The organism is uncultured Ellagibacter sp., from assembly GCF_934636505.1.
Taxonomy (GTDB): Bacteria; Actinomycetota; Coriobacteriia; order Coriobacteriales; family Eggerthellaceae; genus Ellagibacter.
Genome location: NZ_CAKUAL010000011.1, coordinates 1 through 44,271, shown reverse-complemented (window position 1 = coordinate 44,271; position 44,271 = coordinate 1). Strand labels below are relative to the sequence as shown.

At 56.6% G+C, this 44,271-nt stretch carries 37 protein-coding genes; 12 read left to right on the top strand and 25 right to left on the bottom strand.

Features of this window, described 5'->3' with window-relative positions; all coding sequences use genetic code 11:
• The 5 genes from Q0G18_RS02620 to Q0G18_RS02600 all read right to left on the bottom strand — a co-directional run.
• Window positions 1-740: aminotransferase class V-fold PLP-dependent enzyme (locus Q0G18_RS02620; protein WP_297149256.1), on the bottom strand; the 740-nt coding region annotated here is incomplete at its 3' end.
• A gap of 84 nt (window positions 741-824) precedes the next feature.
• Complete coding sequence (locus tag Q0G18_RS02615) at window positions 825-1,262, bottom strand: hypothetical protein (protein ID WP_296059057.1); 438 nt, start codon at window positions 1,260-1,262, stop codon at window positions 825-827.
• On the bottom strand, window positions 1,255-1,716 hold the full coding sequence (locus Q0G18_RS02610; RefSeq protein WP_297149254.1) for a SufE family protein: 462 nt from the start codon (window positions 1,714-1,716) through the stop codon (window positions 1,255-1,257). The genes Q0G18_RS02615 and Q0G18_RS02610 overlap by 8 nt, the downstream gene beginning before the upstream one ends.
• Before the next feature lie 113 nt (window positions 1,717-1,829).
• Window positions 1,830-3,377 (bottom strand): hypothetical protein, encoded by a 1,548-nt coding sequence (locus tag Q0G18_RS02605; RefSeq protein WP_297149252.1) that lies wholly within the window; start codon window positions 3,375-3,377, stop codon window positions 1,830-1,832.
• Window positions 3,378-3,494: 117 nt separating this feature from the next.
• A complete protein-coding gene (locus Q0G18_RS02600; RefSeq protein ID WP_296059064.1) occupies window positions 3,495-5,087 on the bottom strand; it encodes a CdaR family transcriptional regulator in 1,593 nt (530 codons plus the stop codon).
• Window positions 5,088-5,514: 427 nt separating this feature from the next.
• Here Q0G18_RS02600 and Q0G18_RS02595 point away from each other — a divergent pair, with 427 nt between their 5' ends.
• The gene (locus tag Q0G18_RS02595) at window positions 5,515-6,855 is read left to right on the top strand and encodes an MFS transporter (RefSeq protein ID WP_296059066.1); all 1,341 of its coding nucleotides are present in this window, start codon (window positions 5,515-5,517) and stop codon (window positions 6,853-6,855) included.
• Window positions 6,856-6,940: 85 nt separating this feature from the next.
• Here the strand turns inward: Q0G18_RS02595 and Q0G18_RS02590 are convergent, their stop codons facing one another.
• Both Q0G18_RS02590 and yedF read right to left on the bottom strand, forming a co-directional pair.
• On the bottom strand, window positions 6,941-7,201 hold the full coding sequence (locus Q0G18_RS02590; protein WP_296059068.1) for a DUF3343 domain-containing protein: 261 nt from the start codon (window positions 7,199-7,201) through the stop codon (window positions 6,941-6,943).
• Between the two features lie 16 nt (window positions 7,202-7,217).
• On the bottom strand, window positions 7,218-7,826 hold the full coding sequence (gene yedF, locus Q0G18_RS02585; RefSeq protein ID WP_296059070.1) for a sulfurtransferase-like selenium metabolism protein YedF: 609 nt from the start codon (window positions 7,824-7,826) through the stop codon (window positions 7,218-7,220).
• A 273-nt stretch (window positions 7,827-8,099) separates the two neighbouring features.
• Here yedF and selA point away from each other — a divergent pair, with 273 nt between their 5' ends.
• Together selA and selB are read left to right on the top strand one after the other, a co-directional pair.
• A complete protein-coding gene (selA, locus tag Q0G18_RS02580; RefSeq protein WP_297149251.1) occupies window positions 8,100-9,560 on the top strand; it encodes an L-seryl-tRNA(Sec) selenium transferase in 1,461 nt (486 codons plus the stop codon).
• A complete protein-coding gene (selB, locus tag Q0G18_RS02575; RefSeq protein ID WP_297149250.1) occupies window positions 9,557-11,491 on the top strand; it encodes a selenocysteine-specific translation elongation factor in 1,935 nt (644 codons plus the stop codon). The genes selA and selB overlap by 4 nt, the downstream gene beginning before the upstream one ends.
• Window positions 11,492-11,675: 184 nt before the next feature.
• Here selB and Q0G18_RS02570 read toward each other — a convergent pair whose 3' ends face one another.
• A complete protein-coding gene (locus Q0G18_RS02570; RefSeq protein ID WP_297149247.1) occupies window positions 11,676-12,332 on the bottom strand; it encodes a LysR substrate-binding domain-containing protein in 657 nt (218 codons plus the stop codon).
• Between the two features lie 10 nt (window positions 12,333-12,342).
• Window positions 12,343-13,683 (bottom strand): AMP-binding protein, encoded by a 1,341-nt coding sequence (locus Q0G18_RS02565; protein WP_297149245.1) that lies wholly within the window; start codon window positions 13,681-13,683, stop codon window positions 12,343-12,345.
• Window positions 13,684-13,865: 182 nt separating this feature from the next.
• Between Q0G18_RS02565 and Q0G18_RS02560 the strand changes: the two genes are divergently transcribed.
• Window positions 13,866-14,810 carry a LysR family transcriptional regulator gene (locus Q0G18_RS02560; RefSeq protein ID WP_297149243.1) on the top strand — a complete coding sequence of 315 codons (945 nt, stop codon included), beginning with the start codon at window positions 13,866-13,868 and terminating at the stop codon, window positions 14,808-14,810.
• A 54-nt stretch (window positions 14,811-14,864) separates the two neighbouring features.
• On the opposite strand, the gene Q0G18_RS02555 is transcribed toward Q0G18_RS02560, so the two are convergent.
• The 4 genes from Q0G18_RS02555 to Q0G18_RS02540 all read right to left on the bottom strand — a co-directional run bounded on the left by Q0G18_RS02555 (window position 14,865) and on the right by Q0G18_RS02540 (window position 22,798).
• A complete protein-coding gene (locus tag Q0G18_RS02555) occupies window positions 14,865-15,014 on the bottom strand; it encodes a DUF5679 domain-containing protein (protein WP_170264504.1) in 150 nt (49 codons plus the stop codon).
• Between the two features lie 114 nt (window positions 15,015-15,128).
• Entirely contained in the window at window positions 15,129-18,488 is a 3,360-nt protein-coding gene (locus Q0G18_RS02550; protein WP_297149240.1) for an aminopeptidase, read from the bottom strand.
• A 55-nt stretch (window positions 18,489-18,543) separates the two neighbouring features.
• Window positions 18,544-19,473, bottom strand: a complete 930-nt coding sequence (locus Q0G18_RS02545; protein ID WP_297149238.1) for a hypothetical protein — start codon at window positions 19,471-19,473, stop codon at window positions 18,544-18,546.
• 415 nt (window positions 19,474-19,888) lie between these two features.
• Window positions 19,889-22,798 carry a helicase C-terminal domain-containing protein gene (locus Q0G18_RS02540; protein ID WP_297149236.1) on the bottom strand — a complete coding sequence of 970 codons (2,910 nt, stop codon included), beginning with the start codon at window positions 22,796-22,798 and terminating at the stop codon, window positions 19,889-19,891.
• On the opposite strand from Q0G18_RS02540, the gene Q0G18_RS02535 reads away from it, so the two are divergent.
• Window positions 22,797-23,522, top strand: coding sequence for a hypothetical protein (locus tag Q0G18_RS02535; RefSeq protein ID WP_297149234.1), 726 nt, complete (start codon window positions 22,797-22,799; stop codon window positions 23,520-23,522). The two genes, Q0G18_RS02540 and Q0G18_RS02535, sit on opposite strands and share 2 nt — an antisense overlap.
• A gap of 88 nt (window positions 23,523-23,610) precedes the next feature.
• On the opposite strand, the gene Q0G18_RS02530 is transcribed toward Q0G18_RS02535, so the two are convergent.
• Window positions 23,611-24,567: a D-alanine--D-alanine ligase gene (locus Q0G18_RS02530; protein ID WP_297149232.1), complete on the bottom strand. Its 957-nt coding sequence runs from the start codon at window positions 24,565-24,567 to the stop codon at window positions 23,611-23,613.
• Window positions 24,568-24,623: 56 nt separating this feature from the next.
• On the opposite strand from Q0G18_RS02530, the gene rlmN reads away from it, so the two are divergent.
• Together rlmN and Q0G18_RS02520 are read left to right on the top strand one after the other, a co-directional pair.
• Entirely contained in the window at window positions 24,624-25,670 is a 1,047-nt protein-coding gene (gene rlmN / locus Q0G18_RS02525; protein WP_366768933.1) for a 23S rRNA (adenine(2503)-C(2))-methyltransferase RlmN, read from the top strand.
• A gap of 316 nt (window positions 25,671-25,986) precedes the next feature.
• Entirely contained in the window at window positions 25,987-26,625 is a 639-nt protein-coding gene (locus Q0G18_RS02520; RefSeq protein ID WP_297149230.1) for a hypothetical protein, read from the top strand.
• A gap of 230 nt (window positions 26,626-26,855) precedes the next feature.
• Here the strand turns inward: Q0G18_RS02520 and Q0G18_RS02515 are convergent, their stop codons facing one another.
• The 10 genes from Q0G18_RS02515 to Q0G18_RS02470 all read right to left on the bottom strand — a co-directional run bounded on the left by Q0G18_RS02515 (window position 26,856) and on the right by Q0G18_RS02470 (window position 35,078).
• The gene (locus Q0G18_RS02515; protein WP_297149228.1) at window positions 26,856-27,953 is read right to left on the bottom strand and encodes a ParB/RepB/Spo0J family partition protein; all 1,098 of its coding nucleotides are present in this window, start codon (window positions 27,951-27,953) and stop codon (window positions 26,856-26,858) included.
• A complete protein-coding gene (locus Q0G18_RS02510; RefSeq protein WP_366768931.1) occupies window positions 27,946-28,935 on the bottom strand; it encodes an AAA family ATPase in 990 nt (329 codons plus the stop codon). The genes Q0G18_RS02515 and Q0G18_RS02510 overlap by 8 nt, the downstream gene beginning before the upstream one ends.
• A gap of 79 nt (window positions 28,936-29,014) precedes the next feature.
• Complete coding sequence (gene rsmG, locus Q0G18_RS02505) at window positions 29,015-29,659, bottom strand: 16S rRNA (guanine(527)-N(7))-methyltransferase RsmG (protein ID WP_297149226.1); 645 nt, start codon at window positions 29,657-29,659, stop codon at window positions 29,015-29,017.
• A gap of 64 nt (window positions 29,660-29,723) precedes the next feature.
• Entirely contained in the window at window positions 29,724-30,215 is a 492-nt protein-coding gene (locus Q0G18_RS02500) for a R3H domain-containing nucleic acid-binding protein (protein ID WP_296059100.1), read from the bottom strand.
• A gap of 29 nt (window positions 30,216-30,244) precedes the next feature.
• Entirely contained in the window at window positions 30,245-31,018 is a 774-nt protein-coding gene (locus Q0G18_RS02495; RefSeq protein ID WP_297149223.1) for a YidC/Oxa1 family membrane protein insertase, read from the bottom strand.
• Between the two features lie 30 nt (window positions 31,019-31,048).
• Window positions 31,049-31,282, bottom strand: a complete 234-nt coding sequence (gene yidD, locus Q0G18_RS02490) for a membrane protein insertion efficiency factor YidD (RefSeq protein WP_297149258.1) — start codon at window positions 31,280-31,282, stop codon at window positions 31,049-31,051.
• An 11-nt stretch (window positions 31,283-31,293) separates the two neighbouring features.
• Entirely contained in the window at window positions 31,294-31,647 is a 354-nt protein-coding gene (gene rnpA, locus Q0G18_RS02485; RefSeq protein WP_158049979.1) for a ribonuclease P protein component, read from the bottom strand.
• A 12-nt stretch (window positions 31,648-31,659) separates the two neighbouring features.
• A complete protein-coding gene (gene rpmH / locus Q0G18_RS02480; RefSeq protein ID WP_158049978.1) occupies window positions 31,660-31,794 on the bottom strand; it encodes a 50S ribosomal protein L34 in 135 nt (44 codons plus the stop codon).
• Between the two features lie 535 nt (window positions 31,795-32,329).
• Window positions 32,330-33,934, bottom strand: coding sequence for a chromosomal replication initiator protein DnaA (gene dnaA / locus Q0G18_RS02475; RefSeq protein ID WP_297149219.1), 1,605 nt, complete (start codon window positions 33,932-33,934; stop codon window positions 32,330-32,332).
• Between the two features lie 106 nt (window positions 33,935-34,040).
• A complete protein-coding gene (locus tag Q0G18_RS02470) occupies window positions 34,041-35,078 on the bottom strand; it encodes an ATP-binding protein (protein ID WP_297149217.1) in 1,038 nt (345 codons plus the stop codon).
• A 776-nt stretch (window positions 35,079-35,854) separates the two neighbouring features.
• Between Q0G18_RS02470 and dnaN the strand changes: the two genes are divergently transcribed.
• The 5 genes from dnaN to gyrA all read left to right on the top strand — a co-directional run bounded on the left by dnaN (window position 35,855) and on the right by gyrA (window position 43,496).
• Window positions 35,855-36,955, top strand: coding sequence for a DNA polymerase III subunit beta (gene dnaN, locus Q0G18_RS02465; RefSeq protein ID WP_297149216.1), 1,101 nt, complete (start codon window positions 35,855-35,857; stop codon window positions 36,953-36,955).
• Window positions 36,952-38,076, top strand: coding sequence for a DNA replication/repair protein RecF (gene recF, locus Q0G18_RS02460; protein WP_297149214.1), 1,125 nt, complete (start codon window positions 36,952-36,954; stop codon window positions 38,074-38,076). Before dnaN ends, recF begins: the two co-directional genes overlap by 4 nt.
• Window positions 38,069-38,590 carry a hypothetical protein gene (locus Q0G18_RS02455; RefSeq protein ID WP_297149212.1) on the top strand — a complete coding sequence of 174 codons (522 nt, stop codon included), beginning with the start codon at window positions 38,069-38,071 and terminating at the stop codon, window positions 38,588-38,590. The genes recF and Q0G18_RS02455 overlap by 8 nt, the downstream gene beginning before the upstream one ends.
• Before the next feature lie 133 nt (window positions 38,591-38,723).
• Window positions 38,724-40,691 carry a DNA topoisomerase (ATP-hydrolyzing) subunit B gene (gene gyrB / locus Q0G18_RS02450; protein ID WP_297149210.1) on the top strand — a complete coding sequence of 656 codons (1,968 nt, stop codon included), beginning with the start codon at window positions 38,724-38,726 and terminating at the stop codon, window positions 40,689-40,691.
• A gap of 48 nt (window positions 40,692-40,739) precedes the next feature.
• Window positions 40,740-43,496 carry a DNA gyrase subunit A gene (gyrA, locus tag Q0G18_RS02445; RefSeq protein ID WP_297149208.1) on the top strand — a complete coding sequence of 919 codons (2,757 nt, stop codon included), beginning with the start codon at window positions 40,740-40,742 and terminating at the stop codon, window positions 43,494-43,496.
• Window positions 43,497-43,631: 135 nt separating this feature from the next.
• On the opposite strand, the gene Q0G18_RS02440 is transcribed toward gyrA, so the two are convergent.
• Window positions 43,632-44,129, bottom strand: coding sequence for a bifunctional nuclease family protein (locus tag Q0G18_RS02440; RefSeq protein ID WP_297149206.1), 498 nt, complete (start codon window positions 44,127-44,129; stop codon window positions 43,632-43,634).
• Window positions 44,130-44,271 lie beyond the last annotated feature (142 nt).

Here is a 44,271-nt window from a genome sequence, read left to right as displayed (position 1 = left end):
GGAGCGAGCATCTCGAGCGCCTCGCGCGTGCCGCAAAGCGCGCCGATCCCCGTGCCCGCCATCATCTTGTGGCCGGAAAACGCCAGGTAGTCGGCACCGAACTCGGCGAGGTCGACCACGCCGTGGCGCATGATCTGCGCGCCGTCGAGCACGAAGAGCGCACCCGCGTCGTGCGCGGCCCGCGCGATCCTCGCCACCGGCACCACCGTGCCGAGCACGTTCGAGCATCCGGCCATAGCGACGATCTTCACGTTTCCCGCAGAAAGAAGCTCGGCGAGGTGACCCTCGTCCACGTCGCCCGACTCGGTCAGACGAACGACGCAGAACTCGGCGCCCGTGGCAAAACACGCCTGCTGCCAGGGCACATAGTTCGAGTGATGCTCGAGCTGGCTCACCACCACACGGTCGCCGGGGTGAAGCAAGTGCTCCAACCCGCGCGCCACCATGTTCAACCCGTCAGTCGTGCCCCGCGTAAAGACGACGCAGCTCGCATCGGACGCGCCCACGAAGCGCGCCACCGTTTCACGTGCGCGTTCGAGCGCGTCGGTCGAGGCGTGCGCAAGATAGTGCATGCCGCGATGAACGTTGGCGTTGCTCGTGTGATAGTGGTTCTCAATCGCGCGAAGCACCTGGTCAGACACTTGCGTTGTCGCAGAATTGTCCAGGTACACGAGCGGGCACCCGTGTACCTGCGTCTGAAGAATAGGAAAATCCTCGCGAACCTTCGCTACATCGAACATTGCCGCCCCCTTGCTGCCTTCACCTCGCGCGCCGCGCCGTCGCGCTTGAAACGTCGTCCGCGCGCATCGCCCCCTATGCTACACCTACTCGCGGCGCAGGCTCGGGTCGTCCTTCGCATCGAAGAGCGCATCGGCGAGCTGCGTGATGGTCTCGAGGTTGGCCGACTCCTCGGGAGTGAAACGCACGTTCAGCGCACGCTGGAGCGTCAAGGACAAAAGCACCTTCTTGATGTCGGTCGAGCTCTGGTTGGTGCACGTGGTCGAGCCTTCCGCGAGCTTCACGCTCTTGTCGTTTTGGCGCAAAAGCTTCTCAACGCTCTCGTCGGCGAGCTTCAAGATGTCCTCCGTGCCCAAAGCCTGCACCTCGTCTTCGGTCAGGAAGAACTTCGCGAGCGTGTAGTTGCGCACCTCCTGGCGGAATCCCTCGCGATCGAGCAAGCCCGATGTGATCTTATCCTGCGCGACCTGCGCGTCCTTTGCCGCGATATCGAGGCGGTCTTTCAGCGTCATCGTGCTAGCCATGATGAGGTTCCTCCTTATCGGAAAGCGCCTTGCGCGCGAATTCTTTGACCGTGGTGGCGATTGCGGAAACGCCCGCCTGCCGCTGCGCATCGAAGATATAGGCAAGCTCCGTCTCTTCCACGAAACGCACGGGGCACTCGATAATCGCCTGCGCATCTTGTCCCGAGAACATTTGCTGGAACAGATAGATCACACCACGCACCATGAGCGTGTCGCTGTCGCCTTCAAGCGCGAAGCCCTCGCCCGGCGCCACGCCCGCCCATGAGGGGTAGAGCCACACCTGAGACTGGCACCCCTCCACAAGCGCTTCTTTCACTTTGCGCTCCTCGGGAATTTCCTCGAGCTGCGCCGATAGCCGCAAAAGGTTGTCGAACTGCTCGAACGTGTCACCAGCGGCGACGAAGCCGTCGATAAATTCCTGCTGAATCTCGTCAGGAGCCTTCACGTTCCCCATCCCCTTTCTCGCCGACCCGAGCCCCGAACTCGGGAAAGAACAAGCCCGCGACGTCGATTGCGGCGCCGCGGGCTTGGCGTTCGGCGCGTGATACGCCTTCTCGTTGGCTTGACTTATGCCTGGACGATTTCCAGACCGAGCAGCTCGCCGAGCTCGATGATCTGCTCTTCGAAGTCACCGTAGATGAGCGGCATGTGGTTGCCGATGGCAGCCTGCTTCTTGAAGAAGTCCTTGGAGTCCTTCACCTGGAAGAACACGCCCATGGAGCAGTTGGTCTGATCGTAGCCCATGGAAGTGAGGACCTTGCCCTTGGCGACGAAGAGCTTCTCGACAGTCGGGTCGACGCGGCACATCGTGATCGTCTGACCGGCGTCCTCTTCGAACTTGTAGCGCAGGGTCGCGCCGAAGCCGGAGCGGGCGAACGGGCGAATAGCGTAGGGGCGATAGGGCTCGTCGAAGGATTCCCAACGACGGTTCGGCACGGAGTGGAAGGTCAGAACGACGTTGGGGACGTCGCCGAGCTCTTCCATCTTCTGGTCGACATGCTCGGGCGTGAAGAACAGCGCCTTGGGGAGCTGAGCGCGCACGCCGTGGCGCACCGGGCTCGTGAAGCAGTTGCCCATGTAGGACGGACGGCGGCCGATGGCCTGCAGCATCAGCTTGGAAACCACGGCGCCCAGGTCGTACTCGCACGCGGAGGGGATGCCCTGCTCGTTGTTGAGCGAGTGGTTCAGGCACATCGTGAACTGCTTCTCGTTCAAACGGCGGGTTGCGCACAGGTCGGGGCAGGGTGCGGTGAAGCAGTTGCACTCGTAGGAATCGAGGAACTTCTTGATGCCGTAGTTGGCCTCGACGGACTTCTTGACCATGTCGCGCGTCATGTCGCACTCGACAGCGCCGTTGATAAGCTCATCGGTTTCCTTGTCGATGATCTTCTCGTCCTCGGCGGTGAGGTTCAGGCCCTTGCGACCCGGCGTGCAGTGGTTCGACATCGGGTCGTCGTAGGAAATCTGGTCAAGCAGCTCGTGGGCGGAGACGTAGCGGATGCGCGTGCCGAGCTTCGCGGTGATCTTCTCGGGATCGATGATGGAATCGGGAGCGCTCGGAGAAACGGTGCTCGTCATGCGGGTCGCAGCGAGGATCTTCGAGTCCTTCATGACCTTGCGGGCACGCAGGACGGTCATGTACTCGGTGGCGTCCTCCCAATCCTCGAAGGAGTAGAACTCAAGGCCGCGGGCAAGGAACTCGGCGGACGTGATAGCGGAGGCGCAGCATGCCTGAGTGATGGCGCAGGGCTTGCCGACGCGCTGTGCAAACTCGAGGGCCAAATCATAGGGGCGGCTCGCATACCCGATGAAGTACAGGTCGACTTCTTCGCTGCCCTCGGCGAGCTTGTCAATCATCTCGTCTTTGGTGAGGAAGTTCTCGTCGCGCTCGACCTTGACGGGCTCGAGCAGGTTGACGACGTTCTCCGGCATAGCGGCCTGGAGCTGGGCATACCAACCCTTGAACTTCTCGGCGGCCATATGGAGGTCGAATTCCTTCTCAAGCTGGATGCCCTCGCCGAAGCGGCACGGTCCCTCGAACACGTACTCGTGGTACAGCGTCAAGAAAATCGGCTTCACGTTGAGACGAATTTCCTCATGTTTTTTGATGGCCATGATGACTATCCTTTCCCCTGTTCTGCGGCACTCTCTCCCGTGCCGTGCTGACATCGAGAAGAGTACGGCGCGCCGCAGCGTAAATCATGGGGCTGGAATCACCGTCTTCGATGAATTCTATTGTGCATTTTGCATAAACTCGATGTCGTCGAAACGGTATGCGAAGAGCAACGAGAAGCGAAGGGAGGGATCGGACGTGTCGATGCCATACATGCTCTCGATGCGGTCGATGCGATACTTCACATTGTTGCGATGCATGTGGAGTTTCTCGGCAACGATGTTCGCCCGTCGCTCGCACATGAGGTACTCGTAGAGGAACTGATAGTTGCCAGTGCCCCGCTCGGCGTCGTCTTTCGCGATAGAACGAACGACGACGCTCGCGTAGGTTGAATTCAAAAGCGGCAGGTCATCTCCCATTTTGTCGGCGATAAAGGCGATTTGGGCTCGATCGAACGAGAAGATACGGCTCCAGTTGAACGAAATCGGCAGCTTATGAGCGCCCGGCTTGGCCTTCGCCCCAAGCCGTGCAGCCTCGCGCGCCTGTCGATAGGCAATGGAAGCCTTAGCGAGGTTTGTGAACTTGGAGCTGCGTCCGCAGATAAGGTCCATTTTCTCCATGAGCTCGTTGATGCGCGATGAGATGGATTTATGCCCCCTTGGGCACGAACCGACCTCGCAATGCAGCGCGCACTGCGGAGAGAGGCAGTTGAAGCACAGCACCGTAACGCAGCCGTCAAATAGGACAACTTTCGCCGGTGCCACCATCGTGACCAGGTCGGAAAGAAGCCGCGAGGGAGACATATCCTCGGTGACGGGAATCGTGAACAGGCAAAACCGCGCTTCTGGTGGAATACCCACGAGCTTACATCGCTCGCGAATGATAGCCTCGTTGCTCTCGCGGCCCAAAAGCAGATCATGAAGGAACGTGTCGACCGCGTTACCCGAGGGTTTGTCTTCCGGGTATTCGTGCTCGGCAATGCGTTTGACCCTCGAGAGGAAAAGGTCGAACGTATCGTAGAGATAGTCGCAGGGGGGAAGCTCGTTGCACATCATAACGACGATGAGACTGAAGGTCGTCTTGGTTTTAAACGACTTTACGATTGTGACGTATTTGCAGATGGAGAGCGTATCGTTGACGATGAAGCCGTCCTCTTTCGCCCATGGCTTGAAGCGCTTGTGCAGCTGGAACTTCCGGATGTTCTCCTCGGTATGGTAGCCGTGCTCGATCAGCTCCATCGTAATCGGATCGTCACAGGGAGTTCCTTTGGTGTAGGCCAAAAGCTTGAGAGCCGGATCCACTACGACGACGTTGTTGCGCAGCATCTTCTCGCTCACGTCCATAAGCTCTTGAAGCCCGCCGCCGCGGCCGAGCACCGCGTCCATATCGCGCTCCCACATCCCGAATCGATAGAAGATTTCGAGCAACGCGTTGAATACCTGGAGCGTTCCCTCTCCCCCCGTGACGGAAAGCACGGCGGTCTGGTCGGGCTTGGTCGCGTGATGGTCCACGAAAGCTGCGTGGCGGCCGTAGCCTCGGACGCTTTCGCAGTCTTCGCTCGTCGAGCAAACGTAGAGGATATCGTCCCCCGCAATCGACGATTCCCCCAGATAAAGACGGGCATTTTCGAAATCAAGACTCCCGTCAGACGAGATTGAGACGTTCCCCATAGCCTCAAGTTCGCGCTTCATGATGTTCAGCGAAACACCCATGACCTACTCCCCTCAGATAAAGCCATTGTGCCGTATCCCATAATGGCCTATCTCCCGTCCGATTGCTTTAGTCGAAAGCCAGGCTTTTCGATAATCTTATTATGCAAAATGCACAATAAGATTTCGCCCTCATCGTGCACGCCTTGCAAGAAGCACAACAAGTTCCATTTCTTTCGTATGCCCCATGCCCACTGACACATGTACGCGAGGTCTATAAGCTAAACCCGAGCGAGAGACCATCCCCTCCGCTCTCAAAAAGCCCCTTCTTCCCTCGAATTTCAACGAAGGGGCAGCATCGCTGGGGCGGGTGTTCTTTATCCCAAAACCTGCCCCTCCGAAAAGCTTACCCCGTCTGCAAAGGCGGTTGACATACATCACGGGAAACCGGGCGCATAAGGGGATAGCGCCCAATCTAAGGAGGAGAACCATGCCAAGAATCAACACTGCCATTCGTTCCGTCTGGGGGGTGTCCGAGATAGGCTTCTCAATAGCCGCAACGCTCGAGACGACGTTCTTCCTGTTCTTTTTGACCGACGTCGCCCAGCTGCCGCTGGCCATCTCGGGCATCATCGCCACCGGCGCGTCCGCCGTCGACACCATCTCCGCGCTGCTCGCGGGCGTCTTCATCGACAAGTTCCACTTCAAGAAGGGCAAGTACCGCCCCTGGCTGCTCATCGCCCCGACCATCGCCATGGTCTTCTTCATCCTGTGCTTCACCAAGATCGGCGGTGACGTCACAGCCGCCATTATCATCTCGATCGGCTACGTCGGGAGCCACTTCTGCTGGAACATCACCTACGCGGGCGTCCGCTCCATGACCAATGTCCTGACTGACGACCCCTCCGAGCGCGCCTTCCTGTCCGGCCGCCTCGGCGCCGGCGCATCCCTGGGCCGCGTCATCTCCGCCAAGCTGGTCCCGCTGATCACCACCAGCCTGACGGCGCTCGTCAGCGGCGTGTACGCCTACAGCATCTGCGCCGCGATCGTGTCCGTCATCTACATGATCGCCATGTACATCAGCTTCGGCGTCACCTCCGGCTACGACACCGAGACGAAGTCCGAGGGCAAGAAGATCTCCTTCAAGGCCATGGGCAAGAACATCGTCACCAACCCCAACCTGATCGGCGTCGTGCTCCACGACATCCTGCGCATGATCGCCTTCTACACCGTCGCGGCCGGCACCGCCTACTACGCCAAGGTCGTCCTGGGCGACGCCGCGGCCGCCGGCACCGTCCTCATGGTCTTCTTCATCGGCTGCTTCGTCGGCTCCTTCATCGCCGCCCGCGTCGCCAAGAAGATCGGCACCAAGAACACCACGCTGATCGGCGTCGGCGGCTGGGCCGTCATCTGCGGCATCTGCTTCTTCGTCCAGCCCGGCTTCGTCGCCCTCAACGCGCTGCTCTTCGTCTCCCAGGTGCTCTTCGGCCTCGCCTACGGCCTGTCCGCCAACCTCTACTCCATGTGCGCGACCTGGAGCCACTGGAAGTCCGGTGAGAACACCACCGGCACGACCATGTCCATCATGACCGTCGCCGTCAAGCTCGGCGTCACCCTGCGCGCCATGATCCTGCCCGCCGCCCTCGCGGCCGTCGGCTACGTCTCCAGCTCCACCGTCTTCGACGCAGCCGCCGTCGCGGGCATCAACCAGGTCTACTTCCTGCTGCCCTTCGCGCTGCTGCTCATCTCCCTCGTGCCCCTCGTCTTCCTGTTCAAGATCAAGGACGCAGACGTCGTCCGCATGAACGAGGAGATTGCCCAGAAGGCATAGGGGAAAGAACCGAAAATTGCCGAGGTTTCTTGCCTCAGCATGCAAAGAAGGGGCCGAACGATTTCGGCCCCTTCTTGTTGTTCGACTACGAGAGCTTCGTGTACCCTGTCGCCTCGTAGAGCGTTGCGCATTTCGCGGCATCGCCCGTTACGGTATCGGCGACGAAGGCTTGCGCCTCTGCCGCACCTTCCGCCTTGAACTTAAGCGACATGCCGCACCCCGCGCTGATCTCGCGCGGAGTCGGGATGAGCGCAAAAGAGGCGCCCGCCGCCTTGAAGGCTGCTTGCGCCGCCATCGCGGCATGCGTCGAGTCGAAGGCGAGCACGAATGGTTGCGCGTCCGCCATCTGAGTTCCCCCCCCATTACAGCGTGATGGTCTTCGCGGACTCACGCATACGCTCGAGGATGTCGTACATGTTGGAAACCTCGCCGACGGAAAGCTCATCGGCAATGCCGAAAAAGTTCAGGCACGTGCCGCACACGAGTACTTCGGTGCCCTGCTCTTCGAGCTTTTTCACCGCCTCGATGACCTGCTCCTCTCCCGGTGCTACCAGCTTCACGCCAGCGTTCATGAACAGAAGCGACGTCGGCGGATCGCCCGCCTCGGAAAGCGTGTAGAGAGCCATCTTCATAAGGTTGCGACCGAGCTCGAGATCGCCGTCGCCCACGAAGTCCTTGCCGACGAACACGGAGTAGCCGCAACCGCCCGTGGTCGAGCACGCGCTTCCCGCCTCGGAAATGACGGCAGGAGCCTCGGTGCCGTCGCCCTCGCCGAAGGTAATGAGCCAGCCGCCCTCGATCTCGTCAACCGACGTGGCCATGCTCTTCTTCTTTCCGAGACGCGTGAGGTTTTTCACGGCCGTCTCGTTATCGACCTGGATAGCGAGCTCCGTTGCGCCCGCGTCGAGCTCCTTTTTCGCCATGACGAGAGGCATAGGGCATTGCTTGCCAAAACCGTCGAGGATTTTCATGGGGAATCCTTCCTTGCTGAGGCCCGTACATACGGGCACGGTAAATTGCGCTTGTTTCACGTGAAACAAGCTTCCAAGCAGGCGAAAATGCAGAATGTCGCGCGGCGGCAGAATCGCGCGGCGAAAAATCGCTCTGTCAAGGATGAGTATAACGCAGAAACGCACAGGGTGCCCATCTGACGGACGCGATGGCCGCAATCGCGTCCGAGGGCGACGGAAAAGCCGCCCACTGTTACAATTTGAGTCACCGTTTCTCGCACGAAAGGCGCATTCATGACTTCGCAGTCCCCGCACGATAAGCTCCGCTCGCTTCCTCAGGTTGAGGAAGTCCTCCACGATGCCTCGCTCGAGGCCCTCACCGAAAGCGTTCCCCGAGACTTGGTATGCGACGCTGTGCGCGCAAGCATCGACGAAGCGCGGCAAGCTATCCTTGCGGGAAGCGACGCCGACACGTCCGTTCCGAGCATCGTGCGCGCGACCCGCATGAGGCTTCTCGCGCTGAACCGTCCCTCTTTGCGACGCGTCGTGAACGCAAGCGGCGTCATCATCCACACCAACCTCGGACGAAGCGTTCTCGCGCCCGCCGCCGTGCAGGCCGTGAACGAGGTCGCAAGCGGGTACTCGACGCTGGAATACGACACCGACGCGATGGCTCGCGGCTCGCGCCATTCCCACTGCGAGCAGCTCATCTGCACCCTCACCGGCGCTGAAGCCGCAATAGCGGTGAACAACAACGCCGCGGCAGTCATGATGGTGCTCTCCGAATTCGCCGCAGGTCACGAAGCTATCGTCTCGCGCGGCGAGCTCGTCGAGATCGGCGGATCGTTCCGCATCCCCGACATCATGGCGCAATCGCACGCCGCTATGGTGGAAGTCGGCGCCACGAACAAGACACACCTTTCCGACTACGTGCGAGCGGTCACGCCCGACACGGCCATGGTCTTGAAGGTGCATCCCTCGAACTACCGCCTGATCGGTTTCACGGAATCGGTCGCCATCTCCGAGCTGCGCTCGCTTGCCAACGACGAGAACGCCGCGCGCGAGCAGGCAGGCGGAACGGGCGGCGGCAAGCTCCTTGTCTACGAGGACCAGGGGTCGGGTGCGTTCATGCGCTTGACCTGCTTCGGCGACTACGCCGAGCCCACCGTCTCCGAATCGTTGCAAGCCGGAGCCGATCTCGTGTCGTTCTCAGGCGACAAGCTGCTTGGCGGCCCTCAGGCAGGCATCATCGTCGGTGCGAAGCCGCTGATCGCGCGCCTGAAGAAGAATCCGCTCGCCCGTGCGCTGCGCCTCGACAAGATGACGCTCGCCGCGCTCGAGGCCACGTTGCGCCTCTACCTGAATCCCGAAAACGCACGCCGCGAGGTCCCCACCCTGCGCATGCTCACCGAAACCGCCGATGAGGTCCGCGTTCGCACCAAAAAGCTTGCGAGTATGCTGAAAAAAGCGCTTCCCGCCGACGCCTGCGAGGTTTCCATCGTCGAGGAGATTTCCCGCGCAGGAGGCGGTGCGCTGCCCATGTGCGACATCCCCACCTATTGCGCGCAGGTCAGGTTCTTGCGAGGCGACGCGCTCTCATGCGATCGGCACCTTGTTTCGGAGCGCCTCGTTCCCGTTGTGGGTCGCCTGAAGAAAGACATGCTGCTCTTCGATGGGCGCACTGTGCTCGACGAGGGAGAGATGCAGGAAATCGTGCGCGCCTGCACCGAGTATTTCGAAGGGATTGACCGATGAAGAACCACGACCTCGTCCTGGGAACCGCAGGGCACATCGACCACGGCAAGTCCTCGCTTATCCTCGCGTTGACGGGTACCGATCCCGACCGCCTCTCGGAGGAGAAGCAACGCGGAATCACCATCGAGCTTGGCTTCGCGCGCCTTTCCCTCGACGACGGCACCACCTTAGGCGTAGTCGACGTCCCTGGCCATGAAAAGTTCGTCCGCCAGATGATCTCGGGCTCAACTGGCATCGATATGGCACTCCTGTGCATCGCAGCCGACGACGGCGTCATGCCGCAGACGACCGAGCACTTGGCCGTGCTGGAGCTTCTACGCATCCCCACACTCGTCGTCGCGCTCACGAAGACCGACCTCGTCGACGATGAATGGGTCGAATTCATGGCTGACGAGGTGAAAGGCCGCCTTGCAGGCGGACCCTACGAGGGTGCCGAAATCGTTGCTGTGTCGAGCCGCACGGGAGAGGGACTCAACGATCTGAAAGCGGCGCTCGGCCGTGCAGCGAAAGCAACGAAGCGTCAAAAAGCATCCGACAGCGCTCGCCTGCCAATCGACCGCGTCTTCACCATCAAAGGCGCAGGCACGGTCATCACGGGAACTCTCTGGAGCGGCGCCGTTTCCACAGGCGACGAACTTGAAGTGCTCCCAAGCGGACGCATATCCCGCGTGAGAAGCATCCAAATTCACGGGGAAAGCGTCGAGCGCGCCGAGGCTGGGCACCGTGTGGCGCTCAACCTGAACGCTCTTTCTACCGACGAGGTACGCCCGGGTGATTTCCTCGCCGTTCCCCATACCGTCACCGCGACCGACCGCTTCGACGCCGACTTCACCTACCTCGGCCTCCCCTCGTCCGACAAGCCCCTCGAAAGCGGGGCGCGCGTCCATGTTTCCCACGGAACGCGCGAGGTAACAGGGCGAATCCTCCGCATCGGGAACGAGCAGGGCTTCAAGCCCGGCGAGCGAACTTATGCCCAAATCCGCCTCGACGAGGAGCTTCCCGTATCCTGGCAAGATCACTTCATCGTGAGGTCGTACTCCCCCGTGCACGTTATCGGCGGCGGCGTCGTGCTTCGCGCGCACCCCAAGCGCTCGACCACGGCGACCCCCGAGAAGACCGCGCTCCTCGATGCCTTGCGCGACGGGGATGGCAACCGTGCAGCGGAATACGCGTTCAACCTTGAGAAGGCGCCAGTAACGTGCGAGGGTATCGTCCATGCAGCAGGATGCACTCGAATAGCAGCGCAGAGCGCACTCGAGTCGCTCGAGAAATCGCGCAAAGCCGTCCGCCTCTCATCTGGTCAGGCAGGCGCAGTTGAGTATTTCACCACGCCGCGCTATGTGCAGAAGATGCGCTCAGCAATCGAGAATGCCTTACTCGCCTTCCATAACGAGAACCCGACATCGACCGGCATCTCAAAGGAGGCGCTGCGCCAGAAAGCGGCCGCCCGCCTTTCCGCCGACTGTTTCGACGCTCTCCTGTCCGATGCGCAAGCCACCAAACACGCTGTCGTCAACGGCGGCGAGGTTTGCCATCCCCAAGCGGGCGCCGGAGCTCAGGCACTGGAGAAACAAGCTGCAAAAGCCCTGCTCGCTGCACTTCGCGAGGCCGGCGGGTCACCCGCCACGCTCGATGAGATCTTCTCGAGCTGCAAGATCGAGCCTGCTCTCGGCCGACGCGCCATGGCTTCCCTCGAGAAAGCAGGCGAAGCGATGCGCGTCACGAAAGAACTCGCCTTCTCCACTGAGGTACTTGCCCAATTTGAACAGGCGGTTCGCACATGCCTCGCCAACGGGGCCTCAGCGAGCGCCGCGGAGCTGAGGGACGCCATGGGCACCACCCGAAAGTACGCCATCCCCCTGTTGGAATACTTCGACGACAAGGGCATCACCCGCCGCTCAGGCGACGAGCGCGTGCTGACAGGAAGATAACGCAGCGCGCCCAGCGAGAAAAACGGCACCGCACCTCACTGCATGGCGAGAGCTCGGCGCGCAAGGGAGAAGCGGTCTCTTCCGGGAATCAAGCTTGCGCTGGCAAACGCCCATCTTCAAGAACAAAAGGCCTCAGACGGATTATTCCGCCTGAGGCCTTCACCGTTATACGCGCCGCTTTCCCTTAGAGGGATGCAACATAGCGCTCGAGATTCTTCTTCAGTCGATCGAGGAAGCTTTCGCCCAAAGTGGAAAGCTCGGCATCTGCCTTCGTGATATACCCGAGATGGATTGTCACGTCCGTCTCGAGAGGAACAGTCGTCAGCGCCGGGCCGTCTGCGATGCCCACGAGAATACCGCTCGTCACCGTATAGCCATTGAGGGCTACGCAGAGCTCGGAGAGCGAGGCGCGGTCGGTCGTCGCGATCTTCTTTGCGCATGCAGGGTCGCACACCGCTTCTTCCGCGAATTCAGCAGGCGCATCTTTTCCCTGATCAAAGTAGATATACGGCCAATCAGCAAGGTCGCCCAACGAAAGCGACTTCGCGTTCGACATCGGATGACTCGAGGGCAGGGCCACGCGCGGCGCCGACTGCACGAGCTCGGTATACTGCACGCCCGCCGTCTTGAACGCCTCGTCGAGAGCGGCATCCGAAGCGGACGTCTTGAGCAGAATGCCCAGTTCGCTCACTCCTTGCGCGACATCGTCGATGACGCCCTGCGTCGTGCGGTCGCGCAACGCGTAGGAATACTCATCGCCGCCTGCCGCAAGCACGGTGTGCGCGAACGTCTGCACATCGAAGAGGTAGTGCTGACCTGAAACCGAAAACGTTTTCGACATAGCCTTCTCCTTACTTCTGCGTACGCTCATCAACGAAACGGCTCGCTTTGTGTGCGGAAGACGTACCGAGCTTGCCCGCGTCGTACACGATCACCTTAGCAGGTCGCACGCCGCAATGGGCCTTCAATGCCGCCTCGACGCGCTTCGCAACCTCGGCATACGGCTCTTCACTGCCAAACGCACGCTCGACCGAGACCTCGTAACGGGTCGTGTAGTTCTCATCGTAGACGCGAATGGAGTACTCGCCGGTAAGGCCCTTCGACGCACGGACGACGTATTCCACGTCGGAGGGGAACACGTTCACAGCGCCGACGATGAACATCTCGTCCTTGCGGCCGGTCACATGGATACGGGCAAGGGTGCGCCCGCATTCGCACTTGTCGGTGCTCACATATCCGATGTCGCCCGAGCGGAAGCGGATCATCGGGCGCGCCTTCTTCATGAGCGTCGTGTAAGTCAGCTCGCCGACGCTGCCCGGCTCAAGCACCTCGCCGGTCGTCGGGTCGACAGTTTCCACGAGAATCTGGTCCTCGACGATGTGCAGGCCGTCTTTCGCTTCGCACATCGCAGCGCATGCGCCGTAGATGTCGGACAGGCCGAAGAAGTCGACGACCTTAGCGCCCCATAAATCCTCGATCGCCTCGCGCGTCGACGAGATGGAGCCGCCAGGTTCACCTGCAACGATGATAGTGTGGATGCTGAAGTCCTCGCGCGGGTCGAACCCTTTCTCCTTCGCCTTCTCCCCAAGCGCCCAAGCATAAGAGGGGGACGTCCAGATGACGGTCGGCTGATACTGCTTCAGCACGAACAGCAAGCGGTCGGAAGGCACCGCACCAACCCAGATGGCGAGCGCGCCGAGTTCCTGCGCACCCATAACGTCGGGGCCGCCGACGTAGAGCGCGAAGTTTAACCCGTGCACGTAGCGATCGTTCGGGCGCATACCCGCCTGCCAGAAGAGGCGCGCTTCGGTCGATTGCCACAGGTCGAAGTCTTCCTGCGTGAAGGGGCTTACCGTGGGAACGCCGGTCGAGCCGGATGAGGTCGCCATAAACACGACGTCCTCCTCGGGAACGGAGCACATCTCGCCGAAGAAGCTTCCGACATGCTGCGTCTCACGCTCCGTCTTCTTGTCAATGAAGGGGAATTTCTCGATGTCGGCGAGCGACGTGATATCCTCGGGCTTCACACCGGCCTCATCGAAGGAGCGCTTGTAGTACACCGTGTTCTCGTATGCGTACTTCACCATCGTCTGCAAGCGCTCGAGCTGGAGTTTTTCTAACTCAGGACGCGGCATGCACTCGATTTCGGGATCGTAGTATTTCTGATCGTAAGGTATGTTCTTCTTCGCCATGCATATACTCCTCATTGTTGCTCATGGGTGCTTGATAATAAAACCACTCGAACTTGCTTGAAGCAAGCGCTTGGATTGGACTTTCTTTTGAGTACTCGTTATCTTTACAATCGATAGTTGCGTATAATGCATTTGCAATATCGCCATCTACTCAAGGCGGTTCGCTTTAAGAAAGGCTCTCCATGACTTTACAACAGCTTCGTTACCTCATAGCTATCGCGGAATATGGGTCCATCAATGCTGCGGCTCAAAATCTCTACGCCTCGCAGTCCAACCTCTCCACGGCGATCAAGGAGCTTGAGGCTGAACTCGGAATCACCATATTCACCCGCAGCAATCGTGGCGTCACCCTTACCAATGACGGAACCGAGCTGCTCGGCTATGCGCGTCAGGTTATCCAACAGGCCGACATGCTCTCCGAGCGCTACGCAAAAGGATCTTCGAGCCATGCGCGCCTGACAGTTTCGACGCAGCACTACGCCTTCAGCGTGCAAGCCTTTGTCGAGGTCGCTGAAATGTACACAGGAGACGAGTACGAGTTCACCTTGAGAGAATGCCGAACTGGCGAGATTATCGACGACGTGCGTACCTTCCGTAGCGAGATTGGAATCCTGTTCCGCGATAGCTTCAACTCACGTGTGCTCGACAAAGCCTTTGCTGATGCAAACGTCGTCTTCACGCCTCTCTTTGATGCGCAGGTTCACGTGTTCGTCGGCGAACATCATCCGCTTGCGAAGGCAAAAATCCTCACGCTTGACGATTTGGAAGATTATCCGCGCTATTCCTTTGAGCAGGGTACGGAAAACTCCTTCTATTACGCCGAAGAGCCATTCAATCAGATTCCCCATAAGAAGGAGATCCGTTTCTCCGACCGCGGAACGTTGACGAACCTCCTTACCAATCATATCGGCTACACGTTGTCTACCGGCGTCCTCTCCTCCGAGATGCACACGGGCATCGTGTCCATCCCACTTGATACCCGTGGCCTTCCCGGCAGCAACGGAACGATGCAGGTCGGATACATTATCCATAGCCAGATGAAACGCAGCCCGCTTCTCGAGGATTATATTTCGATGCTCGAGAACGTCATGAGGGACAATCCGTTCGTCCACCCCTACAAGCACTAAAAAAGGCGATGTTTCACGTGAAACATCGCCTCTCGCAAGCTGAGCGCATTCGGGTTATTTAACAGCGCCAATGCGGCAGATCTTGCCCCCGCAGTCAGGGCAGGTTCCCTTCATGATGGGCTTACCGTTTTTGGTAACGCCCTCAACCGGGTTCTGCATTTCCTTCTTCGCCTTGCACTTGACGCAATATGCTTCAATGGCCATTCCTATAAACCTCTCTATCGAATCGATATGGATGGAACCAAAAGCCCGTTTCACCTCAAACGTTCGAAATTATACAGGAAGCAGACAATCTACCTCTAAGAAATCCTACTCCCCTTAGATATTCTTTAGCATTTCCACAACGAACTCGACATTCTTGGAAAGATTGTCCGATTTCACCACGTCAATCGTATCATCCTTCTGACCAAAGAACGCAGGCTTAATCCCGTCCATGCCAGCGAGATGCATAGCCTGAAAACCTTGCTGCGCGGCGTATGCTCCAGACCCCTCGCCCCACGGGATAGTCGCACCGCCCACGTGCGCGCCCGTTGCCTGAGCCGCCTTCTTCACGTAGCGCTTCATACGAGAAGAGACGGATACCTTACGCAGCGTGCCCTCGCTCTCGATAAGCGACAGCGACCCTGCACCCATCGCCTCGAGATCCACGATGATCGCACCACGCAGCTCATCGGCGTGGTCGGCGAGAAACGCTTTCATGCCGTTATGGCCGGAAAGCTCGCAGCCAAGAGCGACGAACCAGACTTCCGTCGTAATCTCGGGGTTATGGAAGTGGTAAATGCGCTCCTCGTCTTCTTCGGGCTCCACAGGCTCCGGCATCATATCCGGCGTCACGATTTCCTCTTCGGAGCGAACGTTTGCATTGCCCATCGAGATGCGCGAGAAGGCGCCTCCGTTCCAACGGCTGCGGCCACCACGGCGCGCGCCATCGTCAGACGCCGGCTCAAAAGCGGTCGTCTTGTCCTCGTAGAAGCTGTTGTCCTCGTCGTAGTAATCGTCGTCGTACTCGTCCTGTGAATATTCCCCGTAGCCAGCCTGCGCAGCTGCATCAGCCTCGTAAGACGCAGACTCGTCGCGGAAGCTCTCCCAACCACCTCGGTCGGCCCCCACAGTGCGAGCATCGAAGGAATCATCGACGTCGAGCCATTCCTGCGGCGTCATGGGAGTGTCTTCTTGCTTCTTCTTGCGGCTAAAGCGGTCGAAGAACTTGCGAACGCGAGACTTCGGCATCTCAACGTACCCAGGGCCCGCGAATGCGCCTGTCTCGGTGACAGTGCCGTCGTACGCCGAATCATCCGCATCATCGACATAGATGTCTTCGTCGGCGACATTCTCGAAAAGCTCCTCATCGACAGGGGCGAAAGAGCCTGTCGCGCTCGCAGGTGCAAAAGATCCGATCTGATTGATCGCGACCGTCGCGTCATCGGACGTTTCCTCGGCAGTTTCATTCTCTTGGGGTGCCTCCGCCGGCTTTTCAAGCGTGATTGAGCCGGAAAGCGACGGGAGAGAGCCTCTCAGGCTCGAGATCGACATAGACGAAGGATGAGTCGGAGCGGCTTCCGTTTGGCCCTGAGAAGAGCTCTCAATGGACGGAATTTGAGCACGAAGTCTCTCAACAGGCGATTTTTTTCCCTTTGAGGCGTCTGCAAGAGGCGCGCGCTGCTTCTTCAGCTCGGCGACCGGCTTCAAATCTTCTGCAGTTATCGCCTCGAGCGTCGGTGCCTGTGCAGTGCGGCTTGCTTCCGCGGCCAAAGGAGCCACGAACGGCGCAGGGGCTTCCGCCGCCGCCTGGGCAGCCGCCTCCTCGCGCAGGCCGGTCACGTCGATCGGCGTCATCGCGCACGTAGCGTATTCCTCGGTCGAGGCGGGCGCGGGCGAGTCTGCAGCTCCAGCCTGAACGTTCGGCATCGACGCTGCGTCCTGTACGGGAACAACAGGAGGAATCGCCGCTGCGGAAACGCGCTGCTCGCCAGCGGGAGAATCAGCGGGCTGCGCCGGCACTTCATTGTTAGCAATCGGAGTTGCCTCTGCGGAAACCGGCTCGACAGCGAGGGGCGCCGAGGTATCGACAGGCTTCGTCCATTCGGGCATAGACCAATCGGGGATCGCCTGATCTCTCTCCCCCGCGATGGACACGCGCTCCTGTTCGATCACCGCGAAGGTAGTATCTCCACCCTCACTCTCGAAGCCCGGCGCCTTCACTTCCATTATGGAATCGCGCATAGCAGCCAATCGCTGCTCGGTCTCGGACACAACCGCCTCGTTCGCTTCCTGGAAATGAACTCTGCTCGCGCTCACCGCGGCATCGAGCGCATCGGCATATCGAGAGCGATGGACAGGCTTGTCGTCATTCTTGGGACGCTTGGCCTTTTCCTGGGCGCGCGCAAACCACGCGGGAACGCTCGACCCGTCATCTTCAACCACCATCTCGGCGGCCGCAGGGGCCTCTTGCTGAGAAGTTTCGATATATGCCGCCTCACACGGGGAATCGAACTGCGACATCTCCTTGTCAAGATACCCCTCGATGGGGGAACCCTGAGCTGCAGGGGCGGGACGCGATGCCGCCAACGCAGCCTCAGCGGCATCAGCTTGAGCCGCAATCTGCTCCTGAAGAGCAGCGGCAGCTTCGGCGGGTTTCGGAGCGAAGGCGGCCGAGGTGTCCTCGCGAAGCGCCTGCATCTCCTCGTCGCTCGGCTTGCCGACCGGCTCGTCTTTCACTTGTACGAGATTCTCGGAGATGTCGAACACAGGGGCGGCTCCTGGCACGGGCTTTCCAGAAATCGCCGCGATTGCCGCCTTCGCCTGAGCAAGGCGAGCCTCTGCCGAACCCGCAGGTGCTTGAGGCGCCTCGTAAACCACGGAGGCTCCGTCGGGGACCACGCCAGCGACGCGAGCCGCTTCCTCTCCATGGATTACCGGGTCCTCTTCATAGTTCTCAACAGCAGACGTAGGGCTGCCAACACGAGCAGCGGTCTCCATGAGCACAGCAACACCCGATGCATTGCAATTGGCACCAGCGCTATATCCAGCCGTACGGTGCGCGAGCGCGAAGATTCCCGGAGCAATCGCAATAATCGCGGCAATCACCGTGATGATCGAGATAACGACAACGGGAGCACCCGACGCATTACCGAGAGCCACCCCGCGAATGAGAAGCAAAATCGCAGTAACCACGGCAGCAACAGGTGCACAAAGCTTGATTATCGGAAGAATCCCCAGAAGAGGCTCGTTCAACTCAGCCTGAACCTTACCGCTGTCGTAATGGGAAACAATCACTATCTTTCGATGGGAAGACTTCATGTCGGCGGAGGCGGGCTCGTACTTTGCCACTACATTCTGACTCACGCCTTTGCCGAGCATGCGAGAGAGGACTGGCTTGCCAAGCGATTCAGCGAGCATAAGACCCCCGCTTACCAGAGCAAGGAAGAATGCGAGAATCCCAATAGCGGGAACCGCAAGACCCAAAACCACTGCAACGAGCAAGATGCCTGCACAAATGAGCGACGGCGTCTCCGTGTTGGAGGCTATGGCGAAGTCCTCGATTTCTGCTGCGAGGCCCGCTTCCTTCTGAAGATAGTCGGCGATATAGAGCGCCGCCTGCTGCTCCTCTTCGGTACCGCCAGGTCGCGGCCCGATTTCCTCGGAGAGATATGACACATGGTCGATGATATCCGGCATAGGATGCCCTTTCACTTTCCTTTTGCATGAAGGCATATATGCTGCATACTATACGCTATTTATTGAAGGTGCCCAAATAATCACGGATAAAAGCATCTGCGCTCTGCGCTTGTGAACGGGCATTTTCATACATTTCTCGACTCGACGCCGTTTTGCTATTAAACGCGTCTACTACGAGCTCGTCTGGATCCTCCGGAAGCTTCTCTGCGAGTTCGCCCGCCTGTTTCTCCGCGTTGTTGTATGCGTCGTTATGCTCGGTCGCCGCTTGCGTGTCGCGGTTGATGAGCGCATCGTTCGACTCGATGGCATAGCCTTGAGCTTCGAGTCTCTTATCGATGTAGCTCATATATGCGCTCAAATCCAACTGCGGGAAGAGCTGCTCGGCATTCTGCAGCGCAGTCTTCGCCTTCGAAAAGGATTCTATCGCCTGCTGGGACTTCTCTGTCGACGCTTGCATATCGGCCGACGTTGCCGACGAGGCGATATCCGCCGCCTCTCGAGCCAACCCATCGGCAGCGAGAACCAACTGCCATCCTTTCGTTGCCTCTTGCCTCGCCTGGAGAACACTCACCGTGTCGTCAACGATAGTTGCTCCGCTTGTCAGCATCTGGCGACGGGCCGTTATCGCGTCGACTGCCTTTGAATCGGGGGTATTGCTCGCATCGGAACTGCTACTTATTGCTACTTGACCTACCGCTTCCTCTGCCTCATTAAGCTCATCGATGCAGGTCGACTTCCCATCCTGCACCTTTTTCTGGACATCAAGCGCATCGTCTAGCGAAAGGGAGGTGACGTCACTGTTCGCCAAATCGACGACGACGGCATCGATTTCTGCCAACAGCTCGTCGGTCCCGGACAGCTCAGAGATGGCGCTGCTCAAGACCCCTTTGTACGTCTGCTGATCTTGATAGGTGCCGAAACCCCACCACGTCAACCCTCCAGCCACCGCAAGCAGGGCTACGGTAAGCGCGAACGATACGATCAACCGCCCGCGCTTGCGCGCACGCTTGCGCGATGCAACTTCAGCATCGAACGATCGAGGTTCACGCGCGCTGTGCGACCCACGAGCTGCTCCACTTACTCTTTTCTGCTCGAGACGACGTTGTCTGCGCTCGAATCGATTTTGGGAGCGCGCCGAGGAAGGTGACACTTCCCGCTGCGTCAGCGCAAGCCCCTCGTCTTTCGATGGCGTCGATATGTGTTTCTTCTTACCAGGCAGCGTGAAAAGGGAAATCGTCCCGAAGGGGCTCGAGCTCCCTTCGCCATCGAGCGAATTTTTGGCCGCATCGAGAACACTGAAGGAAATCTCGTTCGAGGTTCCCTCCGTGTTTCTCTTGATGTGCGCCGCTTTCGCGACTTTGTCGATTCGCTTAGCCATGGCAATGTTTCACGTGAAACATCTACTCGTTTGCTGCCGCAAGTCGAGCGATGATTTCGTCGGTTGTGCACACTTCTATCGTTTTGCTCGGAAGCGAGCGGAGGAATACCTTCCCATAGCCCTTCGTTATCAAGCGCTTGTCAGCTAAGATGAGAACGCCCTTATCGGAAGCTTTTCTGATGAGCCTTCCAGCCGCCTGCTTCGTCTCGAGAACCGCCTGAGGCAGTGAATAATGGCTCCATGCGTGGTCATCACGCGTAGCTCTTTCACACGAAAGCGGGTCAGTCGGCTTTGAAAACGGCAGCTTGGGAATGATCACGCCGCGAAGGGTCGAGCCCGGCGCGTCAAAACCTTCCCAAAAGCTTTTCAACGCAAAGAGCGAAAGATGCCTGTCCTTGATAAAGTCGTCGCGAAGTCCCTTAACGGATACTCCCCATTTTTGGCAAACGAGCCGCAGATCCTCTTCTTTAAGGACGGGTTGAACGACGTCAAAGCACTTCTCCATTTCGCGCCGGTTGGTGAACAACGTCAACATCGACCCCTGCTGCGCGATATGAGTACCCACTAAAAGCCGCTCGAGCGCGTCAAGGTAATGGGGGTCGGATGGCTCCGGTATATCGCTTGCCACGTATATCGTCATGTTCTTATCGAAGTCATAGCTCGAATCGAGCTGGCAGGTATGTGCGCGTGTTCCCTCGCCCGCATTCAGCCCCATTGCATTCTCGAAAGAAGTAAAATCTCCGTCGATGGACAAGGTAGCGGATGCGAAAATGACCGACTTCGTCTGAGAGTACAGCTTAGCTTCAAGTGCCTTGCCCACATTGACGACGAGAGCCTCCAGCTTATCGTTTTGCTTGTCCTTCTTACGGCACAGCTCAGCAGCATAGGCGTAGCTATCGGACTTCTCGCCGAAAATCACCTCAATTGATCCCACGAGGTCCTTCAGATCCATTGCAACCGAAGCAATTTCACGCTGGGGCTCCGCAGCTCCCTCGATGTTCTCAAGGTAGCCGACAAGCTCCTGGCTGCAGGTGACCGCCTTTTCCGCGCTTACCTGCATAGCCTTTGCAAGCGTTCGCAGCGAACCGAACGTCTCCGAAGCCCGAATGTCATCGTTGAGCCACAACTCCGTGCGGTCGTAGCTTCGGCTGCGCTTATTCGGGTCAAAATACAGCAAATCCTTAATATGGGGAACGAACTCGTGAGCCGCCGCAGCAAACATGTCGCCAGCAGACTTCGCCTTACCAACCAATCCCTCGAAAAGCGTCGCCCCATCGTTTTTAAGCGAGGAACTCAGCTTCTTTTCGGCGCGGGCGTAGACATTACGACTCTCTCCGCTGGCAACTTTTTGCGCAAGGCGAATAACATCCTCCGCTGCGATTTCCAACGAGAAGGCGCGGCGAGCTTCCGCCTCGGCACCGTGAGCCTCATCGAGGATCCAATGGCGAACAGGTGGAAGAAGGCCATTATCGGCGGCCGCATCGCAGAACAACAGCGTGTGGTTCGTTACCACAACATCTGCCGTCTCCGCAAAACGACGCGCACCGTGAACAAAGCACGTCGTTCCGTAGAAGGGACATTTGCGACGGAGACAATCATGACTTGTAGTGGTCACCGCACGGCGGGGCACCACGCGATAGTCCATCTTCAAGCTGTCCATATCGTCGTAATCGGTCTGATCAATGAACGACAGCAAGGCTCCCAGAGAAGGAGCCTGGGAGTACTTCGTACCCTGGACGTCGACCATTTTGACGCCCTCTTTGACGAAGCGGTTGACTTTTCGCAGGCACGGGTAATGGGAAAAACCCTTCAGCGGGGCATACGTGATATCGCCAAGCGATTGGGCAAGCGCAGGAAGCTCGTGATAGACCAGCTGGTCGAGCAAAGCGTTTGTCTTTGTCGCAACGCCGATAGCGATATTGTTCGCCTTTGCCATGAGAACCGCAGGAACCAGATACGCCATCGACTTTCCAACGCCGGTACCCGCCTCAACTACGAGGTTCTTGGAAGCTTCGAACGCCGCACGAACTTCTTGAGCCATCGTGAGCTGCTCTTCACGGGGCTCAAAATCGTCATAGAGCTTTCCCACGATTCCCGTCGGGGAGAACGCTTGCGCAATATCCTCCGCGGTCGGATACTCCATCGCTTGAATCATCTTCGCATCGGTGCGAGGTCTCCGCTCGTACGAAGTCATGCTTTCATGGCGGAGTTCCTTAAGGGAAAACGGCTTTACTTCCGGCTGAGCAAAATGCTGGAACACCACTGCCGTGTTCCATTGCTCGGCAGGCGCTAGAAGCGCGATGCATTTCACCAAGGCCGGCGGCATCTCATGTACTGCAGCGAGCAGAATTCGAAACAGCGCGCACGTAGCCGCAACATCGTCATCCGCGCGGTGTGTTGACGTTGGTGCCCCAAAGGCCTTCACCAAGTCGATAAGGCGATGCGACCTCATACGAGGAAGCGCAATGCGCGCCAGATCGAGCGAGTCAATCCAAATGTTGTCCAAAAGCGGGTATCCACTCGGATGGCGAGTTGTAAACGTGCGGTCAAACTCAGCGTTGTGGGCGACCATCTTCGCATCTCGCGCAAACTCGACAAGCCCCGCGAGTGCCTCATCCGGCGAAGGTGCGTCCGCTACATCTTCATCATGGATGTTCGTCAAATGAGCGACATCATCGGGAATCGCTTTCCCCGGATTAACGAACGTCACATACCAATCAACGACCTCACCGTGTTCCATGCGCGCTGCGGCAATCTGCGTAAGCTCGTCATGGTTAAAAGAGAAGCCCGTGGTTTCGGTGTCAATTACCACGATGTTCTCGTCAAGATCGCCGAAGTCGGACTCTTTGGCCAAATCAGATAAGCGGCGGTAACGCTCACGAACTCGCTCGGGGGTTCCGTCGCTGATATATGCATCGAGATTGCTATTCATGAAACTTCTCTCGTTATTCCTCTCAATTGTTTCACGTGAAACACTCGTCAATTATAAGATAATGTTTCACGTGAAACATTATCCAGCGAAGGAAGCGCACATGGAACGTTATTTCGGCTCTTATCAGAAAATCGAGCCTTCATCGAAGAAAGAGGGCGCGCTCCTTCTCAGCGCCGACAACATTATCGGCGATTCCTACGAAATCATCTTCGATGGTGATACAGCCTGGGTTAAGAATCGTTTCGGGGCGCGAGTAGGCCATTTTACCATCGATTTCTCCCGACAGCTTCGCGTCTTGAACGCTCGCGGGTGGAAATTCACCGCATTGCTCTCACTTGTCGCGTTCACACAGGAACCGGAGCCAGGCACATACTGGGCTGAAATGGCCGTACTCTGCTTCGAGCCTCAATATGAGTCTTCAATCACGGAGTTCTCCAAGAGCATCTCGTCTATGCTCGCTGAGGGAATTCGCCCCGAGATCAATCTTGGCGAACAAGCCATATCGAAGGTCATCGAGTCGAACGGCACCTGGAAGCCTGACATGCGCAGCAGAAGGCCTAAAAGCGAAAACGGCACCGTCGTGATGAAAAGCCAGCGAAAAATGAGCGAATCGCTCATCGAGAAAGGCCGTGCGGGAAACATCGGCTGCTACATCGTCAGCATTGCCTTCATCATCGTTGTCATCGCGGTAATTATCTTCGCCATCAAAACGTTGCTTTTCTAGCCCCTCACCACAAACAGCGCAGTGCGAACGGAATCACACTGCGCTGCCTCATGTTTGGTCAACGATCTCTCTGAAGCCCCGAAACCCTTTATCGACCGCTCCGCTCGAGCGCATACTCAATCAACATCGTGCACAGCTGGGGGAAGGGAATGCCCGCCGCTGCCGCAGCATCGGGGAGAAGCGAAGTCTCCGTCATACCAGGAATCGTGTTGGTCTCAAGTGCCCACGGTTTGCCCTCGCCATCGAGGATGAAATCCGTACGGGAAACACCTTCACACGAAAGTGCCTTATGCGCAGCGACGGCTTCCCTCTTAATCGTCTCCGCATCCTCTTCCGAAAGCTCCGCGGGGCAGATATGCTTCGAACCACCAGCAGCATACTTCGATTCAAAATCGTAAAATTCGCCCTTTTGGGCAATAATCTCGATGATGGGAAGCGCGCGCGGCTTGTCATTGCCAATAACCGCAACAGTGAACTCACGCCCCTGCACGAACTTCTCGACCACAATTTCACTGTCATGTTCGAATGCTTCGGCGATAGCCCTCTCCAGAGCTTCGCGAGTATCAACAATCGAAATCCCGATTGAGCTACCCTCGGTTGCAGGCTTGACCACCACATGGGTACCGATTTGCGCGATGATGGAATCGATATCAAGTGAATCGTTGGATGAAATCGTCATCGAGGGAGCCGTAGGAACGCCCGCGAGACGATAAAATTCCTTGGAACGAGCCTTGTTTATAGCCGTTGCGCTCGACCATACGCCCGGCCCGATATAAGGAAGGCCGATCGTCTCCAGGAAGCCCTGGATCACGCCATCTTCCCCTTTGCGACCATGTAGGCATAGAAACGCGACATCGAAGTTGCCATCAATCAGAGCAATCAAATCTTCTTTCTTGGCAGGATCGAAGCATTGGACAGGAAACCCCGCCTCTTGCAATGCCGCAAGGGCACCTTTTCCTGACGCAAGCGAAATTTCCCGTTCTCCGCTCGTGCCGCCGGAAAGCAATGCAACGCGGCATGTTGACGTATCGAAAGCGCTCGGCATGATATCTTCCCTTCATTGCGCGTTAATCTCTCGCTTCAGTATAGCAATGACTTATAATGCCACTTATGAATACAGACATCAAAACATACGATATGCAGGGTCTTCAGCAAGCTATGAAAGAGCTGGGTCAACCTGCATTCCGCGCAAAGCAAATCTATGAGTGGCTCTGGTACAAGCATGTCGACTCGTTTGATAAGATGACGAACCTTTCGCTCGCGCTGCGAGAGGAACTTGCAAGCCGATTTTCGTTGTCTACACCCAAACTCGTTGACAAGCAGGAATCTACTGACGGAACGCGAAAGTACGTGCTCGAGCTCTCCGACGGTGCACTTGTCGAGACAGTCGGAATTCCCGCCGATGCCTCACGGGAGCGGCTCACCGTATGTTTCTCGACACAAGTCGGCTGCCCTATGGAGTGCGTCTTCTGTGCTACAGGCCACGAAGGGTTCACCCGCAACCTCACCATCGGCGAAATCGTCGATCAAGTCTACTTTGTAGAAGAAGACTTCGGACGGCGCGTATCAAACGTCGTTGGCATGGGTCAAGGAGAACCTTTCCTCAATTACGACAACGTGCTCGCCGCGCTGCGCATCATGAACGACAAGAAGGGCCTCAACATCGGCGCACGCCGCATTGCGGTATCGACGTGCGGCATGCTCGACGGCATTAAGCAGTTCGCGAATGAACCCGAGCAATTCACGTTGGCGGTGTCACTCCATTCCGCGATTCAGCCGATTCGCAATGAAATCATGCCACATGTTGCGCGCCAATCCCTGAAAAGCCTGCGTTCCTCTCTCGAACGCTACATCGAGAAAACAAATCGCCGCGTGACCTTCGAATATCTGCTTATTCAGGATGTCAACGACACTCAGGAAGATCTCGACGCCCTCATCAAATATTGCAGAGGCCTGCTTTGCCACGTGAACATCCTTCCGATGAACGATATCGAGGGTAGTTATTTCGCGGCGACTTCCCAGAAGACGGTCAAATACTGGCTCGACTCACTCGAGAAGCACCACATCGAGGCAACGCTTCGTTCGTCGCGAGGCTCCGATATCGCCGGCGCTTGCGGACAGCTGAAAAACAAGCAGATCAACCAATAATCGAATGAGGAACCCATTCCTTCACTCGCAAGTTTCTTCTAGCTGATAGAAGTGTTAACTAAGGTCGTCGACAGTAGTCGGCGGCCTTTTCTTTACCCTTCGTTCTTTACGCGAAACCTGAACGCTTCGCACGAGAACTGATGTTCATCCAAGACCGAGATAACCTCAAACCTTGCCTTTGAAAATTAGCCATGAGGAACCAATAGTGCATGAAAAATGAGACTTCGCTGGGTTGTCCATTACATGCGTTAAAAATACGTTGTCAGGTAGCGAAATTTCAAGGGTTTATCTACCGACAAGAAGGAGTGTGGAGCTCATGAGATCTATCACCAAGACCATCGTAATCGCCGCCTCGACAATCGCCCTCTGCTTCGGCCTTACCGCCTGCGGCGGGGGCCAGTCCACCTCAAGCGACAATTCCTCATCGAACAACAGCGCTGCATCGAGTGAAAAAACGGCTCCGACCACGCAGGAAGAGAGCAAGGCAGTCGACTTCTACATGTTCAAGGGCGAGATGCCCGAAGGCTACGGGCTGACGGGCCCCAACGGCAACAGCTCCCCGCTCAACATTGTCGAATTCCGCAATATCGAGAACCCCGATAAGATTATTGACGTCGAAATCGATGAAGGTACCGCTCAAGAGCAGTTCGACAAGGCTGCAGCGAAGGACAAGTACACGGCGGGCGACGATGTCAAATTGGACAAATACACGTGGAAGACGCTCAATTTCACCTGGAACAAACAGCCGAGCGTAGTTCTTTACACGGATATCGCTGATGGGTTGTACGCTGAGGTAACCCTGTACGAGACGACGCTCGATGATGCCGCCGTCAAGGCCTTCCTCGAGGGTGTCGAATTTGCGACGGATTATGACGCCGCTCATAAGGCAGGCATGGACACGACCGTCGAGAAGTTTGCAACCGACAACAACCTCACGCTTTGGGAAGCCAAGTAACAAACTCCCAAATCGCTTCTCCCGACAAGGTCGAACCTTGATCTTGCAGGGAGAACAATAGAAGGTAAAGTTTATGAGAGGTCACCGAGATAATTCGGCGACCTCTCTTTTTTATAACCTAAAAATTACACTTCCCAATAACTTGGGATAAAAATGAAGCTCCCTCGTCCAACCTAAGAGACGAGGGAGCTTTTTTCGACTCCATGTTCAGATGAGAGACTTATCTCGCCTTACATGTCGCGAGAAGAGGTCATCTCCTTGAAGATACGCTCAAGATCTTCTTCATCCTTGAACTCGATCTCAATCTTATTCTTACCCTTCACTGTCTTGACACGCACGTTGGTCCCGAACGTGCGGCGCAGTGATTTGGCAACCGATTTGAACGCAGCAGGCGTCGGCGTGCGCGGCGTCGACTCGGCTGAATCCTTCTTACCCGAAAGCAGGCGGGCGATTGCCTCCGTCTCGCGAACCGACAGCTTCTCATCGACAAGCTTTTGCGTCAGCTTCTCGCGCCCCTCCTTCGAGGGAATGGAGAGAATGGCGCGAGCGTGACCAGCAGTGATTTTCTCTTCGAACAGCAGCTGCTGGGCGCGCTCGGGAAGGTCGAGCAAACGAAGCGCGTTAGCAACCGTGGAACGACCCTTGGACATCACCTGCGCGACCTCGGATTGCGTCATGTTGCGACGTTCCATAAGACGACGATACCCATACGCTTCCTCAATGGGGTTCAGATTCGAGCGCTGGATGTTTTCGATGAGCGCGAGCTCGAGCGAGTTATCGTCGTCAGCCTCTTTGATGCAAATGGGAATCTTCTTAAGGCCTGCCATCTTGCATGCCTGCCAACGACGCTCGCCAGCGATAATCTCATACGTGTCCGAGCCTGTTTTCCTCACAAGAATTGGCTGCAAGAGACCGTGAGCCTCGATAGAGGACGAAAGCTCCTGAAGTTCCTCCTTCTTGAATTGAGTTCGAGGCTGATCGGGGTTCGGGCGGACCGAGTCGATGGGAACCTCGTTCGTAATTTTTTCCACGACGCGCGGAGAGGGCTCATGGGGAACAACCTCGCTCGCAGCTGCAGCAGCGGGAGCCTGAACGGCAGCGCGGCGCTGGACAACTCCCTTGATGTGGATGTTGTCTTCAGGATAGGTCTCGTTAATTTCCTCGCGTTCGAGCACTTCCTCTTCCTCCAACCGACGCTGGGAGGGAGCGGGAATCTGAGCCGGACGAGCTGTAGGAACAGGAGCCGGGGTTGCCTTAACGGTATCCTCATACGAGCCAAGAAGAGCATCTAATCCGCGACCTAAGCCGCCTTTCGTGGATTTAGCCACGGGAAATCACTTCCTTCGCTAGATCGATATATGACTGGGCACCTTTACCCGTCGGGTCATACTGTGTAATTGGCTGCCCAAAACTGGGAGCCTCGGAAAGCTTCACCGTACGCGGGATGGAAGTCTCGAAGACAATCTTCCCGAAATAACGACGTACCTCATCGGAAACTTGTCGCGAAAGCGTCGTGCGGTTGTCGGACATCGTAAGGAGGACACCGTAAATATCGAGCGACGGATTGAGGCGCGATTTGACACGTTTCATCGAATCGAGAAGTTTTGTCACACCTTCCAATGCGTAGAACTCGCACTGAATGGGAATAAGCAGCTTGTCGGCGGCAACGAGCGCATTGATCGTAAGCAAGCCAAGCGAAGGCGGACAGTCGATGAATACATAATCGTAACGTCCGCGCATCGGACCGATAGCATCCTTAAGACGATTCTCGCGAGCCATCTCCGAAACCAGCTCAACTTCGGCGCCTGCCAAATTGATTGTTGCCGGAACAACATCGAGCCCCTTCGACACATCGGGAATGATGATATCGGTCAGAGGAATGTCATTAAGAAGCGCATCGTAAATGCAACGGGAAACCCTGTTCTTCTCAACACCTAAACCACTAGAGGAGTTACCCTGCGGGTCAAGATCGATAAGAAGAACTTGCTTTCCCATCTCTCCAAGTGCAGCCGAGAGATTGATAGCCGTCGTCGATTTCCCGACGCCGCCTTTTTGGTTGATAATCGCAATAACCTTGGTCTGCCCCACAACGTGGGTCACTGCCTTCTTTTCGGCGTAGGTTTTCACGGGCACAGTGCGGGACTGGTCTTCGATTTGAGGAGCAGGCTCCCTTTCGATCACCTGGTACTCCTCTTCCACCGTTTCCTCTTCGTTGTCCACGGCAGGAACCGACCCAACAATCGGTTCTTTAACTTCAGTGACAGCCTGAGCTTCTTTTCTTTCACGTTTTAGACTATCGAACCAACCCACCTATGGCCCCCTTTCTTGAACTTCGATTAAGTATAGATGTTTCACGTGAAACATCCTGCAACGATTCTGCGAGAATCGATTATTTCAAGGGACGTTTTTGGGCCAAACCCGTTTTGCGGGGTAATTTCACTTTAGCGTCCTTGAACTTCCGCATCACGAACATACAACGAGTCGTTTCACCATCCGACAACGTGAACGTATCTTCATGAATACACTTCAACCCGAGCTTATCCTCAAGAGAGAGCGCATGACTCCGCTCCTCATCGGAAAGATGAGATTTATAGCATATAAGCAATCCACCCTCGAAGAGGAGCGGAGAGGCAAGCTCCATCAAAGAAGGAAGCTGTGAAAGAGCACGCGCCGTGGCGACAGCAAAATGAGAGGGCATCTCTCGACCCAGATCTTCGATGCGGCCAGCATAAGTGGAAACGTTGCTGATACCCAGCTTGTCAACAATCCCTTGAATGATTGTGATTTTCTTCTTGACCGAGTCGACGAGCAGGGTGTCACGACCAGTCTTCACCGCAAGCGGCACCCCTGGAAATCCTCCGCCGGTGCCCAAATCGACATAAGGCCCATCAGGGGCCTCGTTTACGTAGTTCAGCCCTGCAAGTGAATCTTCGACATGCAAGATCTCCGCACTTTCACGGGATACGATACGGGTGAGGTTGGTGGTCTCGTTCGCTACAAGTACCTCATCAAGGTAACGCTCGATGACGTCCATTTTTGCTCCTTATAACAAAAAAGCCGGGATGCTTCTCTTCGAAACATCCCGGCTTCAAGTAAGTTTAACGGGGAACGACTACCACATGCCGGGCGCTTCCTTCGCCTTCGGAAGCGGTATCGACGCGATCATCGTCTCGAAGTGCAATGTGAACGATTCGGCGCTCGTAGGGAGTCATCGGTCTCATCTTCACGCTGCGATGTTGGCTTGCGGCCTTATTAGCAGTGGAGCGCGCGATAGACTCGAGCTTCTCGCGTTGACGGCTTTTGTATCCCTCGACGTCGACGATGACAGGATAGCGAAAGCCCATCGAACGGACGGTGATAGCGGAAACGACGAACTGCAAGGCGTCGAGCGTGCGGCCATGTCGACCGATCAGCACTGCAAGATCGTCGCCGGTGATATCGAGGATAAGCTCTCCTTCGTCACCTTCATATTCATCGATCGTCACTTCGCCAACGTTGAAATATTTCAGGATGTCCTGCAAAGCGGCAATAGCGGTATCGGCGATAGCGTCGAGCTCTTCTTCCGTGACTTCGATCTGATCTTCACTCATAGCTACTCCTCATGTTTCACGTGAAACAATTAACGCTTCTTAGTGGGACGAGGCTTCTTCACCTTGCGGGTAACGTCGATTTTCACCGGCGCAACCTCGGCGACAGCCTCTTCCTCAGCGTCTTTCTTTTTCAGGAAATGCATCGTGAGCTGCTGCTGAATAACCGCGAAGATCGAAGAAGCGCCCCAGAACAAAAGCACGCCTGCGGGAGCGGACCAGGAAATCCAGAGCATGAACAGCGACATAATGCCGGACATCATGAGCATCTGGCGTTTCTGATTCTGGTCCTTGCTGTTCTTCTGCTGAAGGAGCATAGGAGCAAAGGTGACAAACGCGAATACAAGCATAAGGATGAGATACGGAATGAAGGCAATAAAACCCTCGCCCATCGCCGTTGCCGGATTCTTCGTCAGGTCAGGTACAAGATGGTAGAACTGATACGTCATGCCTTCGGGCATACGGTCGACCATGCTATAGAGCACCTGATACAGAGCGATGAAGACAGGCATCTGAATGAGCATCGGGAGGCAGCCAGCAAGCGGATTGAACTTGGTCTCCGCATAAAGGCGCTGCATCTCCTCGCGCTGGCGAACAGGATCGTCGGCGAACTTCGTCTGAATTTCCTGAAGCAGCGGCTGAACCTTCTGCATAGCGAAGTTTGCAGTCGTCGACTTGTGAACGAGCGGAGCAACGATGATGCGGAAGATAATGGTGATGATGATAATCGCCATACCCCAGTCGCCCACGCCATTGTAGAAGAACTGGATGACATCGAAGACCCAGTCCTTAATGACTTCCCACATAGCATTCCCTTCTATATACCAAAGGGAACCCTACGGAACAGGATCGTATCCGTAAGGTCCTCCCGGACGGCACTTCAAGATGCGCTTCGCAGTGAGGACAAATCCCTTTTTGAAGCCGTAGCGACGAAACGCAATCATAGCGTACTCCGAACATGTCGGCGTGAATCGGCAGCAGGAAGGGAACAACGGCGAGATGGCAGCACGATAGAACTTGATGAGAAGAAGAGCCAGCTTGACCGGCAACCCCTTCAACGTACTGCGCATATCGACCATGGCTAATCCCCTTTGGCGACCAATTCTGATCCTTCGACTACCTTGGCGCATGCCGTTAGCACTTTACTATAAGAAGCGCGGGTGACGGGCGACTTTGCGAGAAATATCACATCATAGCCCGCCCAAGGGCCTTGCAGATCACGACAGATTGCGCGCATGCGGCGCTTCGCTGAATTGCGCCACACCGCGTTGCCGTGCTTTTTCCCTGCAATAAAAGCAACACGACCCCTTAGGTCGTGTTGCACTGCCCCCTCTGTTTTCTCCGAGGCGTAGACTATCGTGAGAAAAGGAGTATGAATCCGTTTTCCTCGCGAGAACATCTCGGAGATCTCTGCGCTGGATTTAATGATATCCAACGAAAAGCCCCGCTACACGCAGAGACGCTTGCGCCCCTTGTTGCGGCGAGCCTTGAGCACGGCGCGGCCGCCCTTGGTTGCCATGCGAGAACGGAAGCCGTGGCACTTGGCACGCTTGCGCTTGTTCGGCTGATACGTACGTTTCATATCTCTATCCCTTTCATGATCTGTTAATTCAAGCTGGATGCAGAGTAACTTCTAAATTATATAACACAGAAGCCATTGAAGAACAGTGCATTTTAGAAAGATTTCATATCAAGCTGGTCTTTTGATCGGCGGTGCGCCTCCGACCAAAATGATGCCCTTCTTATTCTCTGTCCTTTCTTTTTTATATATATGTTTCTCTTTGTAATGATAATAAGCGCGGGGGATTGCTTGAAAAAGAAGTATTTTCCCAGGTGGAAGCGCTTTTCTCATCCATTTTCCTCGGTAGAGAGCGTGTTCTTCTTTCCAACGTGAATTATCGCTTTCGTTATCACTCCACCGCAAACCGTCGGTTTTCTACTGTTTCTTCCCCGGTTGTTGAGCAGGTTTTCAAGCATAGGCCGAGGCTGCTTGCCGCCCTCCATGAGCACGTACGGTTGCTCACCTCCCCCTATCTGACCTCAGACACACCTATTCCCCTCGCTTTCAACACCACTTAGAAGGCTTTGAGCAGGCAAAAGGGGAATGGTGGATTGTTCTACAGATCGCGAATGATCATCTTCAGCGCTTCGATTTCCTCGTTCATGTCGCGGCTTTCCTTCAGCTGTTTCTCGACGTCGCTCACCGAATAGAGCACGGTCGTGTGGTCGCGGTTGAACTTCTTGCCGATGTCGTTGAAGGGCAAATCGAGCATCTGGCGGCAGAGGTACATCGCGATTTTCCTTGCGTAGGTGATATGACGTGGCCTTTTCTTCCCCACCATATCGCTGTGACTGATCTTGTAGTAGTTCTCCACCTCGCGCTGGATGTCGGCGACGGCGAGCCTTTTCGAGGGGCCGCCGGAGAAGTGGCTCTCGAGCACGCCGCGCACGTCGTCGAGCGTCAGGTCGGAGTTGTGGGTGAACGCCATCTGATAGATGATCTTGGTGACGGCGCTTTTCAGTTCGCGGATATTCGAGCTGGAGTTCTCGGCGATGTACATCTGGATGTCGCTCGAGATGGAAAAAGACGGGTCCCCTTCGCTTTCGCGGTACTCCTCGATGAAGCTTTTCACGATGCCGAGCTTTGTTTCGATTTCGGGTGGCTGGATGTCGAAGGTTCCGCCGGAGTTGAATCGGGTGATGTAGCGCTCGTCGATATCGATGTTTTTAGGTGCGCGGTCAGCGGAAAGGACAACCTGTTTTCCCTGGTCAGTCATCTTGTTGAAAATCTGGAACACGATATCGAGCGTCTGCTTCTTGCCCTGGAAGTATTGCACGTCGTCGATGAGCAGCACATCGGATTCCTCGTAGCGCTGCTTGAAGTTGCGGTAGCTCGATTTTTCCTTGTCATGCGCCACCGAGGCTTCCATATAATCCGAGAGCAGCTCTGCGGAATCGACGTAGGTCACCTTCAGCTGCGGTCGCGTCTCGTTGATGTAGTTTTGAATCGCGCGCAAAAGGTGCGTTTTCCCCAGCCCGCTCTTGCCGTAGATGAAAAGCGGATTGAGGTGCATCTTGCCAGGAGTTTCCGCGACATCGACGGCCATCGAGTAGGCCATTCGGTTGGAATCGCCAATGACGAAGTTCTCGAAAGTGAGGGAAGCCGGTCCCTCCGCGCGTTTGTGAGGCGCCGCGGGCGCCGGCGGCTGTTCCTCTGAGGAGTGCCCGACCGAGGGCGACTCGAAATGATCGTCGAATGCCGCCCGCCGTTCTTGATCTGGTTGAGGTTGCGCGACTTGAGGCTGGTCAACCGAGGGAAAGGACGAGATGATCGCTGGCGAATATTCGCGCGCGGGCACAACGGTCTCGCTTGGGGGCGTTATCGCCGGGGCGGCGGGCGTGCTTAAGGGCTCGCGGGTGGCCGCCTGAGGGCTTGCTGGCGCCACCGCAGGTGCAGCCGACGCGGCGTCTACGGCGAGGATGACGTTGAAAGGCACGTGGAAAAGGTCGTTCAGTGCCTGTTTGATAATTTCGAGATAGTGCTGCTCGACCCATGACTTGATGAAGTCGTTGTCGGCGGTAAGCATCAGGAAACCCTCGCTCATCGCCTGGGGAACGAGGCGCGAGAAAAAGGCGTTGACCTGCGATGCGTCGACGTTGTTGTACGTCTTCACCTGTTCGCAAACGTTGTTCCAATTATGGTTGAGTTCAGAGCTGTCCATATGAGTCTCCCGAGCCGATTCGAAGTATCTGCAATTGTATACAAAAAAGCGCCGCGCGTGGCCGTTTCGCGCGCGGCGTGCGAAGGTAATCCAGACGAAGCTCAGGCTACATCGTCTCGGCGATTTCCATGCCGAATGCCGTGAGCGTTCGCTTCTTCTGACCAGGAACCATCTCGATGAGACCTTCCTCCTGGAGTTTCTTGAGCGTGGTGTAAACGGTTGCTTGAGGTGTGCTCGTGAGCCTGACAAGGTCGGTCACGCCAAGCGGGCCTTCGGCGAGCAGAGCGTTGAGGAATGCCTTCTCGCGCGGATTGAGAGAGGGCGTAGCGTACGAGCGGGGCTGCGGCTGGGCGTAAGGTTGCTGGTAAGCGTTAATAACTGGTTGCATAACCTGGGGCGTTACCTGTTGCAGGTAAGGTTGGGCAGTCATCTGCGCATATGCGGGGACAACCTGGGGAACATACCCTTGCTGTGGGTAATACGGGGACACCGGTTGCTGTACGGGTTGTTGCATAGGTTGCTGCACGGGTTGTATGGGTTGGGCGGCGCCGGGGTCGATTCGTTCTGCGACGAATTGGTCCTCCTTGGGCGCGTATTTGCCCACGGGGAGCTCCCCTTCCCCACGCTCTTCAGTATCGTCGGCACCCGTCTCGCCATTCATGCTGATGGTGACGACGGTCCCCTGCCCGATGTTGTCGTCGATCGAGATGGAACCATGGGTGAAGTCCAGATAATCGCACACAATCGGAAGGCCCGACCCGACGCCGCGGATGTAGCCCTTCATCGGCTCGACCGCTGAGGAAAATCCTGGCAACTGGGCTTTCTTCTTATCGCTGATGCCCGGCCCTTGGTCGGCGAAGCGGATAGTGTTTCCCCCGTCGAGGATGGAGACGATGATTTCGGTGAAGCGAGCGTGGATGAAGTTTTCCGATACTTCGCGCACAACGGTATAGGGAATCGATCCCCCCGCCTGTTTCGCTTGGTTGTAGATGGTCGACGCGAGCGCCTCGATATAGTCGGGCGTGGATGCCGGCATTATCTCGGTCACGCGCGGCGCGCTGCGCAGGTCGTCGTAAAGTGCGATTCGAGCAACCGACGTCACGAAGGTGTAGTCGTAGGACCCCTCGCCTTCGGGCTGGGTCATTGGCTCGTCATGTGGGGTGTTGTTCGTTTTTTCCAAAACCGTGTTCCATTTATTCAGCGTTTTCAGTTTTATTCAGATGAATTGTAGCCGTTTTTCAACAACGAAAGAAGCCCACCTGCCCCTTTCTTGGTTGAGAAAGAAAGAAATTCACTTTCAGTTGAAAGATTTGGGGAAATCTACGAGGTGCTTTCAGACTTTTCAACAATTCATTCAATAAAAGTTGAAAACTCTGAAAAAGCACGGTGGAAAACGAAAAGTTGAGAAAGCGGATTGTTAAAATATTCATTGACTTGAGGAGAAAATTGGTTTCGCCTGATGAAAGGCGTGCGTAAAATCAAAACCCCAGGTGAGTGATTTTTAATCCTTTAAAGAGTATGGTTGAGAATGTTCTCCTTGGGTTGAAGAATTAATATATTACCTGGTCAACATCTTGTTCTATTATAAAACCCCAGGTCGTAATCGTTAAGAAATTGAAGATAGGAAACTATATAAAAATGAGGTAAAAGACGGCTTTTCCACAGCTCTTTATGCATGAATGCCCGTTTTTCAACATTTTCCACAAAGGGAAGAGCCTCGTCTGGTGGAAAACGATGCATGAGAAGGAATTGTGGATAAAAATGAAGGGGAATAGTCGTTTTTTCACCTTTCAGCGAGGTGAAAAAGAGAATCGAGTGAAAGAGAGCTTTGAATTTTCGGATGCTTTCACTTGAGGATTATCCGTTCCTGTTCGAGCCTGTATAATGACGCGCAGCAGAAAAGAAAGAGAGAAGGTTTCCTTGAAATTCAGCATCAGCAAAAGCGAACTCCAGAATGCCCTCGCAATTGTTATCAAAGGTGTATCAACCCGCTCGACCCTTCCCGTTCTCTCCGGCATCTTGCTCGAAGCGACGGGTGACTCGCTCGTTCTTCAGGCGACCGACCTCGAGCTTTCCATCCAGTATTCGACGGCGGCGCTCGTGGAAGAGGAGGGAAAGGCAGTTGTTCCCGGCAAACTGTTCTCCGATATAGTGAAAAACCTGCCCGACGCTGCGGTTCACGTAGAGGCCGACGAGGAGAACGCGCTTATCACCTGCGATAGTTCCTCGTTCTCGATCAAGGCGCTCAACTTCGAGGATTTCCCCGGCTTCCCTCACGTGGAGGCCTCGCAGCGCATTGAGGTCCCCTTCACGAAATTTGCCGCGATGGTGAAAAAGGTTGCGCGCGCCGTTTCGAAAGATGAAAGCCGTGCGATTCTCACCGGCGCTCTGGTAACGCTCGAGGAGAACCACTTCAAGATGGTTGCGACCGACTCGTATCGTTTGGCCTTGGCCGAGGTTGAGCTCGCCGATTCCGCCGCTGATGAATTCGAGGCGGTGATTTCCGGCTCGTTTTTGCAGGATATCGCGTCCTTGCCGAAAACCGAGTCCAACGTTCAAATCGCGCTCGCCGAGAATCAGATTCTCGTCAGTTGCGAGGGCACCGTTTTCATCAACCGTCGAATTGAGGGTAATTTTCCCAACTACAAGCAGCTGCTTTCGGGGAAACATGGGACGCGCGCGAAAATCGACGTCAGCCACCTCGTCGCGGCGGTGAAGAGGACATCCCTTCTCGGTTCTTCTTCCACGCCGATCAAGTTTGATTTGAACGCGGCGTCTCAGACGGTTCAGCTGTCCGCCGCTTCCCAGGACGTCGGATCCGCTCAGGAGACGCTTTCCTGCTCCATCGAGGGTGACGACGCGGAAATCGCCTTCAACTTCGCCTATGTGCTCGACGGCCTTTCGTCGGTGTCGAGCGACTCGGTGTATCTGGAGGTGGGGACCTCCCGCGAACCGGGCATCTTCAAGGCGGAAGTTCCTGAGAACTTCCTGTATCTCGTCATGCCGGTGCGCATCTCGTGACGCTGTCCATCGAGCATATAGGGTTCACCAACTTTCGTAATTATGAGCGCTTCGAGCTGAACAATATCGGGGCGCTCACCTTGTTCGTGGGGCCGAATGCGGTTGGGAAGACGAACATCGTCGAGGGTATTCAGCTTATGACGGCGCTCTCCTCGTTTCGGCATCCGCTTATTAACCAGGTGATAAAACATGGGGAAAGCTATGCCCGCACCGAGGCGCGCGTAACGGGAGACGAACGGGTTCTCGATATCGTCATGCTGCTGGAAAGCCATAAGAGGAAGTACACGTTGAATGGTAAAGCGAGGCGGCCTGCTGATTTGAAGGGACTAATTCCTTCCGTGTCGTTTACGCCGGACGATCTCGATCTCGTGAAGGGATCGATGAGCGTCCGCCGCACCGCGATTGACGCTTTGGGATCGCAGCTCTCGCCGAATCATTACCTTATCAAGAAAGATTACGAGAAGGTCATCCGCTATAAGAATAGGCTCCTGAAGGAAGAAGCCCAGACGGCGCTCATCGACAGCATCAACGAGACGCTGGTAACCTGCGGCGCGCAGCTTGCGTGTTATCGTGCGGCGCTGTTTGCGAAGCTTGCGCCGGAGATTTCTCGTCGTTACGCCGACATCGCTCAAGGTGAGGGGCTGCAAGTGACGTATGCTCCTTCCTGGATGACCCCTGTTTCACGTGAAACACCGTGTGGGGTTGCTTCGTTTTCTCGAGATGAGGCGCGTGATGCGCTCGCTTCCGCCCTTGAAGCGCGCCGCGGCGAGGAGCTCGCCCGCCGAAAGAGCGTCGTTGGGCCTCACTCCGACGAGATCGGCTTCTACATCGAGGGAAAGAATGCGGGAAACTATGGAAGTCAGGGGCAGCAACGCTCTATTGTCCTTGCTTGCAAGCTTGCCGAGGCATCGATTATCGAGGATATGCTCAGTCAGAAGCCGGTGCTCCTTCTCGATGACGTGATGAGCGAGCTCGACGAGCGTAGAAGGCATGCACTGGTGGAATTTATCTCGGGAGATATGCAGACGTTTATCACGACGGCTAATCTCGCCTATTTCGATGATTCCCTTCTTAGGAATGCTCGTGTTGTGCAGTTGGGTGAGGAGGCGACACGTGGCTAGGATTGGGAAAGAGATGGCGCGGCTGTTCAGTTCGCTGCCGACTGACGAAAAGACGCTCATCGCTCGCCGGGCCGCCGAGGTTCGTACGATGTGGAAAGATGCGATCGAGTATGTATACAAGGAGAATGCTCCCTACGTCCTCGATCATGTGAACGCTGTCTATATAAAAGAAGAAGAAGGAATTCGCTCGCTGTATGTGTATATGGACGACGGGAATTTTCGTTCGGATGTCCACTGCCGGCAGCATCTGATTATGCTTCGGCTCCATGAGCGCTTCGGCGAGAGGATAGATGAGTTCAAAACCTACCCTTCCCGGTTCGACATGCGTAAGCGCCATCCTTACAGGGATGTGTGCGAAACGAAGTCTGAAAGTACTCGCTCGGTTCCGCTTTCTCCCGAGGAAAAAACTGAAGTTGAGCAGATGGTGTCATCTGTGGAGAACCCTTCGCTCAGGCGCGCGCTGGAAAAGGCGATGGTAACCGACAGGGAATGGAAGAAGGGTGAAAGGTCATAAATGGCGAAAAAATGCAGAATCATCCGTTAGAAGGCCTTAGAGACCGCTCAAACGCTTCGTTTTATTCTTCTATGGTACAATAGGTCAGTTCGCGTTTTGCGCGAAGCATCTTCCAAACGTACCGAAAAGGAGCATGTCAGTGGTTAACAAACCCGATCATTACGATGGTTCTGACATTCAAGTCCTCGAAGGTCTCGAAGCGGTGCGCAAGCGCCCTGGTATGTATATCGGCTCTACGGGCCCGCGCGGCCTGCATCATCTGGTGTACGAGGTCGTCGACAACGCCGTCGACGAAGCGCTTGCCGGCTATTGCGACTCCATCGAGGTATGGATTCATCCCGATAACTCGATCACGGTAGCCGACAACGGCCGCGGTATCCCGGTGGACATGCATCCGAAGGAGAAGATTCCAACGGTTGAGGTCGTTCTGACGATTCTCCATGCTGGCGGCAAGTTCGGCGGCGAAGGGTATAAGGTTTCGGGTGGTCTGCACGGCGTCGGCGTGTCCGTCGTTAATGCGCTCTCCTCGCGCGTCGAGGTCAACGTGAGGCGCGGCGGCAAGGAATATGAGATCGATTTCGATCACGGCCACACGAAGACGAAGCTCCATGAGATTGGAACAGCGGACCACACGGGAACGAAGGTTACGTTCTGGCCTGACCCCGAGATCTTCGCGGAAACCACGGTGTACGATTACGACACGCTCGCGGCGCGCTTCCGTGAGATGGCGTTTTTGAACAAGGGTCTCAAAATCACGATGCACGATGAGCGCGAGAATCCGAGCGAGGTTGTCTCCGGGAAGACCGCCGAGCCGCGCACTGAGGTGTTCCAGTTCATGGGCGGTATCATCGACTTCGTGAAGTACCTGAACAAGGGCAAGGAAACGCTTAACGAGCCCATTTATTTCTCGGCCGAAAATGCCGACGGAACGGTGGAAGTGGCCATGCAGTGGTCGACATCCTATTCGACGAACTCCGTCATGGCTTTCGCCAACAACATCAACACGCACGAGGGTGGCACGCATCTTGACGGCTTCAAGCAGGCCGTGACGCGCACGATCAACGACTATGCGCGCAGCAAGGGCATCCTGAAGGAGAAGGATTCCAATCTTTCGGGTGACGACACGCGCGAGGGTTTGGCGGCAATCATTTCCGTGAAGCTGCATGATCCGCAGTTCGAGGGGCAGACGAAAACGAAGCTCGGCAACACCGAGATCCGTCCGCTCGTGCAGAACGCCGTGACCCAGGGCCTTGCGGAATATCTGGAGGAGAACCCCTCCCCCGCTAAGAAGATTATTGGGAAGGCGACGCAGGCTCTGAAAGCCCGCGAGGCTGCTCGCAAAGCGCGCGAGATGACGCGCCGCAAGAACGTCCTCGACTCGTTTGCGCTGCCTGGCAAGCTTGCCGACTGTTCTTCCAAGAAGGCGGAAGATTCCGAAATCTTCATCGTAGAGGGCGATTCCGCAGGTGGCAGTGCCAAGCAGGCGCGCGACCGCAAGACGCAGGCGATTCTGCCGCTGCGCGGTAAGATTTTGAATGTCGAGCGCGCGGGCCTTCACCGTTCACTTTCAAGTGAGACGATCAGCTCGCTCATCACGGCAATCGGCACGAACATTGGAGAAGATTTCGACGCCGACCAGGCTCGCTACCACCGCATCATCATCATGACCGATGCCGATGTCGACGGCGCGCACATCCGCATCCTGCTGCTCACGTTCTTCTATCGTTATATGCCCGAGCTCATCAATCGCGGCTACGTCTACATTGCCTGCCCGCCGATTTTCGGCGTGAAGAAGAAAAATTCGCGTTCTACGAAGATCGAGCGCTACATCTACGACGAGAACGCGCTTTCGGAGACGCTCGCCGAGATGGGTGGTTCGGAAAAGTTCGACGTCCAGCGCTACAAGGGTTTGGGCGAGATGGACCCCGAGCAGCTGTGGGAAACCACAATGGAGCCCGCGACGCGCACGCTTCTGCAGGTCAATATCGATGACGCCGCCGAAGCCGAGCGCACGGTAAGTGAGCTTATGGGCGATCAGGTGGAACCGCGTAAGGAGTTCATCCAGAAGCATGCCCGCGACGTTCGCTTCCTTGATATTTAAGGCATCGAGCCTTACGGTGATTGAGCCTGAAATCTCGAAAGGATTCTAATGGCAGAAAATAACGACATGACCCCGCCGGAGGGGGAGCAGCCAGAGCGCGACGACGCGTTCGACGAGATGCTTTCCCGTGCCGAGCAGGACGCTGAGACCGAGGAAGGGGAAGAGGAATCGCAGGAAGATTCCGCCACTCCCGCCGTCGGCTCTGCAGTATCTGAAGAGCAGCTCGCGCAGTCGATGCTCGTCGACATGCCGACCGCCCACGGAGAGATCATCGAGGGCGCAAATGGCGGCGAAGGTACGACCGTTCGCAGTGCCTACCTGGGCAAAGAGATGCAGGCATCGTTCCTGGAATACTCCATGAGCGTTATCGTCTCGCGTGCGCTTCCCGATGTGCGCGACGGCTTGAAGCCCGTTCATCGCCGCATCCTCTATGCGATGAATGAGTCTGGCTACACCCCGAACCGCCCGCATATGAAGTCGGCACGTACCGTCGGCGACGTCATCGGCAAGTACCATCCGCACGGCGACTCCGCAGTGTACGACACGATGGTGCGCCTTGCGCAGCCCTTCTCGATGCGCGTGCCCTTAGTCGACGGCCACGGCAACTTCGGTTCGATCGACGGTGACTCCGCAGCAGCAATGCGCTACACCGAGGCGCGCCTCGACAAGGCCGCTATGGAACTCCTGCGCGACCTCGACAAGGAGACGGTTGATTTCCAGCCGAACTACGACGAGAGCCTCGAGGAGCCGAAGGTTCTTCCCGCGCGCTTCCCGAACTTGCTGGTCAACGGTTCGAACGGCATTGCCGTTGGCATGGCGACGAACATCCCGCCGCACAACCTCGGCGAGACGATCGACGCGACCTGCATGATGCTCGACAACCCCGACGTCACGACCGAGGAGCTCATGACTGCGCTTCCTGGACCCGATTTCCCCACTGGCGGCATCATCATGGGGAAGAAGGGCATTCTCGATGCGTATGAGACGGGCCGCGGCTCGCTCACCGTTCGTGCGAAATGCACGATTGAGGATCGCAAGAATGGCAAATCGTCGATCGTGGTCAGCGAGATTCCCTACCAGGTGAACCGCAAGCGCCTGCTCGAGAAGCTCGGCGAGCTCGTGCGCGACAAGAAGCTGCCTGAGATTTCCAACATTCACGACGCTGCGGACCGCCATGGCATCGACATCGTTATCGATTTGAAGCAGAATGCGCTGCCCCAGGTCGTGCTGAACAAGCTGTACAAGCACACGCAGCTGCAGGTGGGTTTCGGCGTGATCATGCTGGCGCTCGTCGACGGCGTGCCCCGCGTGCTTTCCTTGAAGGAGATGCTCTTCTACTACATCGAGCATCAGAAGGAAGTCATCGAGCGCAGGACGCGCTTCGAGCTGAAGAAGGCCGAGGAACGCGCCCATATCCTCGATGGCTACATCATCGCGCTCGACAACATCGACGAGGTCATCCATATCATCCGCTCGTCCCAGACCGACAAAGAGGCGGGAGCGCGCCTGACTGAGCGCTTTGGGCTTTCCAAGAAGCAGACCGACGCTATCTTGGAGATGCGCCTACGCCGTCTGACTGGCTTGGAGCGCGAGAAGATCGAGCAGGAGCTGGCCGACCTCCGCGAGAAGATCGCGTACTACAAGCGCGTGCTCGAGGACGAGGGCCTGCTCAAGCAGATCATCAAAGACGAGCTGCAGGAAATCAAAAAGAAGTTCGGCACCCCGCGCAAGACGCAGCTTTCGGGCGACGCGAAGGATATCGACGTCGAAGACCTGATCGCTGAGGAAAACGTGGTCGTCACCATGACGAAGGCGGGCTACGTGAAGCGTCTTCCCGTGACCACCTATCGCCAGCAGAAGCGCGGCGGCAAGGGCATGCAAGGCGTGAGCCTGAAGGACAATGACTACGTCGAGCACCTGTTCGTCGCTTCGACGCATTCCTATATGCTGTTCTTCTCGACCGCGGGCAAGGTATATCGCCTGAAGGTGTACGAGCTTCCCGAGGCATCGCGCCACGCCCGCGGCACTGCAATCGTGAACCTGCTGCCCCTGCAAAAGGGCGAGACGATTTCCGCCGTCATTGCGACGAAGGACTTCCCAGAGGACGAATATCTCATGTTCGCCACCGAGCAGGGCATGGTGAAAAAGACCTCGATGGACCTCTATGACCGCACGCGCCGTGACGGACTCATCGCCATCAACTTGAAAGAGGGCGACCAGCTGATCAGCGTTCGCCGGGTGGCAGTCGGTGAGAAGGTCATCATGGTATCGAGCGCCGGTAAGGCCATCATGTGGAGCGAGGGCGAAGTGCGCGCCATGGGCCGCGACACGATGGGCGTGAAGGGTATGACGGTGCCTGCTGACGCGCATGTGCTCGGCATGGAGATTGCCAAGCCGGGAAGCGACCTGTTCGTGATCACTGAGAAGGGCTATGGCAAGCGCACCTCGGTCGACGAGTATCCCGAGCACCATCGCGGCGGCCAGGGCGTGTTCACCATCACGATGACCGACAAGAAGGGTTTGCTGTCGGTGATGAAGATCGTGAAACCCAACGACGAAATCATGATCATCTCCGAGGAGGGCGTCGTCGTTCGCACTCCGGTGAGCGGAATCTCCGAGCTCGGACGCTCGACGCAAGGCGTTCGCGTGATGAATGTCGCGGACAAGGATCGCGTGACGGCTGTCGCCATCTCGAGTACTGGCAAGAAGAAGCGCGACCAGAAGGCCGAGGGAGACGACGTCGACGAAATCGACGAGATTGAGCTGGCCGATGAAGGGGAACTTGGCGAAGACGACCTCGATTAGGCGCAGGCGCTGCGCTCAAGCGGCATAAGTTGTTAATGAGGGGGCTTACGGCTGGCAGGCTGTAAGGCCCCTCATTCGTATGGCGGGCACGACAAGGACTGCTATCGATCCTGTGGCGGGATTCCCCTTCAGCATTTACGCTTGGAAGTCTTCAGGTGAGATGTTCTCAAGGAAGCTATGGAATTCCTCAATCTCGCTTTCGGATGCGTCTTCCCTGATGATGTAAGGGTAGCTTCCTTTATCGAGGGTTTTCTCGTCGATGTAGATGGGTGCATCTTCGCGTATGGCCAGTGCGATGGCGTCGCTCGGCCGGGCGTCGAGCTCGATCATCCGGTCGCCTTGCTTTAAGTAGAGCTTCGCGAAGAAAGTCGTTCCCTTCACATCGTTGATGACGGCGTGATCGATTCGCGCGTCGAGGTTAGTGAGCGCATCGAGCATAAGGTCGTGCGTGAGGGGCCTTGGGGTTCTCATGTGCTCGACGGCCATGCCGAGTTGCATGGCTTCAGCGGGCCCGACCCATACCGGCACGATGCGCGATTTCGTTCGCTGATGCTCCTCAGTTGGCTCCATGACCAGGGCTGCTGGTTGCATCGAATTCAAAACGATGAGGGTGAGAACTTTTAAAGGGATCATGCCGGCTCCTCAATAAAAAAACTTTTTTCAAATTCTAGCAGATTATGGGTTGACGATATCTGGTCGTCGGGTTACTATAATCAGGCACTTTTCAAGGGCCCGTAGCTCAGTTGGTTAGAGCGCACGCCTGATAAGCGTGAGG

Bases quoted from the DNA above. Each gene is read 5' to 3' on its own strand.
- Q0G18_RS02615 (WP_296059057.1), bottom strand. From the start codon at position 1,262: ATGGCTAGCACGATGACGCTGAAAGACCGCCTCGATATCGCGGCAAAG.
- Q0G18_RS02610 (WP_297149254.1), bottom strand. From the start codon at position 1,716: ATGGGGAACGTGAAGGCTCCTGACGAGATTCAGCAGGAATTTATCGAC.
- Q0G18_RS02605 (WP_297149252.1), bottom strand. From the start codon at position 3,377: ATGGCCATCAAAAAACATGAGGAAATTCGTCTCAACGTGAAGCCGATT.
- Q0G18_RS02600 (WP_296059064.1), bottom strand. From the start codon at position 5,087: ATGGGTGTTTCGCTGAACATCATGAAGCGCGAACTTGAGGCTATGGGG.
- Q0G18_RS02595 (WP_296059066.1), top strand. From the start codon at position 5,515: ATGCCAAGAATCAACACTGCCATTCGTTCCGTCTGGGGGGTGTCCGAG.
- Q0G18_RS02590 (WP_296059068.1), bottom strand. From the start codon at position 7,201: ATGGCGGACGCGCAACCATTCGTGCTCGCCTTCGACTCGACGCATGCC.
- yedF (WP_296059070.1), bottom strand. From the start codon at position 7,826: ATGAAAATCCTCGACGGTTTTGGCAAGCAATGCCCTATGCCTCTCGTC.
- selA (WP_297149251.1), top strand. From the start codon at position 8,100: ATGACTTCGCAGTCCCCGCACGATAAGCTCCGCTCGCTTCCTCAGGTT.
- selB (WP_297149250.1), top strand. From the start codon at position 9,557: ATGAAGAACCACGACCTCGTCCTGGGAACCGCAGGGCACATCGACCAC.
- Q0G18_RS02570 (WP_297149247.1), bottom strand. From the start codon at position 12,332: ATGTCGAAAACGTTTTCGGTTTCAGGTCAGCACTACCTCTTCGATGTG.
- Q0G18_RS02565 (WP_297149245.1), bottom strand. From the start codon at position 13,683: ATGGCGAAGAAGAACATACCTTACGATCAGAAATACTACGATCCCGAA.
- Q0G18_RS02560 (WP_297149243.1), top strand. From the start codon at position 13,866: ATGACTTTACAACAGCTTCGTTACCTCATAGCTATCGCGGAATATGGG.
- Q0G18_RS02555 (WP_170264504.1), bottom strand. From the start codon at position 15,014: ATGGCCATTGAAGCATATTGCGTCAAGTGCAAGGCGAAGAAGGAAATG.
- Q0G18_RS02550 (WP_297149240.1), bottom strand. From the start codon at position 18,488: ATGCCGGATATCATCGACCATGTGTCATATCTCTCCGAGGAAATCGGG.
- Q0G18_RS02535 (WP_297149234.1), top strand. From the start codon at position 22,797: ATGAAACTTCTCTCGTTATTCCTCTCAATTGTTTCACGTGAAACACTC.
- Q0G18_RS02540 (WP_297149236.1), bottom strand. From the start codon at position 22,798: ATGAATAGCAATCTCGATGCATATATCAGCGACGGAACCCCCGAGCGA.
- Q0G18_RS02530 (WP_297149232.1), bottom strand. From the start codon at position 24,567: ATGCCGAGCGCTTTCGATACGTCAACATGCCGCGTTGCATTGCTTTCC.
- rlmN (WP_366768933.1), top strand. From the start codon at position 24,624: ATGCCACTTATGAATACAGACATCAAAACATACGATATGCAGGGTCTT.
- Q0G18_RS02520 (WP_297149230.1), top strand. From the start codon at position 25,987: ATGAGATCTATCACCAAGACCATCGTAATCGCCGCCTCGACAATCGCC.
- rsmG (WP_297149226.1), bottom strand. From the start codon at position 29,659: ATGGACGTCATCGAGCGTTACCTTGATGAGGTACTTGTAGCGAACGAG.
- Q0G18_RS02500 (WP_296059100.1), bottom strand. From the start codon at position 30,215: ATGAGTGAAGATCAGATCGAAGTCACGGAAGAAGAGCTCGACGCTATC.
- Q0G18_RS02495 (WP_297149223.1), bottom strand. From the start codon at position 31,018: ATGTGGGAAGTCATTAAGGACTGGGTCTTCGATGTCATCCAGTTCTTC.
- yidD (WP_297149258.1), bottom strand. From the start codon at position 31,282: ATGCGCAGTACGTTGAAGGGGTTGCCGGTCAAGCTGGCTCTTCTTCTC.
- rpmH (WP_158049978.1), bottom strand. From the start codon at position 31,794: ATGAAACGTACGTATCAGCCGAACAAGCGCAAGCGTGCCAAGTGCCAC.
- dnaA (WP_297149219.1), bottom strand. From the start codon at position 33,934: ATGGACAGCTCTGAACTCAACCATAATTGGAACAACGTTTGCGAACAG.
- Q0G18_RS02470 (WP_297149217.1), bottom strand. From the start codon at position 35,078: ATGACCCAGCCCGAAGGCGAGGGGTCCTACGACTACACCTTCGTGACG.
- gyrB (WP_297149210.1), top strand. From the start codon at position 38,724: ATGTCAGTGGTTAACAAACCCGATCATTACGATGGTTCTGACATTCAA.
- gyrA (WP_297149208.1), top strand. From the start codon at position 40,740: ATGGCAGAAAATAACGACATGACCCCGCCGGAGGGGGAGCAGCCAGAG.
- Q0G18_RS02440 (WP_297149206.1), bottom strand. From the start codon at position 44,129: ATGATCCCTTTAAAAGTTCTCACCCTCATCGTTTTGAATTCGATGCAA.